Annotated in this window: 50 protein-coding genes and 1 pseudogene (1 of these 51 running past the window's edge); 25 read left to right on the top strand and 26 right to left on the bottom strand. The window is 57.1% G+C overall.

Annotated features, from left to right (window positions below; translation table 11 throughout):
• Together QP868_RS02410 and QP868_RS02415 are read left to right on the top strand one after the other, a co-directional pair.
• Positions 1-488 (top strand): annotated as a pseudogene (locus QP868_RS02410) (mercury(II) reductase); the annotation flags it as partial.
• Positions 489-706: 218 nt separating this feature from the next.
• Positions 707-1,102, top strand: coding sequence for a hypothetical protein (locus QP868_RS02415; RefSeq protein WP_211205328.1), 396 nt, complete (start codon positions 707-709; stop codon positions 1,100-1,102).
• Between the two features lie 481 nt (positions 1,103-1,583).
• Here the strand turns inward: QP868_RS02415 and ychF are convergent, their stop codons facing one another.
• Genes ychF through QP868_RS02440 form a run of 5 tightly spaced genes read right to left on the bottom strand, consistent with a single transcriptional unit; the run spans position 1,584 to position 9,248 of the window.
• A complete protein-coding gene (gene ychF, locus QP868_RS02420; protein ID WP_005884427.1) occupies positions 1,584-2,669 on the bottom strand; it encodes a redox-regulated ATPase YchF in 1,086 nt (361 codons plus the stop codon).
• A gap of 28 nt (positions 2,670-2,697) precedes the next feature.
• Positions 2,698-3,861: a Wadjet anti-phage system protein JetD domain-containing protein gene (locus tag QP868_RS02425; RefSeq protein WP_005884429.1), complete on the bottom strand. Its 1,164-nt coding sequence runs from the start codon at positions 3,859-3,861 to the stop codon at positions 2,698-2,700.
• The gene (locus QP868_RS02430) at positions 3,848-7,171 is read right to left on the bottom strand and encodes an ATP-binding protein (protein WP_005884431.1); all 3,324 of its coding nucleotides are present in this window, start codon (positions 7,169-7,171) and stop codon (positions 3,848-3,850) included. The genes QP868_RS02425 and QP868_RS02430 overlap by 14 nt, the downstream gene beginning before the upstream one ends.
• Positions 7,168-7,788, bottom strand: a complete 621-nt coding sequence (locus QP868_RS02435) for a DUF4194 domain-containing protein (protein ID WP_005884433.1) — start codon at positions 7,786-7,788, stop codon at positions 7,168-7,170. The genes QP868_RS02430 and QP868_RS02435 overlap by 4 nt, the downstream gene beginning before the upstream one ends.
• The gene (locus QP868_RS02440; RefSeq protein WP_005884435.1) at positions 7,785-9,248 is read right to left on the bottom strand and encodes a DUF3375 domain-containing protein; all 1,464 of its coding nucleotides are present in this window, start codon (positions 9,246-9,248) and stop codon (positions 7,785-7,787) included. The genes QP868_RS02435 and QP868_RS02440 overlap by 4 nt, the downstream gene beginning before the upstream one ends.
• A 103-nt stretch (positions 9,249-9,351) precedes the next feature.
• Between QP868_RS02440 and QP868_RS02445 the strand changes: the two genes are divergently transcribed.
• The 4 genes from QP868_RS02445 to QP868_RS02460 all read left to right on the top strand — a co-directional run bounded on the left by QP868_RS02445 (position 9,352) and on the right by QP868_RS02460 (position 15,129).
• Positions 9,352-10,503 carry a helix-turn-helix domain-containing protein gene (locus tag QP868_RS02445; RefSeq protein ID WP_005884437.1) on the top strand — a complete coding sequence of 384 codons (1,152 nt, stop codon included), beginning with the start codon at positions 9,352-9,354 and terminating at the stop codon, positions 10,501-10,503.
• 110 nt (positions 10,504-10,613) lie between these two features.
• Positions 10,614-11,936, top strand: coding sequence for a short-chain fatty acid transporter (locus tag QP868_RS02450; protein ID WP_284925052.1), 1,323 nt, complete (start codon positions 10,614-10,616; stop codon positions 11,934-11,936).
• Positions 11,937-11,941: 5 nt separating this feature from the next.
• Positions 11,942-13,930, top strand: a complete 1,989-nt coding sequence (locus QP868_RS02455; protein WP_284925053.1) for an acetoacetate--CoA ligase — start codon at positions 11,942-11,944, stop codon at positions 13,928-13,930.
• Between the two features lie 53 nt (positions 13,931-13,983).
• Positions 13,984-15,129 carry a DNA recombination protein RmuC gene (locus tag QP868_RS02460; protein ID WP_284925055.1) on the top strand — a complete coding sequence of 382 codons (1,146 nt, stop codon included), beginning with the start codon at positions 13,984-13,986 and terminating at the stop codon, positions 15,127-15,129.
• A 91-nt stretch (positions 15,130-15,220) separates the two neighbouring features.
• Here the strand turns inward: QP868_RS02460 and QP868_RS02465 are convergent, their stop codons facing one another.
• Both QP868_RS02465 and QP868_RS02470 read right to left on the bottom strand, forming a co-directional pair.
• Positions 15,221-15,733, bottom strand: coding sequence for a ferritin (locus QP868_RS02465; RefSeq protein WP_005884446.1), 513 nt, complete (start codon positions 15,731-15,733; stop codon positions 15,221-15,223).
• A gap of 36 nt (positions 15,734-15,769) precedes the next feature.
• A complete protein-coding gene (locus tag QP868_RS02470; protein ID WP_284925198.1) occupies positions 15,770-16,825 on the bottom strand; it encodes a 4-hydroxy-3-methylbut-2-enyl diphosphate reductase in 1,056 nt (351 codons plus the stop codon).
• A 103-nt stretch (positions 16,826-16,928) separates the two neighbouring features.
• Between QP868_RS02470 and xseA the strand changes: the two genes are divergently transcribed.
• Together xseA and QP868_RS02480 are read left to right on the top strand one after the other, a co-directional pair.
• Positions 16,929-18,242 (top strand): exodeoxyribonuclease VII large subunit, encoded by a 1,314-nt coding sequence (gene xseA / locus QP868_RS02475; RefSeq protein WP_284925057.1) that lies wholly within the window; start codon positions 16,929-16,931, stop codon positions 18,240-18,242.
• The gene (locus QP868_RS02480) at positions 18,239-18,475 is read left to right on the top strand and encodes an exodeoxyribonuclease VII small subunit (RefSeq protein ID WP_284925058.1); all 237 of its coding nucleotides are present in this window, start codon (positions 18,239-18,241) and stop codon (positions 18,473-18,475) included. The genes xseA and QP868_RS02480 overlap by 4 nt, the downstream gene beginning before the upstream one ends.
• Positions 18,476-18,502: 27 nt before the next feature.
• Here the strand turns inward: QP868_RS02480 and QP868_RS02485 are convergent, their stop codons facing one another.
• Positions 18,503-19,069: a DUF4245 family protein gene (locus QP868_RS02485; RefSeq protein WP_284925059.1), complete on the bottom strand. Its 567-nt coding sequence runs from the start codon at positions 19,067-19,069 to the stop codon at positions 18,503-18,505.
• A 116-nt stretch (positions 19,070-19,185) separates the two neighbouring features.
• Here QP868_RS02485 and glpX point away from each other — a divergent pair, with 116 nt between their 5' ends.
• From glpX to QP868_RS02500, 3 genes are read left to right on the top strand one after another with little or no spacing between them, the layout of a single operon-like run.
• A complete protein-coding gene (glpX, locus tag QP868_RS02490; RefSeq protein WP_284925061.1) occupies positions 19,186-20,304 on the top strand; it encodes a class II fructose-bisphosphatase in 1,119 nt (372 codons plus the stop codon).
• Positions 20,304-20,951 carry a carbonic anhydrase gene (locus QP868_RS02495; protein ID WP_284925062.1) on the top strand — a complete coding sequence of 216 codons (648 nt, stop codon included), beginning with the start codon at positions 20,304-20,306 and terminating at the stop codon, positions 20,949-20,951. The genes glpX and QP868_RS02495 overlap by 1 nt, the downstream gene beginning before the upstream one ends.
• A complete protein-coding gene (locus QP868_RS02500; RefSeq protein WP_284925063.1) occupies positions 20,948-22,354 on the top strand; it encodes a class II fumarate hydratase in 1,407 nt (468 codons plus the stop codon). Before QP868_RS02495 ends, QP868_RS02500 begins: the two co-directional genes overlap by 4 nt.
• A gap of 91 nt (positions 22,355-22,445) precedes the next feature.
• Here QP868_RS02500 and QP868_RS02505 read toward each other — a convergent pair whose 3' ends face one another.
• Both QP868_RS02505 and QP868_RS02510 read right to left on the bottom strand, forming a co-directional pair.
• Entirely contained in the window at positions 22,446-23,768 is a 1,323-nt protein-coding gene (locus QP868_RS02505; protein WP_284925064.1) for a PhoH family protein, read from the bottom strand.
• A gap of 173 nt (positions 23,769-23,941) precedes the next feature.
• The gene (locus tag QP868_RS02510; RefSeq protein ID WP_284925065.1) at positions 23,942-24,715 is read right to left on the bottom strand and encodes an isoprenyl transferase; all 774 of its coding nucleotides are present in this window, start codon (positions 24,713-24,715) and stop codon (positions 23,942-23,944) included.
• Positions 24,716-24,802: 87 nt separating this feature from the next.
• Between QP868_RS02510 and trhA the strand changes: the two genes are divergently transcribed.
• Positions 24,803-25,570: a PAQR family membrane homeostasis protein TrhA gene (gene trhA / locus QP868_RS02515; protein WP_284925066.1), complete on the top strand. Its 768-nt coding sequence runs from the start codon at positions 24,803-24,805 to the stop codon at positions 25,568-25,570.
• A 30-nt stretch (positions 25,571-25,600) separates the two neighbouring features.
• Here the strand turns inward: trhA and QP868_RS02520 are convergent, their stop codons facing one another.
• Positions 25,601-25,903 (bottom strand): hypothetical protein, encoded by a 303-nt coding sequence (locus QP868_RS02520; RefSeq protein WP_284925067.1) that lies wholly within the window; start codon positions 25,901-25,903, stop codon positions 25,601-25,603.
• Positions 25,900-26,856, bottom strand: a complete 957-nt coding sequence (mca, locus tag QP868_RS02525; RefSeq protein ID WP_284925068.1) for a mycothiol conjugate amidase Mca — start codon at positions 26,854-26,856, stop codon at positions 25,900-25,902. The genes QP868_RS02520 and mca overlap by 4 nt, the downstream gene beginning before the upstream one ends.
• Positions 26,857-26,933: 77 nt before the next feature.
• Between mca and QP868_RS02530 the strand changes: the two genes are divergently transcribed.
• Complete coding sequence (locus tag QP868_RS02530; RefSeq protein WP_284925069.1) at positions 26,934-27,329, top strand: DUF4307 domain-containing protein; 396 nt, start codon at positions 26,934-26,936, stop codon at positions 27,327-27,329.
• Positions 27,330-27,430: 101 nt separating this feature from the next.
• A complete protein-coding gene (greA, locus tag QP868_RS02535; protein ID WP_284925070.1) occupies positions 27,431-27,922 on the top strand; it encodes a transcription elongation factor GreA in 492 nt (163 codons plus the stop codon).
• Positions 27,923-27,985: 63 nt separating this feature from the next.
• Here greA and QP868_RS02540 read toward each other — a convergent pair whose 3' ends face one another.
• Positions 27,986-29,353 carry an AI-2E family transporter gene (locus tag QP868_RS02540; RefSeq protein ID WP_284925072.1) on the bottom strand — a complete coding sequence of 456 codons (1,368 nt, stop codon included), beginning with the start codon at positions 29,351-29,353 and terminating at the stop codon, positions 27,986-27,988.
• Positions 29,354-29,395: 42 nt separating this feature from the next.
• Between QP868_RS02540 and QP868_RS02545 the strand changes: the two genes are divergently transcribed.
• The 3 genes from QP868_RS02545 (at position 29,396) to QP868_RS02555 (ending at position 32,767) form a co-directional block, all read left to right on the top strand.
• Entirely contained in the window at positions 29,396-30,268 is an 873-nt protein-coding gene (locus QP868_RS02545; RefSeq protein ID WP_284925074.1) for an SGNH/GDSL hydrolase family protein, read from the top strand.
• Entirely contained in the window at positions 30,265-30,939 is a 675-nt protein-coding gene (locus tag QP868_RS02550) for a Maf family protein (RefSeq protein WP_284925076.1), read from the top strand. Before QP868_RS02545 ends, QP868_RS02550 begins: the two co-directional genes overlap by 4 nt.
• 85 nt (positions 30,940-31,024) lie before the next feature.
• Complete coding sequence (locus QP868_RS02555; protein WP_284925078.1) at positions 31,025-32,767, top strand: acetyl/propionyl/methylcrotonyl-CoA carboxylase subunit alpha; 1,743 nt, start codon at positions 31,025-31,027, stop codon at positions 32,765-32,767.
• Between the two features lie 63 nt (positions 32,768-32,830).
• Here the strand turns inward: QP868_RS02555 and QP868_RS02560 are convergent, their stop codons facing one another.
• Positions 32,831-34,261: an NAD(P)H-quinone dehydrogenase gene (locus tag QP868_RS02560; RefSeq protein WP_284925079.1), complete on the bottom strand. Its 1,431-nt coding sequence runs from the start codon at positions 34,259-34,261 to the stop codon at positions 32,831-32,833.
• Between the two features lie 246 nt (positions 34,262-34,507).
• Between QP868_RS02560 and QP868_RS02565 the strand changes: the two genes are divergently transcribed.
• On the top strand, positions 34,508-34,756 hold the full coding sequence (locus QP868_RS02565) for a WhiB family transcriptional regulator (protein ID WP_040348529.1): 249 nt from the start codon (positions 34,508-34,510) through the stop codon (positions 34,754-34,756).
• Between the two features lie 55 nt (positions 34,757-34,811).
• Here the strand turns inward: QP868_RS02565 and QP868_RS02570 are convergent, their stop codons facing one another.
• Together QP868_RS02570 and QP868_RS02575 are read right to left on the bottom strand one after the other, a co-directional pair.
• Positions 34,812-36,278, bottom strand: coding sequence for a sensor histidine kinase (locus QP868_RS02570; RefSeq protein ID WP_284925081.1), 1,467 nt, complete (start codon positions 36,276-36,278; stop codon positions 34,812-34,814).
• A gap of 3 nt (positions 36,279-36,281) precedes the next feature.
• Positions 36,282-41,168 (bottom strand): NAD-glutamate dehydrogenase, encoded by a 4,887-nt coding sequence (locus QP868_RS02575; protein WP_284925083.1) that lies wholly within the window; start codon positions 41,166-41,168, stop codon positions 36,282-36,284.
• Between the two features lie 137 nt (positions 41,169-41,305).
• Here QP868_RS02575 and QP868_RS02580 point away from each other — a divergent pair, with 137 nt between their 5' ends.
• Positions 41,306-41,770: a DUF2505 domain-containing protein gene (locus QP868_RS02580; RefSeq protein ID WP_284925084.1), complete on the top strand. Its 465-nt coding sequence runs from the start codon at positions 41,306-41,308 to the stop codon at positions 41,768-41,770.
• Here QP868_RS02580 and QP868_RS02585 read toward each other — a convergent pair.
• From QP868_RS02585 to QP868_RS02595, 3 genes are read right to left on the bottom strand one after another with little or no spacing between them, the layout of a single operon-like run.
• Positions 41,732-42,172, bottom strand: a complete 441-nt coding sequence (locus QP868_RS02585; protein WP_284925086.1) for a DUF6912 family protein — start codon at positions 42,170-42,172, stop codon at positions 41,732-41,734. The two genes, QP868_RS02580 and QP868_RS02585, sit on opposite strands and share 39 nt — an antisense overlap.
• Positions 42,169-43,383, bottom strand: coding sequence for a CpaE/TadZ family protein (locus QP868_RS02590; RefSeq protein ID WP_284925088.1), 1,215 nt, complete (start codon positions 43,381-43,383; stop codon positions 42,169-42,171). The genes QP868_RS02585 and QP868_RS02590 overlap by 4 nt, the downstream gene beginning before the upstream one ends.
• Positions 43,380-43,967: an SAF domain-containing protein gene (locus tag QP868_RS02595; RefSeq protein ID WP_284925089.1), complete on the bottom strand. Its 588-nt coding sequence runs from the start codon at positions 43,965-43,967 to the stop codon at positions 43,380-43,382. Before QP868_RS02595 ends, QP868_RS02590 begins: the two co-directional genes overlap by 4 nt.
• A gap of 163 nt (positions 43,968-44,130) precedes the next feature.
• Here QP868_RS02595 and QP868_RS02600 point away from each other — a divergent pair, with 163 nt between their 5' ends.
• The gene (locus QP868_RS02600) at positions 44,131-44,349 is read left to right on the top strand and encodes a helix-turn-helix domain-containing protein (RefSeq protein ID WP_284925090.1); all 219 of its coding nucleotides are present in this window, start codon (positions 44,131-44,133) and stop codon (positions 44,347-44,349) included.
• 3 nt (positions 44,350-44,352) lie between these two features.
• On the opposite strand, the gene QP868_RS02605 is transcribed toward QP868_RS02600, so the two are convergent.
• On the bottom strand, positions 44,353-44,856 hold the full coding sequence (locus tag QP868_RS02605) for a hypothetical protein (RefSeq protein WP_284925091.1): 504 nt from the start codon (positions 44,854-44,856) through the stop codon (positions 44,353-44,355).
• 101 nt (positions 44,857-44,957) lie between these two features.
• Here QP868_RS02605 and QP868_RS02610 point away from each other — a divergent pair, with 101 nt between their 5' ends.
• The 4 genes from QP868_RS02610 to QP868_RS02625 all read left to right on the top strand — a co-directional run bounded on the left by QP868_RS02610 (position 44,958) and on the right by QP868_RS02625 (position 48,579).
• On the top strand, positions 44,958-45,686 hold the full coding sequence (locus tag QP868_RS02610; protein WP_284925092.1) for a LysM peptidoglycan-binding domain-containing protein: 729 nt from the start codon (positions 44,958-44,960) through the stop codon (positions 45,684-45,686).
• Positions 45,683-46,114: an Rv3235 family protein gene (locus QP868_RS02615; protein WP_284925093.1), complete on the top strand. Its 432-nt coding sequence runs from the start codon at positions 45,683-45,685 to the stop codon at positions 46,112-46,114. The genes QP868_RS02610 and QP868_RS02615 overlap by 4 nt, the downstream gene beginning before the upstream one ends.
• A 285-nt stretch (positions 46,115-46,399) precedes the next feature.
• Positions 46,400-47,581, top strand: a complete 1,182-nt coding sequence (locus QP868_RS02620) for a Cmx/CmrA family chloramphenicol efflux MFS transporter (protein WP_284925094.1) — start codon at positions 46,400-46,402, stop codon at positions 47,579-47,581.
• Positions 47,578-48,579 carry an IS481 family transposase gene (locus tag QP868_RS02625; RefSeq protein ID WP_284925096.1) on the top strand — a complete coding sequence of 334 codons (1,002 nt, stop codon included), beginning with the start codon at positions 47,578-47,580 and terminating at the stop codon, positions 48,577-48,579. The genes QP868_RS02620 and QP868_RS02625 overlap by 4 nt, the downstream gene beginning before the upstream one ends.
• On the opposite strand, the gene secA is transcribed toward QP868_RS02625, so the two are convergent.
• The 6 genes from secA to mtrA all read right to left on the bottom strand — a co-directional run bounded on the left by secA (position 48,576) and on the right by mtrA (position 56,839).
• Positions 48,576-51,278: a preprotein translocase subunit SecA gene (gene secA, locus QP868_RS02630; RefSeq protein WP_284925098.1), complete on the bottom strand. Its 2,703-nt coding sequence runs from the start codon at positions 51,276-51,278 to the stop codon at positions 48,576-48,578. The genes QP868_RS02625 and secA overlap by 4 nt on opposite strands.
• Before the next feature lie 120 nt (positions 51,279-51,398).
• Positions 51,399-52,055: a ribosome hibernation-promoting factor, HPF/YfiA family gene (gene hpf, locus QP868_RS02635; RefSeq protein ID WP_284925100.1), complete on the bottom strand. Its 657-nt coding sequence runs from the start codon at positions 52,053-52,055 to the stop codon at positions 51,399-51,401.
• A 49-nt stretch (positions 52,056-52,104) separates the two neighbouring features.
• Positions 52,105-52,806, bottom strand: coding sequence for a ComF family protein (locus tag QP868_RS02640; protein WP_284925103.1), 702 nt, complete (start codon positions 52,804-52,806; stop codon positions 52,105-52,107).
• Positions 52,807-52,809: 3 nt separating this feature from the next.
• Entirely contained in the window at positions 52,810-54,486 is a 1,677-nt protein-coding gene (locus tag QP868_RS02645) for an LpqB family beta-propeller domain-containing protein (protein ID WP_284925104.1), read from the bottom strand.
• Positions 54,486-56,162 carry an MtrAB system histidine kinase MtrB gene (gene mtrB / locus QP868_RS02650; RefSeq protein ID WP_284925106.1) on the bottom strand — a complete coding sequence of 559 codons (1,677 nt, stop codon included), beginning with the start codon at positions 56,160-56,162 and terminating at the stop codon, positions 54,486-54,488. The genes QP868_RS02645 and mtrB overlap by 1 nt, the downstream gene beginning before the upstream one ends.
• Positions 56,159-56,839 (bottom strand): MtrAB system response regulator MtrA, encoded by a 681-nt coding sequence (mtrA, locus tag QP868_RS02655; protein ID WP_005884515.1) that lies wholly within the window; start codon positions 56,837-56,839, stop codon positions 56,159-56,161. Before mtrA ends, mtrB begins: the two co-directional genes overlap by 4 nt.
• A 202-nt stretch (positions 56,840-57,041) precedes the next feature.
• Between mtrA and QP868_RS02660 the strand changes: the two genes are divergently transcribed.
• Positions 57,042-57,671, top strand: the 5' portion of a protein-coding gene (locus QP868_RS02660; RefSeq protein ID WP_284925109.1) for a glycerophosphoryl diester phosphodiesterase membrane domain-containing protein. 504 nt of this gene lie beyond the right edge of the window; only the first 630 of its 1,134 coding nucleotides appear in the window; it begins with the start codon at positions 57,042-57,044; its stop codon lies beyond the right edge, outside the window.

The raw sequence follows: 57,671 nt of genomic DNA on the forward strand, positions 1-57,671 counted from the left end.
ATCTGGGCCGCGGGCGACGTGACCGGGCACCCCGAGTTCGTCTACGTCGCCGCCCACCACGGCACCCTCGTCGCCGAGAACGCGTTCGCCGACGCCGACCGGTCCGTCGACTACGCCCGCCTGCCGCGGGTGACGTTCACCGGGCCCGCGATCGGCGCGGTCGGGATGACCGAGAAGGACGTCCTCGCTGCGGGGATCCGCTGCGACTGCCGCGTCCTGCCCCTGCACCACGTGCCCCGCGCCTTGGTGAACCGCGACACCCGAGGGTTCATCAAGATCGTCGTGAACGCCGAGACGTACGAGATCCTCGGCCTGACCGCCGTCGCCAAGGACGCCGGGGAGCTCGCCGCCGCAGGCGTCCACGTGCTCGGCAGGACCGTCGCCGAGGTCGCCAACGCCTGGGCCCCTACCTGACCATGGCCGAGGGCATCCGGATCGCCGCGAAGGCCTTCACCACCGACCCGTCGCTGCTGTCGTGCTGCGCATGAACGGCAACGCAGGCAATCGGGGAGATCTCATCCTGAAGAGATGCAGACGATGAGCGCCGATCAGGACCGCGACGAAGGGCGCGCCGGTCCCGTCGTCGCTGCAGGGACCGGGCTGCTCTTGCTGGCATGCTGCGCGCTTCCGTCGCTGCTCTGCTGCGGCCTGCCGTTCATCGCGGCGGGCGGAGCGGGAAGGAATCGTCGAAGCGCGCAAGGATAGATTGGAATCGACCACCCGCCGTTTGCTCGCGATGGATTCAGCCATCCGCGATGCAGCCAAACTGAGCAATCAGGTCTGGGTGACCAGCCCGATTCGCGCACACCACATCACCGCACACGCGAACAGTATTCACGACATCATCAACGCGTTCGCGCAGCATGTGCGGATGAATGTGGAGGATGCGGAACGTCTCCAGGTCCAGGGCCGGCGTCAATCTGTGATGTCGCGAGCGGGAGACACGGTCAATGCTGCGAATCGCGCCCGTCAGTCTGCGGTGGAACAGGCGCAGAAGGCCACCGAGAAAATTCGCGACATGAACGAAGACCGGCTGCTTGCGAAGGCCGCTGAAATCGAAGCCCGACGGGAGAAGGAGGAGCAAAAAGCGTTACGAGGATAATACTGAGGCTGGATCCCGGCCGTCGCGACGCGGTCTCCGCTTCCGCCGAGACGAGAAAGGGTTGTGGGCACCTAGGCTGGGCGGCATGAACGACCTGACCATAGCACCCGGCCCGGGGATCCCCGACGGTGCGGTCATCGCCGCCGCCGATCTCGCGGAGCGTTTCGCGAAATCGTCGGCTCCAGGCGGCCAGGGCGTCAACACGACGGACGGCAAAGTCCAGCTTTCCATCGATGTCGCCGAATACGCATCGCTTACCGACGCCCAGCGTCACCGTATCTCGCGCAACCTCGAGCACCGCCTAGACGGCTCCGTCTTTACCGTGACTGCGTCGACTCAGCGGTCTGTGTTTCGCTCCTGGTCCCCTCGCTTGCACCTGCGACACAGTCTCGTGCCCCCGGGCCGTAGCATTCGGGGGAGCACAATAGCCCCAGTCCTCATCACGTCCCGGGATCAAAGAGTTCATCGCAGAGGTTAAGCACTACACGTTAAACCGGAACTCGACCACGTCGCCGTCGGCCATAACGTAGTCCTTGCCTTCCATACGGACCTTGCCAGCGGCCTTCGCCTCGGCCATCGAACCCAGCTCATCCAGGTCCTCAAACGAGACGATCTCAGCCTTAATAAAGCCCTTCTGGAAGTCCGTGTGAATGACACCTGCCGCCTCGGGAGCGGTCCACCCCTTACGGATAGTCCACGCACGAGCCTCCTTAGGGCCCGCCGTCAGGTAGGTCTGCAAGCCCAGCGTGTCGAAACCAACCCTGGCCAGCTTGTCCAAACCAGGCTCATCCTGGCCGGTGGATTCGAGCATTTCGGCGGCTTCTTCCGGATCAAGCTCAATGAGCTCAGCTTCGAACTTCGCGTCCAAGAAAATCGCCTCAGCTGGCGCTACGAGTTCGCGCATCTTCGACTGCATAGCTTCGTCGGCCAGCCCGTCCTCATCAGTGTTAAACACGTAGATGAACGGCTTGGCAGTCATGAGCTGCAGTTCCTTGAGCTGGTCGACATCGATACCAGCCTTCTCTGCCCCCTGGAACAGCGTGGTGCCACCTTCCAGCAGCTCCTTCGCCTGGTCCATTGCTGCCAGGACATCCGGCTCCACAGCCTTACGCTTCACCTCTTTTTCAATCCGAGGTCGTGCGTTCTCCAGAGTCTGCAAGTCCGCAAGGATAAGTTCGGTCGAAATCGTGTCCATGTCGCCAGCGGGGTCTTTCGAACCCTCTACGCGCGTCACATCGGGGTCGCTAAACGCACGGGTCACCTGGCAGATCGCGTCAGCCTCGCGGATGTTGGCCAGGAACTTGTTCCCCAGCCCTTCACCCTCAGACGCGCCCTTCACAATGCCAGCAATATCAACGAAGCTCACGGTTGCAGGCAGGATCTTCTCTGAGCCAAAGATCTCAGCCAACCGGTTCAGTCGCGGGTCCGGGAGCGGAACCACACCCACGTTGGGGTCGATCGTCGCAAACGGGTAGTTCGCTGCGAGTACTTCAGCACGGGTCAAAGCGTTAAACATGGTCGACTTACCCACATTGGGGAGTCCCACAATTCCAATAGTTAAAGCCACGGGATGTAAGTCTAGTCGGTTGCGAACGCTAGGTTCTACCGCACTGGTCCAGCGCCCTTGGTGCGATGGCCTCGAGTGCATTTTTCCACGGGATTCTCTCCTGCTCCAAACGCACGTTACCTTCCGCTCGCACCCGCGCTAACGCCCGCTCCTCCGAACTAGTCAACCCCGCAACCGACCCAGTATGCGGCTTCGGCTCCTCTACCCACAGGTCGCGGTGAGCCACGAGCGTCTCAACGTCCATAAGTATCGAAACCGCGCCCGGCACCTGTTTTCTAAACTTTGCGAGAATAGCGAACCCATGACTATCCAGGTCACCCCAGTACACCACGCGCGCATTGCGTAACCACGGAAGCCGCGCAAGCAGGTCCACAGAATAACCGCCACCATGAATCACAACAGCTCCGGCACACCTCGGCATCGACAGCACCGACTCCAAGTTCTCAAACACGAACACTGTCTCCGGCTCAATCTCCATGCACGCTAACTCGTCAACGGGAGCCGTGACATCGCATAACGCCTCACACGGCGCGAGCTGAGGGTCCAAAAACCTCACGTGCAAACGAGGCTCCGGTTCAAGAACTGAAACGGCATCTTCCCTGCCATACGCCTTCAACAAGGCCGTCACCGCGGTTTTGTGCGTAGAAAACCACTTCGAGTCAACACCGCGAATAGGTAACTGCCGAGGTCGCAGCTGCCCCACCGGGTTGTCCCCTAACCATGTGACGACTTCGAGGACCCGGCCGAAATCTTCGTCGTTTAAGCCCACGAGGCGCTGTCCGTTCGCACGTATGGCCCCGGCGACCGTAGCAGAATCCCCGCACACCTCTCGAATACACGTAGCACGGTCTTTCATCCGCCTAAAACGCGACGCAGGTTCCCCACCAACAAAACGTGCAACGACCTCGGCGTCCTTCAACACAAACCGCACGGGCACACTTTGCCTACCTACCCGCGACCACGCCCGCTCTTCCCACGTCACAGCCCCCGCAAACTCAGGTTTATCACTCACGTGACGCCACTGAACGACCCAGTCAATGGCCGCCTGCTGATCGACAATTGCCTGTTTTTCCGTGGGCGGGTGGAGGGCAAACTTGATAGGCAAAAAACTGTCAGGCGAAGCAACCCACCCGGACATGTTCCGTTGAAGACGCTCCCGCAAAGTGGACCGCGCTTCCTCAACTCCGCGCATCACTGTCCCCTGCCGTGTGGCCTGACCAATCGATATTGGCAACCGTACTCAACTGCCTCGTGGGGTTATCAATCTCAGTCACTGCTCCCACATACGGTTCGATCGTCTGTAAGAGCTTCTGCGGGGTTGCCAACACCAAATGAAAACCAAACTCGACAAAAATATCCAGAGCCATCCGCGTGTACCTGGTATCTGCTTTGTCGAACGCTTCGTCCAAGATCACGGTGCCGTACAGGGGCACATCGTCGTCACGCTGTGCGAGCTGGTACCGCAACGCGGCCGCCAAGCAGAACACAACCAACTTTTGCTGCTGGCCACCTGACATGGCTGCCCCAGAGTCGTACGTTGCTCTCACCGTGCCGTGTTCGTCGACCTCATCGGCCAGGAACTTCACATGCGTTCGCGTATCCAAACACTGATTCCGCCACGCCTTGTCAACGTGCTCACCAGAGTCAAACCGCCGCATGATTTCTGCCAACACCGCGTACTTGCTTTCTGCGGTCTGCATATCTTGGTCATCCCAACTACCGTCCACGATCGTGCGGAGTTGCCCCATGAAGTCTTCAACAACAGCGCTCCGTTGGGTTTTCACGCGCAAGTGCAAAAATCGGGCCTCATCGAACGGTTTCCGCGCCAGGGCCGAATTAATGGGCACCACCCGGTCCCTGATTTCGTTGGGCGCGGACATGATTTCGTTCAGCAGCTCGCCCACCAAGTCCTGCGAACGCTCCTGCAACAACTTCCTAAACCGAGTCTCATACGTAGGCAGCCCGTTCGTGAGGATTTCGTCCAGAATCCGCAAGAACCCGGCCCGGTCTTCCACCCCAGGCATCAAATCGCTGGCAACCGCTTCCCACCGTTCTTTAAATTCGGTCGTCAGTTGCGTCACTTGATGCGAAGCCCGGTCAGCAGCATCCCGCGCTGTGTCTTTTTCTTTCTGTAGCGCTGTGGACACACGTTGACCCACCTCGTGAATGTTGTCCAAGCGGATGGCCCGCTTTTCACGTCGCAGCCGCTCTTCTAACCGCGTAGCCGTGTCTTCTGGCACGTCTTCGAGTTCGCCTGCCGCAATCCGCGCTTTGATCTCACCGGCTTTCTCTTCGCACACTGCCAGGTCGCGTTCGGCCATGCGCACCTCGTGCCTCGTGTCCTCCGTGGCGCTCCTTGCGGCGTCGTAGGCCGCCTTCGCTTTCTGCTCTGCTTGCACTGCCCGGCTGAGAGTCGCGTCTCCCGAGGTGAGAGTCCGCAAACGCTGTTCAATCGAGTCGACTTTCTTCTGACTTGAAACAGTGTCGTATTCCGCCCATGACCCGTCAAGGATGCTTTCAAGGCGACCTCGCCGAATATTGCGTTCCTGTTCTTGCCGGGTTGCCGCGTCCACAACCTCTTGGGCTGCGTTGAATTCCTCCTGTGCTTCTTTCAAACGGTCTGCGAGCGCAGAGAGTTTACCTGCACGGTCGCCCAGCACCCAGTGGCTACGGTCGTTGATGCCCCGGCGGTCATCTTTTTCGTAGCGCGTAGCCGAGGTTTTCATCTGCCCGCGGATCGTAACTGCCCGCGAGTGGTCCCCCAGATCGTCGGGAGTTTCTACACACACGTAGTTGTAGCGCACGGAAAGCGCCCACGAAACCCACGCGCCTACTGCTGAGTCTGCTATTTCGATGCGGTTGATGAGCGAGTCGCGGTGAAGCACCGGCTGCGGTCGTTCAATGCCGTCAGCAACTTCTTCGTAGACGAGTCGGCCACGTATTTCGTTGTTATCTACCCACTCGCGCACCGCTGGGAGATACTGGCTCCGCACCAGCATCGTGAGCGCAAACGGACGTAGAACCCGCTCAATCGCGCCCGTCCATTCTTTGAAGTGTGGTTTCACTTCAATGAGTTCCGCTGCGAACGGCATCGATTCGGCGGGAATCCCGATACGTGTTGCAATGGCTTGGCGCACACGTTGCAAGTTGTCTGGAACTGTTGAACCGGACTGCCGGAGCGTGCGTATCTGGGCCTCGATTTCACGAACGTCACGCCTCGCTTTCGCAAGCCGGTCATTGTCTTCGTAAGACGCGCCTACCGACTGCTCTTGAGACTTGGTTTCGGCAGCAATTTCCGTGTGGAGTTCAGCAAACTCGTCTGCGGTCTGTGGCATGCGCATGATCCCAACCGACTGCAGTTGCGCTTCGAACCGACGTCGCCGGTTTTCAGTTGCACTGTGATCGTTCCTGGCGCCGTCCAGTGTGGCCTGCAGGACTTCAACTTCTGCACCACCGCTTTGTCTAACAACCCGTGTAGCCGTGTCAAGTTCTGACTCCGCCCTACCTTCTTCCGCGCGATTCTCTTCGAGTTGCGCTCGTTTCTGCGCGAGCGTACGCCGTAAGTGCTGTTGCTGCTCGTTGAGCATCGCAAGTTCGCGCCGCTTTAAGAACGGGCTGAGTAAGTCGTTCAGAGTGTTGAGGTCAACATGTTTGGCCCAGCAGGTGTCGTACTCTTCCGAGGCGGTGCGCAGTTTGAGGAGAAGATCTCGCTGTTTCCGCAGTTCGACAACGTGCGCGTGAGCGTCCCGCAGGTCACCAAATTGCTGAACGGCAGTGTCAGCGATTTCGAACGTGTCCGGCACAGGCAGCATGAAATCGCGGAACAGCCGGTCAAGGTTGTCGAGGCTTTTTGCTGATTGTGTCCTGTGGAGGAGTTGCAGGGCAGATTCGTTTTCGATCCCGAACGCACGGCGTAACCGGGCATAAAACTTCGTGTGTGTGCCATTGGACGTGACGATAGCGGCGGGATGATCGGCTTTGAGTTTTTTGGTCTCCAACCCACCCGCGGCGTACTTTTGCAGGTCAATCAGGTCAAGCTCAGTCTCCTCAAGGACGCAAATATCGCCGAGGTCGCGCGCACTGACGCTGGACCCTTTGAGGAAGAAAAGGCGGGCGAGGCTCAGGGTCTTGCCCTCACCGTCGTGAAAGCGCAACACGATTCCGCTCCACGTAGAACTGGGTCGCAAATATTTACTCACAACCCGGTCTTGGTCGTCATCCGTGACTCTGGTCCACGCACCTCGGACGTAGCTGACCAAACTGCGTTGATCGGAACGCGAGGTTGACCCCTGTGCTGCCAAGTTAAATCGCAACCACTTGTCCGGGGTGAGCACACACGCGATCGCATCCAACAGGGACGACTTACCCGACCCAGACGGGCCGGTGATCAGGTGACCTTTGCGCGCAATATTGACAATGGAGATCTGCTTGTCGAACGTTCCCCAATTGGCCAGCTGCACTTGAGCCAGGCGCCACTGTCTGGGTTCCGCGTGCTCACTCACTGTGCCTCACCTTGCTTTTTTGACTTTTGATTTTCACGAGCGATTCGTTCATACGTCTCAGTGAGTTCCTTCACCCGGTCCTCATCAACGAGGAAACGCACGATCGGTGAAATCTCATAGCGGTCCTCACTCGCCTTGTGCAACACGCGCACAGTGTTGATCATCCGCCTCCACGAAGCGTTCAAGTTTCGCTGAAAGGTTGTTTCGTCACCTGTCCGGAACACTGAAAGCTGTTCGTAGATCTCACTCTGATCAACGATCACACGGCGAACACCTTGCGCGGCCAGCAACCGTTGGCGCAAAACTAAGAGCATGGCAGTGTCAAGAAACTTGAGGTTTTCAGCTCGTAGTGCGACCGGAGCTTGGATCTCATTGGTCACAACCCGCCGGGTGAACGCAAACGAAGCACTGTGGTCTATGACAAGGTCCACGAACACATCGTTCAAACGCGACCTAATCAAACCTTCATCTGCAACTAAAGCCGCCCACAACTGAGGTTTCTGTTCCCCTGAAACGTAGGGCCCCTTCAACAGTTCGAGAAGCACCCGGCGAGTGTCGAACGCCAGCTGTCCTTCGTCACCATTCCACAGACCACCGTCTACCGTGTCTTCACTCATGCACGGATCCTTTCGGTAAAGTGCCAACGCGCGACAGTGGCAGAGCGCGCCACGTCGTCCAATCCAACCCACTCCAGAGTGTCACTCTCACCTGGCACAGACTCACCGTGGTTGACCGCCAAGGACACCAACCCCACCACGCTGGCAACCCCCTGGGTGGCCGGAAACTGGGATAACACCTCGGCGACGGTCACCGGTCTGCCTTCTTCCACAGCCGCATTGACGTTGCCAACGAGCTCAACGATATCGATTTCAGACTCACGGGCCAGCGCAACCAAAGCGCGGTAGTCGACCTCAGTAGCCTCAGCAACACCTAGTTCGTCGCCAATGATGTACTCGTCAGGGTCGTGAAGCTGAATCTCACCCACACTCGTCATGCGCACTGAAGGCAACTCAAGCGTGATGCCAATGTCCGCCGTTGGTTTGCACACATCCGTAATGCTGGCGGCCTGCGACATCGCCTCCCTAGTGAGAGCCAGAAGCACCCGGTCTGTTTGAAACTCACGCGAAAACACATAGTTGCGCAAGCCTCGCGTGAACTCCGACAGCGTTTGTTGAACGTCCCGCGCCCCAGTCTTCATGTGTCGCATGAGCAGACGCAGAGCTTGCCGTTCATCGCGGTTAAGTTGTAGTGCGAAGTCCCGGTCCAAAATGCGCGAAATGTCTTCGTCAAAGGACGCGGCATGCTCCGGTTCCCGCAATAACGTAGCAAAGGCCGCGAACGTCCGGCCTTCATCGGATGACGCGATCAAGTCGACACCACGAAAAATCTCGTCAAGGACCCGCGACTGCGACTCGTCAGACTCCAGGATTGACACCCGCAACTCGTGATTGAGTTCCTCGAACCGCGCTCGCACTCGGGCAAAGTCACCCGGGAGCCCGGCTGCCTGTTGCAGAATATCGCTCACACGCTCACGCGCCATACGGTTATCCAGCATCGTCGTATCACCGTCGCCTCGGTGAATCAGCTCGATCTGCTGCTCGATGCGACGTTTCTCTGCCTCCAGCTGGCCGAGCCTGCGTGATTGGTCGGGGTCGGTCTCAAGGGCCAGGTTGTGGACGGCTTGCGAAAGGCTCACCAGCCGCGACTGCGTGGTGGTCTGGGGTGGGGTTCGCAGCTGGTCAAGAATGCGGATTGCGTCAAATCCGGCCGCGGACAGTTCGTAGATTTCACCCCGGACGGCTGTTGCGGGACGTCGCACCAGAATGCCTTTTCGGCGCCAGTCGTCACAGAATGCTTTTCCGCGCTTGTCACCTGTGTCAAAGTAATCGCGAAGCTCTTCAAGGTCCGCTTCAATTCGTTCGTGCAGTTCGTCTGTGGGCATCACAGCCCCTGGTTTCCCGAGGTGGGCGCCCAGGATTGCCGCCATGATGGGTAGGTTGTCTGCCCGGAGCATGCCCAATGCACTGTCGGACTCCATGAGGCGTTTAAACGCCAGGGCAGAGCTGAGCACACGCATAGTGACAGTATGACAAATCAGGGACGGTCATGAGCCGGATTTCTAATGTCTTGACTGTTAGTTAGACACAGTCTCTTTTTCGTGACAATGACACAATCAGAGCATGGTCACTTCTGCCATTCGTGAGCGGATCGCGCAACAGCTTCGCACGCACAAGGACACACTTCTTCCGGTCATCATTGACTACGTGCGTAAAGAGTGCCCGCTCTACATCGATGTCACGGACAGGGAGATAGAAGAGTCACTAGAACAAAACATCGAAATGTGCATCCGCGCAGGAGTGACCCGTACCGGAAACTCGGATTCGCACTTTCTCAACTGGGCGCAGATCTCACGATCCCGCTTCGAAAAATCAGTGCCCATGGAAGAAATCTTCCAGACTTACCGCTTCAGCATTGAGCTCATCGTCGCGGAGTTAATCGTTCTGCTCAACGACTCCGGGTGCACCGCAAGCGAACAGACATCTGCAATTACCAAGGTCTGGCAGTCGGCAAATGCGTACACGGTCAAACTTGCTCAGGTGTACAACCACCATCAGCACATGCAAGCCTCACAGGATCAAGCGCAAAAGGCGATACTTTTTGACGCAATCAAATCGGGGGCTCAGCTCGATCACCACGTGTGCCAGGCCGCCGATTTCTTCCAGCTCAATGACCGGACTCCCTACAGTTACTTCATCGTGGCAATCCCAAAGGGCTCGACGCTACCGGCACATGAAGTCTTACGGACTCTTGAGTCTCGCCTCACCAATGGACGTGGAGTGTGCATGGCTACCGGCTCAACCATCGAAGGGTTCTCAACCGATGCCATCTCTTTTCCTCACACAAGCATCGCGATTGGCCCACCACGAACCCTAAGCGAGCTCCACTACTCCTACAACGTGGCTCATCAGATCTCCCGCACGTCCGTGGGTCAAAAGCTGGGCACCCACTTCATTTCGGATGTTGGCTGGCGCGTCGCTGTTCTCTCACACCCCGAGGTGCTCCTCCCCTACAAAGAGAAGTATGTAACTCCGCTGGAGCGCTCAGGCGCGGACGTCTCGACACTTCTTACGTCACTTGAGGCTTATCTTGCCCACGATGCACATGCCACAGATGCCGCACGCATCCTGCACTGCCACCCAAACACACTCAGGTATCGAATCACGCGCTTTGAGGAATTGACGTCATGCTCGGTCGATCACTCTGAAACCCGCGTTGAGCTCGCCTGGCTGTTCGAAGCGTTAAAAGTGCACGAACTTCACCAGTTGTCATGACACACAAACACCGCCTGTAAGTTTTGTGCGTTGGGACAAGGTTTACAGGCGAAGTGACTCCTAGCATTGAGACGACGTTGATGTAGACGATCGATTGCAAAGGAGCAACCGTGAGAACCCTCTCGAGAAGCCTCAACATACTGGTTGAAAAACACTTACCAAGCGCGTTTCTTTTTGCGCTGATCCTGACAATTATTGCCGCAGCGATGGGCGTGTTTTTAGGCGGCGCCAGTCTCCCAGAAGTTGCCAACATGTGGTACGCCGGTTTCTGGAAGTTCCTCGAATTTGGTATGCAAATGGTGGTGGTTCTGGTCACCGGGTATGCCCTTGCCAAAGCTCCTTTAGTCAACCGGCTCCTGGCTAAGTTCGCCACTATCCCGAAAACCCAGTTCGCTGCACTCACAGTAGTGATGGTCGTCTCTGCGATTCTCGGAATCATCAGCTGGGGACTGGGCTTTGTGGGCGGAACCATCATCGCGATCGAAGTAGCGAAGCGCACACAGACAGCTGATTTCCGCCTCCTGGTCGCCTCGTCATACTCAGCGATCATCGCTACTCAGCCCATGTCTCTAGCGCTCACAGCGCCTCTTCTCGTGAACACGCCGGGCCACCCGCTCGAAGAGAAAATCGGCTTGATCCCGGTGACAGAAACAATCTTTAGCCCCACCATGCTACTGGTGTCGATTGTGGGCTTCCTTGGCATCTATGCGGGCTTCGCTTTTATGGCACCCAAGCCCAACGAGGTCATTCCACTGAACGGAGACATCGCCGAACCACCTGCAGATCCAAAGCCTCAGACCGCAGCCGAAAAAATCGACAACAGCATCATCGTTAACACCATTGTTGTCGTATTCGGAATCCTCGCCATCAGCCTCTACTTCATCGCCAACGGCTTCAACCTCGAACTCAACATCATGAACTTCATCTTCCTGGTGGTTGGAATTGGGTTGCATGGTAGCCCGGCAAAGTACGCGAAATGCATCACTGACGGCATCCCTGCCGCTTCCGGAATTGTCCTCCAGTTCCCGTTCTATGCGGGCATCATCGGAATCATGGCTGGCTCAGGCCTCATCGTCATGATTGGTCAGTGGTTCGCTTCCATCTCCACCGAAGCGACGTTCCCACTTTTCACGTACATTGCCGCGATGATCGTCAACATTTTTGTTCCATCTGCCGGTGGCCAGTGGCAGGTGCAGGGGCCGGTCATGATTGAAGCGATCCAAAACATGAACATTAACCCTGCCACCATTGTGAACGCCGTTTCCGTTGGTGACATGACAACCAACCTGCTCCAGCCGTTCTTTGTGCTCCCCACCTTGGGTCTGGCAAAACTGGGCCTCAAGGACATTTGGGGATACTGCATGACCGCAATGCTCATTTTGATGGTCATTTCCGGAACAATTTTCCTCCTCGTACCCGTTCTAGGATGGTGATACACATGACCGACAACACCCCGACCCAGTTCTGGTCCCCCACCCAAGAATCCATTGACCGGAGCCAACTCGCGCGCTTCACACGGTTTCTCAACGACTCCTACGGCGCCGCCATCAACCTCGGCGACTACCAGGCACTGCACACGTGGTCTGTTGAGCACAGCGACCGCTTTTGGTCAGCTGTATGGGAATACTTCGACGTTCGCGGGCAACGCTCCGATACACCAGTGACGCAAACCGTAAGTGACACAGAAACCACGTGGTTTAGTGGCTCACAGATCAACTACGCTGAGAACATTCTGCGCTGGACCCACGAACGCCCGGATTCTCCCGCACTCATTGGTCTCCACGAAACAGCGCAACGCGAAGAGATCAGTTGGAAAGAACTCGCAGGCCAAGTAGGTGCGCTCGCACAGCATTTCCGCTCCCGAGGTGTCCGCCCAGGTGACGTTGTTTGCGCAGTTTTGCCGAATATCCCCCAAACGGTCGTTGCTCTCCTAGCCACCGCATCCGTTGGCGCGATCTGGACCGTGGTCAATACAGACTTTGGTACCCACGGAGTCAAAGAACGCTTTGAACAACTCCAGCCAAAAGTACTCCTCACAACCGACAGTGTTCACTTCGGAGGAAAGGTCGTTGACAAAACGGCGCAGCTCCCTGAACTTCTCGAAGCACTGCCTACTGTTAAACATCACGTCCTCGTCGACACAGACGTAGACAGTGACGAAACATTGCCAGCAGCCTCTGCCCGTTTAAGCGACATCCTCGCGTCACCCCAAGAACCGGATTTCACCCGCGTGGAGTTCAATTCGCCCTTGTGGGTTCTGTATTCTTCTGGAACAACGGGTAAGCCCAAGGGAATCGTGCACTCTCACGGCGGTGTCGTGCTTGAGTCGCTCAAAGCGAACGCGCTTCAGTACGATGTCCGCCCCGGCGACCGTACACACTTTGCGGCTTCAACCACGTGGGTCATCTGGAACATGATGATCGCGACACTCTTTGTGGGAGCGACCGTCGTCACCTACGACGGCTCCCCTGCCCACCCAGATACTCTTCAGCATCTGAAGATTGTGTCAGAGGAACAGGTTGCCTTCTTTGGCACGGGTGCCGCCGTTTTAACCATGGGAGAAAAGTCTGGCCTGTCTCATGCCAACAACTGGGACTTCTCACATCTGCGATTCGTTCTCTCAAGCGGTTCGGCACTCCCGCCTACAACGTGGAAATGGCTCCGGGAACAGATCGGAACGGACTTTCATTTGGGTTCCGACTCAGGAGGCACCGACATCGCTACCGGCATCATTGGTTCAAACCCGTGGGATGTACAAAACATCGGGGAGCTTCAAGGCCCGTATCTGGGTGTTGACGCACGGTCCGTTGGACCTGACCAGGAAACCGTCACTGATGAAGTTGGCGAGCTTATTATTGCCAACCGGATTCCGAGTATGCCCATCTACCTGTGGGGCGACACCGACCGTTCCCGCTACACCGAAACCTACTTCTCCACCTACAAAGGAATTTGGCGCCAAGGAGACTGGGTAACAAACACCTCGGCGGGAGGGTGGATTGTGCACGGCCGCTCAGACTCAACCATCAACCGCGGTGGAGTGCGCATGGGGTCTGCCGATATCTGCCGGGTTGTCGACGAAGTCGACGGAGTGACGTCCTCCATGGTCATTGGCGCAGAACTCAAAAACGGCGGCTACTACATGCCCCTGTTCGTCGTGACAACGCGTGATGAGGCTGAACACGACGCGTTAGAAAAAGAGATTGTGGCTGCGATCCGGCAAAAGGTGTCTCCGCGGTATGTGCCCGATGCCGTCATTTTCGCACCTGATGTGCCCCTCACGCGGACCGGCAAGCTCATGGAGGTTCCGGTTAAGCGCCTGTTCCAAGGGGCCTCGCCCGACTCGCTGAACCGCACGGCAAGTCAGAACCCCGAGGTGCTCAACTGGTATTCGGAGCAGGCCACCAAGTTCGCACAATGGGAGGACTGACGTCCAGACTGGAAATCAAAAACTGTGTCAGTGCCTCATGGCACAGTGAGAACATGAGCATTTCAGTTGTCGCCGTAGTGTTTGGGGCACTTATTCTGGGCCTTGTTGCCGGGGCCGTGTTGGGTCTTTTAGCAGGCTCAGCACGGGCACGGTCACGTTACTCTGTTGAACTTGCACAAGCTCAAACAAAAACAGAGCTCCTCACCGAACGGACTGCCAACCTCGAAGCAGACGCAGCAATCGCCGCTGAGCTCACCGCCGCAGTTGGCCCTCTCGCCGCGAGCGTGCGTGATCTCAAGGCTCACATGCACAAGCAAGACCACGAACGAATCGACCAGATCGCTCGGCTGTCAGAAAACATCACATCCCTGACACAACAAAACGCTCAACTCCACGCATCAACCACACAACTGTCAAACGCTCTACACTCCACGTCCGCGCGTGGTGACTGGGGCGAAGTACAGCTCAAACGCATCGTCGAATACTCCGGCCTACTCCCCCACGTCGACTTCGACACTCAAGTCTCCACGCAGCACGGTCGCCCCGACATGGTCGTCCACCTCCCCGGCGGAGGCACCATCGTCGTCGACGCGAAAGTCCCACTTTCTTCCCGGCTCAGCGAGAACAACAAGGAATCAGCTAAACAGCACGCTCAAGCGCTTCTTCGACACGTCGACGCACTCGCCAGCAAAACCTACTGGAAGTCCTTCGACCAGTCCCCCGAATTCGTCGTGTGCTTCATCCCCACTGACGGCCTCCTCTCCCACGCCGCCGCCACCTACCCGGCACTCATCGAACAAGCACTCAGCAAAAACGTCGTCATCGCCTCACCCTCAACCCTGCTCGTGCTCCTCAAAACAGTCGCACTCAACTGGCGCCACTACAACATCTCCACCTCGGCAGCCCAAGTCCTCAAACTGGGCACCGAACTCTACGAACGCACCGGGCTTCTCACCGAGCGACTGACAAAACTCGGCGCCACACTCGAGCGAGCCACCCAGGAATACAACAGCTTCATCGGATCATTCGAAACCAGGTTCCTCGTCACTGCTCGCAAACTCACCCAGACCGGAATCACCAACACACAACTCGACGAACTCAACGGCATCACCACCCCCACCCGCAACATCACCGCACAAGAACTCGCCTACCCCACCAGCCCAGAAACCCTGCCACAGCACCGCAACACAGGAACGTGACCTGCCACGCACCTGCTCCAACCAACGCACCTACCGCGCACAAAAAGGCGCCCCCGAAAACTCGGAGGCGCCTCTAGAAAAGCTATACCTATTAGGCCTCAGTTCCAGAAGAGGTCCGCGAACCCAACTCTGCGTCCAAACGCAACAGGCCGTTACCATCGTCCCCAGCCAAAACAAGCTGATCCACGATCTCACCCACTGTTGCTTCTTCCTCAATCTGTTCATCTAAGAACCAGTTGAGCAGCGGACGTGAATCCAAGTCGCCTTGAGCATCGGCCGCACGGTACAGCTCACGAATCGCTTCGCTCACCTTCTGTTCGTGCGCCAAAGCAGCCTTAAAAAGGTCCAACGGCTTCACATCAACACCCACCTTGGGCGCCGGAATGTCGCCGATCTGCACATGACCCCCACGGTCAACCACGTGGTCAATGAACTTGTTCGCGTGCACAATTTCCTCATCGGCCTGCGCCCGCAACCACTGCGCCATGCCCGGAAAACTCTGCACATCCGCGACAACCGCCAACTGGCGATACGTCATCGATGCCTCAAACTCCAAGGTGATCTGCTCGTTAAACTTCGCTTCCAACGCGTCAGCAAGCTTCATGTTTCCTCCTTAAGAAACCCAAAATCCACTGTCCAATTACCGCAAGTCGTGCTCGCGGTTGGCCCCATTCTTCTTATTCGACGTGTTCTCACCAGCGGCTTTCAAATCAGCACGCAACTCACGAGGCAAGCTAAACATCAAATCCTCCTCGGCAGTCCGCACTTCTTCAACATCGGCATAGCCGTATTCAGCCAAAAGCTCCAACACACTCTTCACCAACAAGTCCGGAACACTCGCGCCACTCGTCACACCAACAGTAGCCACGCCGTTAAACCAGTCCTCGTCAATTTCACGCGCAAAATCCACGCGGTACGAAGCCTTCGCCCCGTGGTCCAATGCAACTTCAACAAGCCGCTTCGTGTTCGACGAATTGTTCGACCCCACCACAATCACCAAGTCACACTGTGGCGCAATCTTCTTCACCGCCACCTGACGGTTCTGAGTCGCATAACAAATGTCGTCACTGGGCGGATCAATCAGTTGCGGAAAACGTTCACGCAGAATCGACACCGTCTCCATCGTCTCGTCAACACTCAACGTGGTCTGCGAGATCCACACCAGCTTCTCTGGGTTACCCAGATCAACCTCTCGGGCCTCGGCCGGGTCCTGCACCAGCACAATCGACTCAGGTGCTTCACCCATGGTGCCTTCGACCTCTTCGTGGCCTTCGTGACCCACCAACAAAATGGTGTAGCCCTGCTTAGCGAAGCGCACGGCTTCCCGGTGCACCTTCGTCACCAACGGGCACGTAGCGTCAATCGTCTTCAAGTCCCGCTCAGCGGCTTCTTCATGCACTGCAGGAGAAACACCGTGAGCAGAAAACACCACTCGCTCACCGTGCGGAACCTGATCAGTTTCTTCAACGAAAATGGCGCCCCGTTCGGTCAACGTCTCGACGACGTGACGGTTGTGCACAATCTCCTTACGCACATACACCGGCGCGCCATAGTGCTCCAAGGCCCGTTCAACAGCGATGACAGCACGGTCAACACCGGCGCAGTATCCGCGAGGTGCCGCCAGAAGAACCTTCTTCTCACCATCTGGCTGTTCAATATCTTCAGGTGCTTTACGGGTTCTGGGCATCGAAGGCATTGGCATAGTTACAGTAGACACAACACCATTCTAAGAAACCCTGGCACTAAGAGCCAGGTTAGACTGCCCACACGCGAACAATCACACCACGAACGGATAAGTCATGGCCCCACGGATCAGCGGCACACCCGGCACAGTCGGTGGTGAACCTCCCAGCAGCCTGCCCGCCACCGCGCTTGAAACAACTCCTGAGAACCCGTGGCCGGTCTCGCTTTTAAGCAAAAACATCAAGCGCTACATCGAACGCATGTCCGTGGTGTGGGTCGAAGGTCAAATCATCGAGTTCAACTCTCGCGGACGAGCCTCCTACCTCACTATCCGCGACCTCAACGACCAAATCTCACTACCCGTTCAAGTGTTCTCTGACGTGCTTGACAGGCTCGAAACTCCCGTCAAAGCCGGTGACCACGTGGTCGTACAACTCAAAGCGAACTTCTGGATGAAAATCGGTCGCCTCTCTATGCAGGCCCGCGACATCCGCCCGGTGGGACTCGGTGAACTTCTCGCCCGCCTCGAACGTCTCAAGCGGCTGCTCGCTGCCGAGGGCCTTTTCGACCCGGCCCTCAAAAAACCAATCCCGTTTTTGCCCACCAAAATCGGGCTCATCACCGGCCGTAACTCCGATGCAGAAAAAGACGTCATCCGCAACGCCACACTGCGCTGGCCATCTGTCGAATTCGACGTCATCAACACGGCAGTCCAAGGCACGGGGGCCGTCACCCAGATCATCGCTGCACTCGATCAATTAGATGCAAGACCAGACGTTGACGTCATTATCATCGCCCGAGGTGGTGGCAGCTTAGAGGACCTCCTCCCCTTTTCGAATGAGTCCCTCATCCGAGCTGTAGCGGCCGCTAAAACTCCAATCGTTTCGGCAATTGGTCACGAAGCAGACCGCCCGATCCTCGACGAAGTCGCAGACCTCCGAGCTTCCACCCCCACCGACGCCGCTAAACGGGTCGTGCCTGATTTCTACCAAGAAGTCATGGACATCATGCAAGCTCGCGCCGTTATGACAGGCATTCTTGAGCGCTTCATCACTAACGAACAAAAGGGCCTCGACAGTGTCCGGAGTCGCCCCGTATTGGCAAACCCGCACACCATCATCGCTACTCGCGCCGAAGAGATCGCCGACTGGCGGGCGCGTGCCGCTTCATTGACTAAGCGCATACTCCAACACGGAGACGCCACCGTTGAGCACCTCCGCACACAGATTCGTGCCCTCAGCCCGCTCAACACGCTGGCCCGCGGTTACGCGATCGTGCAGGACACCTCGGGAACGGCAGTCCGGAACACGCAAGATTTAAGCACTGGCGACAAACTCACCGTCACAGTCGAACAAGGCACTTTCGACGCCACTGTCACGAAAATCCATCCACACCGGCAAACTACGCCCCAAACAAAGGACACACCATGACGCAGATCAACGAAATGAGCTACGAACAGGCCCGCGAAGAACTCATGAACACGGTCAAGGCTTTAGAAGCCGGAAACCTCAACTTGGAAGAATCTCTGACCCTGTGGAAGCGCGGCGAACTCTTAGCTGACCGGTGCCAAGCTTGGCTCGACAGCGCCCGCGAGGCTCTCGACAAAGCTCAAGCAAAACAAGCGGGCGAAAACGAAACTAGCTCAGAGCAAGAAGCAGAATAGGCTCGCCGCGTCACGCGCACACCGCGCCTAATGCTTCTCCAGAGCGCGCCCTACAAACATGTCAACAGACTCAGCCGTGGCGACCGCCTGAACCACAAACCAGGTCCCATTGGCTTGACCTACGAACGCCTGTTCGCGGTTCTTGCCTTCATAGGTTGCGAACTTCACACCTTGAATGTTCTGCTCCCCAACAGGCGCGAACTCCTTGACAAATGACTTCGCCCAATCTTCTTCGGCCTGTGCTTGACGGATCGACAACCACTGCTCATCGGGACCCACATATGAGGCGTACCACGTCTCTACCGACGGCTCCCCCATGGGCCCAAGCCGAGCCTCGTTCGAGTGCCAACCTTCCGGAGTTTCAAACCACGCAACCGGCCAATCAACTGCGTCATCTGCCGTTTGACCAATTCCCTGAGCATCCACCTTGCGAATGGGGTCACCCTTGGGCTGAGGTGCGATCATGAGCGCTAGCACCATGATCAGAACACACGCCAGCAGAGCGATCACCATGTTCATCCAGTTGGCTTCCAACCGGAGTTTCCGCATCTCTGCGCGCGAGCCGGGCTGAGGTTGGGCAGATTTTTCAGTCACCCCAGTATTGTGCCCACACTGTTCGCAACTCACAAACGCACGGTGAAAAAGCTCACCTGCCCATCTTCTCTCTAACCCACCGCAAACTGAAACGTCGTTAGTGGCACAATGAAGATATGACAGAGCTGAATGCGTCACAAGAAAAGGCTCACCACAATGGCGGGCGTGCAGAAACCGAACCCGTTGCTGTGACCGATGAGTGGTCCCAGCGACTCCGCATCGAAGAAGGCGAACCCGATCGTAACCTCGCGCTCGAATTGGTCCGCGTGACCGAGGCGGCAGCAATTGCCGCTGGACCGTGGGCTGGTCGCGGGGAAAAGCTCGCTGCCGACGGCGCTGCCGTCGCAGCAATGCGCAATGTCATCTCGACCGTCCGCATGGATGGCACCGTCGTCATTGGCGAAGGCGAAAAAGATGAAGCCCCCATGTTGTTTAACGGCGAAAAAGTGGGTGACGGGACAGGCGCCCACGTAGACGTCGCCGTCGATCCCATCGATGGAACCACTTTGACGGCTAAAGGTATGCCCGGCGCGATCGCTGTGATGGCAGTGTCCGAAGGTGGTTCCATGTATGACCCTTCAGCCGTGTTCTATATGGAGAAACTCGTCGCCAGCGACCAATACGCTGACGTCGTTGATCTGCGCTTGCCCGTAAGCGAAAACATCCGCCGTGTGGCCAAGGTTAAAGGAAGCACCGACGACGCATCAGCCGTCACTGTCGTGATTCTGGACCGTCCGCGCCACAAGGAACTCATCCAAGAAGTCCGCGATGCCGGAGCCCGCATCAAACTGATCTCAGACGGTGACGTCGCAGGGGCCATTGCGGCGTGCCGCCCCAACACCGGAACCGATCTCCTCATGGGAATCGGTGGAACCCCCGAAGGCATTATCACAGCATGCGCAGTCAAAGCGATGGGCGGAGTCATTCAAGGTCGCCTATGGCCACAGTCCGACGAAGAACGCCAAGGTGCAATCGACGCCGGTCTGAAACTAGACACGGTTCTTTCCACTGATGACCTGGTCAAAAGCGACAACACGTACTTCGTCGCCACCGGTATCACCACCGGCGACCTCCTGGACGGAGTGCGTTATGAGGGCCAGCACGTCATGACCCACTCGCTTGTCATGCGTTCCAAGTCCGGAACTGTGCGCAACGTGTACGCAGAACACCGCATTGAAAAGACCCACTCGTATGAAGAAGCTGCCCGGGAAGCAGCTCGCAGGGGTCTTGTTTAATGCCCAACTCCCGTACATACAACACCCCACAAGCGGCATTTGACCGTCTGATCGACGGAAACAAACGCTTTGTGACAGATACCCCGGAACATGCTCAACAGGACGCCACGAGGCGGCGCGAACTCCGCACTTCGCAATTGCCTTTCTCGACGCTGTTCGGTTGCTCTGACTCTCGTGTTGCAGCTGAACTGATCTTTGACGTAGGCCTAGGCGAAATGTTTGTGGTCCGCACAGCCGGGCAGGTCACCGACTCTGTCACGATTGGCAGCCTGGAATACGGTGTCGAACAACTAGGAACCCCGCTCGTCGTAGTTCTGGGACACGACTCCTGCGGCGCTGTCACCGCGTCCGTCGACGCCTACCAGAACGGAACGTTCCCTGGCGGTTTCGTTGACGACGTCGTATCCAACATCCTTCCCGCAGTCGCCCGCGCCCACTCGCAAGGCAAGAACGACATCGGGGCGGCAGTGGAACAGAACACCGTCGACACCGTGGAACGGCTCTACGCACGTTCCTACACCATTCGTAAAGCAGTAAATGAAGGCCGTACCGCACTCGTGGGTCTCACCTACGCTCTGGCGGACGGAAAAGTAAATGTTGTTGCCGTTCGCGGCGAACTCAACACCGACAGCAAGGAGACACAGTGAGCCAAGAATTCCGCATTGAACACGACACCATGGGTGAGGTTAAAGTCCCCGTCAACGCCCTGTACCGCGCTCAGACCCAGCGCGCAGTTGAAAACTTCCCCATCTCTGGCAAACCACTCGAAGCTGCCAACATCGCCGCCCTGGGGCACGTGAAGAAGGCGTGCGCACGAGCCAACAACGACCTCGGCGTTCTTGACGACACCCGTGCCAAGGCGATCATCGCCGCAGCTGAGGAAGTCATCGCTGGGACCCACAACGGCGAATTCCCTATTGACGTGTTCCAGACCGGTTCAGGTACCTCGTCAAACATGAACACCAATGAGGTCATTGCAACCCTGGCCAACCGTGCTGTTGAAGGCCAGGACTCTGAGATCCACCCCAACGACCACGTCAACGCGTCACAGTCGTCCAACGACGTCTACCCCACCTCGGTACACGTAGCCGTCACCCAGGCTCTAGTGAATGATCTGGTTCCTGCCATGGACTACCTGGCGAGCGCGCTGGAAGAGAAGGCCACTGAGTTCCGCAACATTGTGAAGTCTGGCCGTACTCACCTCATGGACGCCACCCCAGTGACCTTGGGTCAGGAGTTCTCCGGTTACGCCGCCCAGGTGCGTTACGGCATCGAACGTATCGAAGCTTCGCTGCCGCGTGTTGCTGAAGTTCCTATGGGTGGAACCGCAACCGGTACCGGAATCAACACACCTGAAGGGTTCCCGCAGGCCGTTGTGAAGTACCTGGCCGAACAGACCGGTCTGCCTATCACGGAAGCACGTAACCACTTCGAGGCTCAGGCCAACCGTGACGGTCTGGTTGAAGCGTCCGGTCAGTTGCGCAACATCGCGTACTCGTACATGAAGATCAACAACGACATCCGCTGGATGGGTTCGGGCCCCAACACGGGTCTGGGTGAACTTCACATTCCTGATCTGCAGCCTGGCTCGTCGATCATGCCCGGTAAGGTCAACCCGGTTATTTGTGAGGCTGTTATCCAGGTATGCGCACAGGTGGTTGGTAATGACACCGCCGTGTCGCTGTCCTCGACCAACGGCGCGTTCGAGCTCAACGTGGGTATCCCAGTCATGGCTTCGAACCTGCTGGAGTCGATCCGCCTGTTGGCCAACTCCAGCCGCGTTATGGCCGACAAGATGATCAAGGGTCTGGAAGCCAACGAAGACCGTTGCCGCTTCCTCGCAGAAGCTTCCCCTTCGATCGTGACTCCGCTGAACAAGGTCATCGGTTACGAAGCTGCCGCCAAGATCGCTAAGCACGCTGTTAACAACAAGATGACGGTGAAAGAAGCGACGGTGGAGCTGGGCTACGTAGAAAACGGCACCATCACGGAAGAAGACCTGGATAAGGCGCTTGACGTGACCACCATGCTGGGTGAGTTCAACCGCTAGTAAAAGACCGCCGAGGTCGTAGAAAGTCCGGCGCCCCACACCAGTTTGGTGTGGGGCGCCGCTTCGTTAGCGTGAGGTGGTGCGTTGGGAGTTACGTGTGCATGTCGAACTCTTCGAGCACTTGGGTTACCAGTGCCGCAATCGCAGAACGCTCCGAACGTGTCAGAGTGATGTGCGCGAACAGCTTGTGTCCTTTGAGTTTTTCAATGACGGCTGAAATACCGTCATGGCGTCCCACCCGCAGGTTGTCACGCTGAGCTACATCGTGCGTGAGTACCACCCGGGAATTTTGCCCCAAGCGTGAAAGCACAGTGAGGAGGACGGTGCGTTCCAGCGACTGCGCTTCGTCCACGATGACGAACGCGTCGTGCAATGAGCGACCTCGAATGTGCGTGAGCGGGAGAACTTCCAACATGCCACGGTGAATCACCTCGTCGATGACGTTGCGGGAGACCAGTGCTCCCAGAGTGTCGAATACTGCTTCTGCCCACGGGTTCATCTTGTCTGACTCATCGCCAGGCAAGTACCCCAGGTTTTGACCACCAACTGCGTACAGTGGCCGGAACACCATGATTTTTTCGTGCGTGCGGTCCTCTAGAACCGCCTGCAAACCAGCCATGAGAGCCATTGCTGATTTACCAGTTCCAGCACGCCCACCCAAGGACACAATGCCCACTTCTTCGTCGGTGAGCATGTCCAAAGCGATACGCTGTTCAGCCGACCTGCCGTGGATGCCAAACACGTCACGGTCACCACGAACCAGCTTGATCGTCCCCGTGCCTGCCTGCTCGTTAAGCGCTACCACGCGCCCTAACCCGGAACCACGCGAAGAGGACAAAACCAGCCCGGTATTTAACACCTCGGCGCCGGCGGCCTTGGTTTCAACGAAACCTGAGTCAAACAACTGAGCCATTTCCGCTTCATCCAACATGAGTTCACTCAGACCCGTGTAACCAGAATCCACGGCCTGTTCAGCCAAGTACGCTTCCGCGGCCAGACCAAGCGCGGACGCTTTGACACGCATGGGCACATCCTTGGTCACAACAACAACCGAATGCCCTTCAGCCTGCAAATTACGCGCAACAGCGAGAATCCGCGTGTCGTTTTCCCCCCGGTCAAAAGCCACCGGCAAACCTGACGCGTCAACGTGGTTGAGCTCGACACGCAACGTGCCACCTTCGCTGCCAATCGGAATCGGTGCGTCTAAACGCCCAAACTCCTCGCGCAAATCATCCAGAATTCCCAACGCTCGGCGCGCTGTGAAACCCAATTCCGGATGATGCCTTTTCGCTTCCAGCTCACTTACCACAATGAGCGGGATCACCACATCGTGTTCATCGAAGCGGTAGATTGCGCGCGGGTCAGAAAGAAGAACAGAAGTATCGAGTACGTACGTGTGAACAGTGGTAGTCATGGGCTCCCCTGTACTTAAGGTCCAAGGTGCCCTACTCAATCCTTCCCCGACGAGGCTGACACCTCGGGTTGGTCCCTCACCAACTGTTTCCAACCTAACGTGAGAATCCATGCCCGAGGTGGGGCCCGGCTCGGCGGGTCGATGACGTTTAGGTGAATGAGTTGTGAACTGGCTTATTTGCCGTAGCGGCGCTGTCTTTGCGAGTAGTCGCGCACGGCTCGCAAAAAGTCGGTCTTTCTGAACGCAGGCCAGTAGGCTTCACAGAAGAAGAACTCAGAGTATGCGCTTTGCCAGATGAGGAACCCACTTAACCTTTGTTCCCCTGAAGAACGGATGATGAGGTCGGGGTCCGGTTGTCCCTTGGTGTACAAGTGTTCTGCCAGGCTTTCTTCTGTCAACGCGTTAATCGCGTCTTCCATGCTGGTGCCTGCGGCGGACTCTGCTCGCAAATACGACTTGATTGCGTTAACGATTTCCTGGCGCCCGCCGTACCCCACGGCCACGTTGACGTGCACACTGGGCTGGCCGCCACGTGAGCTCTCTTGCGCTTTTTCCAGCCTGGCACGTAGCGGTTCAGGCAGAACGCTCAAATCACCCACCAGGTTCACGGCGTATGTGTCTGACTGGGCGATCTGCTCAACCATGTCAGAGATGATGGCGACCAAGGCTTCAACTTCATCCGGAGTGCGCTGCAGGTTTTCGCGTGACAGCACGTACAGGGTGACGACTTCGATGCCAATTTCATCGCACCACCCCAGGAACTCAACGATCTTTTGCGCCCCGGCCCTATGGCCCTGTTCAGTGGTTGCGCCGAACTCTTTGGCCCATCTGCGGTTGCCGTCGGTAATCACGCCCACATGCCGTGGAATCCGGTCTGACGGGGCGAGTTCGCGCACGATCTGACGGTTGTACAACCGATACAGCCAGCCTGCGATTTGCCTGCGCACTCGCCCTCCTCCAAATCTCTACCACTACTGTATAACTTGATTATGGACCGAGTCTGAGGCTCAGAGCGCACCGCCTAGAATAGGTATATGGGCGCTCATGACACACTCGATCCGGTCAGTGACAGAAATCGCGACAAGAAACGTGACAGAAAACTAGCGGCGGCGAAGTCTCAGCACGCCCGCCGGTTGCGCAATTTGCGCGTCGACATCACGCGCTTTATGGAAATACGCCCCAGTTGGCGTGGCTGGATTCACGCAGGTGCGTTCCCCCTGGCCGTCGCTGGTGGACTTGCTGCTGTCATTTTGTGTCCCACGATCGCTTCACGCCTCGCGTCCGCGATTTTCGCTATCACGGGCATGATGCTGTTCGGAACGTCTGCCATGTATCACCGAGGTTCGTGGCGGGTGCGCGTGCGCATCCTATTGCGCCGACTCGACCACGCCAACATTTTCCTCATCACCGCTGGAACGTACACGCCACTTGCGGTGTTGCTTTTGGACCCGCCTGCGTCGTGGTGGCTTCTGGGCATCATTTGGACAGGCGCTATTTTGGGCGTGATTTTCCGCCTCATCTGGATCAGTGCCCCGCGCTGGCTTTTCGTCCCTGTGTACATTGGCATTGGAATCGCCGGAATTGGTTTCATCCCGTCCATGTGGATGCACAACTTGGCCGCGGGAATCCTCATTGTGATCGGTGGCGCCTCCTACATTACGGGCGCTGTCATTTACGCGTTGAAGCGCCCCAACCCGTTTCCAGCGCAGTTCGGTTTCCACGAAATTTTCCACACCGCAACCGTGATTGGTTACGGGTGCCATTTAGCGGCAATTCTCGTGTCGGCAGTAGCCGCGCTCTAGGGGAGCAAAGACCGCCGAGGCGGTTCCCGGTTAGGATTCGTCCTTCTGGTTGCGCTGTTTTTGCTCCATGATCGCTTCTGCTTCTTCTCGCGACTGGCGGGGATCCACGCGCACGGGCAGAGCGTTCGACTCAACGGCCCCATCACGGGCTCGTAGCTTTCGCACTTTACGTGCAGCGAGGTTCGCCAGCACGATTCCGGCAACGACTACCGCAAACGTGATGAGGAATCCGATTGTCCCAGGTGTTACGAGTTCTTCGTCGGGAATGGGTTTTTTAGTGGGCGGTGCGGTCGCTGCCCATAGGGCGATGGTGGTCATTGTCATGGCTGTCATGACTGTTCTCCTGAACGTTGGGCACACGCTTGCTTCAGTTCGTCTTCGCCAATGACCGTGCCGTCTTCCAGAGTCACTCCTGCGAAGAGATCACTTTCGACGAAATCTGCACGAGGATCAAGTCCACGACCCGTGTTGTCGACTGCGAGTTCAAACTCCTCTGTTGGCCAGTATTCCGAGGCGAGCTTACGGATGTCAGAGAAGAAACCGCCATTGGGGTCGATTTGGGTTGCGTGAGCGAGAAGTGCCCGGCGTGCCGTATCCATAAACTCCTGCGATTCGATACGTGCAGTGAGCCAGGTTTCGCGTGCGGGTCGCTCTTTATACTTTTTCACCATGCCCGCAAGTGGTGATTCGAGCCCTTTCTCTTCAAGGAGAGCATGAACCCGCATCCACTTAGCGGGAGATAGATCCTGGTTGTAGTACACCTTTTGCACATTCCACGGTTCTCCCAGTTCAGGGTGTTCCGTAGGATCAGCCGCCGCTTGAATCGCAGCCATCGTCACCGTGTGCGTGTGGATGTGATCGGGGTGTGGGTAACCGCCCAGTTCGTCATATGTGGTGATGACATGCGGCTTAAATCGCCGAATGATGTTGACCAAAGGACGCGCAGCAACATGGGCAGGGACCCGGTAGAAGCACCCGTGAGGAACCTGGGTCTCAAAGTCGCCGTCGGGAAGTCCCGAGTCAACAAACCCTACCCACTGGTGATCAGCACCCAGAATCGACGCCGCAGTGGCCATTTCACGGCGGCGTAGTTCCGCAATGTCACGTTCTGCCGCCGGGGAGTCGGCTAGGGCAGGATTGAGAATGTCACCGGCTTCTCCCCCGGTCATGGTTGCAATCAAAACTTGGGCGCCCAACGAGGTGTACAGAGCTGTTGTGGCCGCACCTTTAGACGATTCGTCGTCTGGGTGTGCGTGAACGGCGAGCATCCGAAGGGCCGAATACATGCATCTCCTTAGAGATCTATATGATGAAAGCAACTATCATAGATTAGTCGTTTTGCCTCGCGTTTACGAAAGCTCCCATGGAATCACTTGACTCTCGGTACGGTCGCCAGGGCGTTAACAGACGCCCACTTCTGTTGGCACTGACCTGCGTCGTCGTCATTTTGATTGCCGGAGCGGCATTTCTCGCATTTAAACCACGTACCCACCCGCATGCACCTCAAACGTCACACTTCACAGCTCATGACGCCGCTAACGCCTCTGTGACTTTCTCCATAGTCCCCGATCCCCAACGGGATATCCGGTGTGCAGCTGTCATTCGGAACCAGTTCGAAGCAGTCGTGGGCTACAAAGAAGTCACGATTCCCGCAGACCCCCAAGCGACCTCGGCATCTATGCACCACGACAGTGTCGACATTCGCACTACCCAAAAAGGAGCACAAGGAAACGTGGAATCTTGTGCCTATGTGGGATAAGATAGCGGTTTAAACTATCCCGAGTTCCACCAAAGGAACCCGGGATATGTTTTGTTCCAGCTAGCCAAACGACCACTGGCGCAGCATAGAAAGGCACAATTATGACCGCGGAAAACACCGCAGACCAGACGTGGCTCACGCCCCAAGCGTTTGAACGTCTCACCAAGGAGCTCGAGCATCTGTCGGGACCCGGTCGCACGGAAATTGCCGAGCGCATCGAAGCTGCTCGTGACGAAGGCGATCTCAAAGAAAACGGTGGCTACCACGCAGCACGTGAAGAACAAGGAAAGCTCGAAGCGCGTATTCGCGAACTCGAGCACCTGTTGCAAAACGCAAACGTGAGCGAAGCGGATGGCGATGATTCGACCGTTACTCCCGGCAAGCTCGTCACTCTGAAGATGGGACGTCGCAAGATCGAGTTCCTGTTGGGCTCGCGCGAAATCATCTCAGAAGAAGACGACATCGACGTCTTCTCTGAAAAGTCACCTTTGGGTGCAGCCGTGAACGGTAAGAAGGTAGGCGACAAAGTGGAGTACGAAGCTCCTAACGGTCGCATGATCGAAGTCACTATCGAATCGGCAAAAGCTTACTGATTCGCGGGGCGTGAGAAAAGCCGTGGAACCTTCTGGTTCCACGGCTTTTCTCATGCCCCGCACCTACTTCTCAGCAGTCGTTTCCGCTCCGTGTTGTGGCTCCTCAGCCTCCGCATCCTGCTTTGCCTTTTGAGCTTCCACCTGTTCTGAAGTGGCTTTTTTCGCTTTCGTTAAAGCTTCGCTATCTCCTTTGATCTTCGCCAACGCTTCGTTAGCTTTCTTCATATATTCGGGGTTTCCGCTCAAGGTGAGCACCACCGTGTTAAGCATGGCGACAAAAGGAACAGCGAACAGCGCACCTGGGATACCGTACAACACACCGCCACCGGTAACTGCCAAAACAACAGCCAACGGGTGAACCGCAACGGCCTTACCCATGAGGAAGGGTTGTAACACATTTCCTTCGAGTTGCTGAACACCGACCACCACAATGAGCATGATGATGGCAGTGACTAGGCCTTTGGAAACGAGAGCCACGAGCACGGCGATAACGCCGGTCAGCACGGCACCTACCAGAGGAATGAAGGATGCCAAAAACACCAGCACCGTCAGCGGAAAGGCCAGCGGAATACCCAGAGCAAAGGCACCGATACCAATACCTACAGCGTCAATGCCGGCAACGAGCACTTGGACGCGTACGTACTGAACAAGTGTGTTCCATCCGTTGACTGCAGCGGCAACCGACTTCGGTTGGGCTGGTTTGGGTAGCAGACGCACAAACCACTGGAAGATACGTCCGCCGTCATACAAGAAGAAGAACGATGCAAACAGGGTGATCAACATGCCGGTGACAAAGTTGCCAATACTCGATGCGGCCCCCAACGCACCGGAAGCGATCTGGCCCTGTGACTGCTGAAGCCAGTCGAGTGCCTTGGTGCTGAGCTCGTCGAGATAGTTTGTGATGACTGTGGAATCAACACCAAACGGGTTGTTCTGAACAAACGCGTTCAGTTTGTTGACACCCAGAACGACCTGGTGAGCAAGGGCAGGAAAACCGACCACAATCTGCTGACCTGTAAATGCCAGAAGCCCCAAGACCACAAGAATAAAACCAAGAAACGTGGTGATCACGGAAAGCATGTGCGGCCACTTGTGGCGGTCAAGGAAACTCACAACTGGTGCCATCAAGGCCGCGAGAAGAAGCGCAATCAAACACGGCAGCACCAAAATTGAGACCTTCGACAGCCCCCAGAATGCCACCGCAACAGCAGCAATAACGACCAGGGATCGCCAACTCCACGCCGCAGCCAGCTTCAGTCCGGGCGCAACGTACGGGGGTTTCTGGCTTTCTTCGCGTGCTTGCTCAATTTCACGGTCATTAAAATCGTCCAGGCTGATTGCCTGTGTGGGTTCCGGCTCTTCTTCGCGAACCTTGTCCACATTGCGCAACCACCTACCCAAAATGGGTTTGCGACGGCTCTTCGAGTTCATGACAAATAGCTTACCGTTGCTTTTATTCATAGACTCAAACCGATGAAAGCATCCACGAAACTTCTTGTTACATCGCTCACCCTCCCGCTTATAGCTGGGGCTGGGGCAGCGCTGTTGCGCATGCAGTCAAACCGGATGCGCGCCCTGTTCGAACGCGACCTCACGTTGCCTGGCGAAGACATCGCCATGACGATCGGCCCTGACGACACGTCCGCGGATGCGGGAACCACCTCGGCGCCCTTAGACACTCACTCCGAAGACTTGCCGGCGTTGGCAGTGATTGGGGATTCGTGGATTGCCGGAATGGGACCGGGCGCCCCATCCCCGGCCGCCCTCATGGGCCGAGGTCTTTCCACCTTGCTAGGACAACGCGTCCGGGTGCGCGCCTGCACCCAGCCCGGGGCCCGAGGTGAAGAGATGAGTGAACAGATTGCCACAGTGTTGGCAGACTCGAGGATGCGACGTTCGCGTTTGGGTTCAGCGGGGCCACGTTTTGCGGTTATCTCGATGGGGTCTGCGGACCTTGTTCGCCCCAGTGTGACCCGTAGTGGTGTCGCTGTTTTTAGTAGTGCTCTCAACCGTTTGGAGCGTGAAGGCGGCTACCGGGTTGTGGTTCTCACGTGCCCTAACCTGGGGCTACTTCCTGGGGTGCGTCGCCCGCTTCGCACCATTCTTCGTCGTTCTTCACGCGTGGTGTCTGGTTCGCAGTGGCTCATGGCGGTGAGTTCGCACGCGCTTCCCATTTCTCTTAACCAGGTGCTCTCAGGCACCGCGCAGGTAGGGTTGCTGGCTGATTCGCGTCGTAGCCCTTCTCCCCTGGGATATAAGCAGATCGTGGCCGCTGTTCTTGCACGCATTTCAGCCGATCTTGAGTCGCAAATTTCGTCTACACCCGATTCGGAGGAGCAAAAGTGAGCACTGTCACCACCGTCCTTGCTTCGAGTTCGCCCAGCCGACTGTCCCTGTTGCGGCAAGCCGGGATTGAGCCGGTTGTTATTCGCCCGCAGGTCGACGAGCACGCTGTTGTTGACGAGCTTTCTCCTCAGTCCGTGATCGACGAGGTCGCTCTTTTGGCGCAAACGAAAGCGCGCGCGGTCACCACGGCTCTGGCACAGGACCTGCACGAAAACCTTGTGGGTACGGCAGACACGTGCGTTCTGATCGCGTGCGATTCGCTTCTGGAGTTAAACGGTGAGTCGGTGGGCAAACCGGGTAACGCACCGGCCACGGCCGAGGTGTGGAAGCGTTTACGTGGAAAGTCGGCTGTTCTGCACACGGGGCACAGTGTTGCTCTGTTGCGCAGAGGGCGCGCGGGTTGGGATCTGATTGACCAGGCTGACGCTGTTGGTTCAACCACGCTTCACACCGCTGACATCAGCGACGAAGAGATTGCAGCCTACTGCAAAACAGGCGAACCGTTCCATGTAGCCGGCGCCCTGACGATCGACGGGTACGGGGCGGCGTTTGTTGAATCACTCGAAGGTGATCACACAAACGTCATTGGGTTGAGTATTCCGCTTGCCCGCACCCTGATCACTGGTTTAGGCATCAGCTGGCCAGATCTATGGAAAATAACTTCCACGTAGTTTTGTAGCGTGTCTACAAAAGATTTGGAGACGGTAGCAAGCTCTCATAGATTTGCCTCGTCAGATTTTCGTGACGGGAGATTGAATGAGCGCCCAGTTTTCAAAGGTTCTTATCGCCAACCGCGGTGAGATCGCACTCCGGATCGTGCGTGCATGCCGTGACCTTGGACTGCAGTCGGTTGCCGTGTACACCAGCGCTGAATCCAACGCCGATTTCGTCCGGTTTGCCGATGACGCTTGGCTCCTGCCAGGAACGGGCGCAGCGACGACCTACCTGGATATGCGGGCGCTTATCGACATTGCGCACCGCTCCGGTGCTCAAGCGATTCACCCTGGGTACGGCTACCTCGCCGAAAGCCCTGAGTTCGCCCGCGCAGTCACTGAAGCGGGCCTCACGTGGATCGGCCCGGCCCCAGACGCTCTCGAAGCTCTTGGCGACAAAGCTGGGGCTCGCGCTGTCGCGGAAGCCGTTGGTGCCCCAACAACACCGGGCTCCGGGCGTGCGGTCAAGGACATCGAAGACGCACTCACCATTGCCGACTCGATTGGCTACCCGGTCGCAGTGAAGGCCGTTCACGGTGGTGGTGGACGCGGTTTCCGCACCGCAGCCAACCGCGAAGACCTTCCAACGGCGCTCGAATCAGCCAGCCGCGAAGCGGTGGCCGCTTTTGGCCGTGGCGAATGCTTGTTGGAAAAGCAGATTGTGCGACCACGCCACATCGAAACGCAGTGCCTCGCAGACTCGCACGGCAACGTTGTGGTGGTTTCTACCCGCGATTGCTCACTTCAGCGGCGCCACCAAAAAGTCGTTGAAGAAGCACCCGCACCTTTTTTGAGCGATGAACAGAATCAGGTTCTGGTTGAAGCCTCCAAGAAAATCCTGTCTCACGTGGGGTATGTGGGGGCTGCCACGTGCGAATTTCTTTTGGGCCAAGACGGCATTATCACCTTCATGGAAGCCAACGCCCGTATTCAGGTTGAGCACACAATCACAGAAGAAGTCACAGGGGTCGACCTTGTGGCGTGGCAACTCAAGATTGCCCGCGGCGAACAGCTCCCTTCTTCTCTGCCCGCTCCACGTGGGCACGCTTTCCAGTTCCGCATTAACGCGGAAAACCCAGCTAACCGCTTTATCCCCGCAACTGGCCGGATCGTTGAACTTCACGAACCAGCAGGCCCTGGTATTCGGATGGACTCCGGTGTCAAAGAAGGCACTGTTGTAGGAACCGACTTTGACCCCATGCTGGCCAAGCTGATTGTGACAGGTGAAGACCGCGAACAGGCGCTTGCACGTGCTAAGCGCGCTCTCGACGAGTACGTTCTCCACGGGGTCGCTACCCTGCTTCCTCTGCACCGCGAGTTGGTGCGTACCCCAGCGTTCACCACTGACTTTTCGGTCTACACGCTGTGGTTAGAACAAGAGTTCATGCCATCTTTCTCAGCGCCACAAGAACTCACTGCTGAAACCAGCCCCGAAGACACCACCACCGACGTCGTGGTGGAAGTTGACGGCCACCGTCTCACAGTGAAAGTTCCAGCGAGCCTCACCACCGGTGGGCAACAGGCCAAGGTGAAACCACCTCGGCGACGGAAAACCACCCGCGTTGCTACCAACTCCGGTGACCTCACTGCCCCCATGCAAGGCACCATCGTGGCTGTTGACGTACAGCCCGGAGACACCGTGAACGAAGGCGACCGCCTGGCAGTCATCGAAGCGATGAAGATGGAGCAACCACTCACCGCCACCCGCACCGCCACAGTCAGCGAAGTGTGCGTAGAAGCTGGTTCGGCTGTGAAGTCGGGAGCACCCCTGGTGAAGTTCCAATAGACACACAGTGAAGAAAACAGTTTGGGCCCGGAGTTGATCCGGGCCCAAACTGTTTGTTGCTTTTTAGTCGCGGAATTCGCGACGGTGGTGCAAGCGACGGGTCGCTTCTGACAACGAACCACTCACCGACGGGTACACCATAAACGTTGACGACAACTGATCGACCGTCAGACGGTTTTCGACCGCGAGCGCAATAGGCGTGATGAGTTCGCTAGCCTTGGGCCCCACGACCACTCCACCGAGTACTGATCCCGATCCACGGCGCGCAAACACCTTAATGAAGCCTTCTTCATTACCTTGCATCTTGGCACGCGGATTCGTCGCTAGCGACACCATGGACCATTCGACGTCGTGACCCGTAGTCGCAAGATCAGCCTGGGTGAACCCCACCGTGGCGATCTCCGGGGCCGTAAACACGTTCGAAGCCACGTTACGCAATTTCAGTGGCGCAACCGCGTCACCCAGAGCGTGCCACATGGCTATGCGTCCCTGCATCGCAGCAACGGATGCCAACGGGAATACGCTGGTGCAGTCCCCTGCCGCATAGATTCCCGGGACCGAGGTGCGAGAAACTCCGTCGACAATAATGTGTCCGCTGTCCTCCACGTGGACTCCGGCGGCCTCCAGCCCCAAGTCAGCCGTGTTCGGGATGGAACCGACCGCCATGAGGCAGTGGCTCGCGCGCACCTTACGGCCGTCGGCAAGAACCACCTCAACACCGTCGTCAGTGCGTGTCACCGAATCGGCGCGCGAACGCGACAACACGTTCATGCCACGGCGACGGAAAGCCGATTCAATCACCTCGGCAGCATCTTCATCCTGCCCCGGAAGCACCCGGTCACGGCTAGACACGAGCGTCACTTCGCTGCCCAACGCGTTGTACGCAGACGCGAACTCTGCACCTGTCACACCTGAACCAACAACGACGAGGTGTTCAGGAAGTTCCTTCAAGTCATACAACTGAGTCCACGAAAGAATACGTTCGCCATCAGGCATCGCAGACCCAAGTTCACGGGGGTGCGCGCCCACCGCGATCAGAATCGTGTCAGCGGTCAGTTCATACTCAGTGCCGTTTGTTTCCGTCACATGCACTTCAGACGCGCTCGTGAGGCGACCCTCACCAGTAATCACTTTCACGCCCTCTGACACCAAGGAATCATGAATGTCGCTGGCCTGCGCGTTTGCCAGTTTCATGATGCGGCGGTTCATCGCGGCGAGGTCAACCCACACCTGACCATCCAGGTCGGCTTCCCCTTCACCTACTCGCAACCCAAGCTGCGAGGACTCGGTGAACTCAACCATGACCTCGGCGGTTGCGATCAAGGACTTTGACGGCACCACGTCAGTGAGAACAGCTGAGCCACCAGTACGGTTCTTCTCAATGAGCATGACGTCGGCACCAGAACGAGCAGCGACCAAAGCGGCCTCATATCCGCCCGGTCCTCCACCAATAATGACGACACGATTTTGCGAGGGGTCAAGAACGTTTTTCACAGTTCCATTGTGTCAGCCAATGTGACTAATCCAAAGACCAGGGTTACTGTAAAAGAGTTGAATGCGACTCAAGGCACGCTTAGCCGTGATACGCAAGAGTTTTGTGCTGTCAGAAATTTCACACTGCAGACCCCTTGTATCAGGCTTGCCATTGTGTGAATCTTAGGTTAACCAAGAATTTTCTTCCCAACCCCGTGCACGCCGACCATGAGCCATATGCACGCGGAACACCTGAGAAAGGACACCATGGACTGGCGTCACCGTGCAGCTTGCCTCAACGAGGATCCTGAACTTTTCTTCCCCATCGGCAACACCGGCCCAGCCCTGCTCCAAATTGAAGAAGCGAAAAGCGTGTGCCACCGCTGCGAAGTTGCCGAAACATGCCTTCAGTGGGCTCTTGAAACCGGACAAGACGCAGGCGTATGGGGAGGCTTGAGCGAAGACGAACGTCGCGCCCTCAAACGCCGTGCTGCGCGTGCACGTCGCGCAGGCTAACGACGCTCGGGGCGCTGAGCTTTACGCAGTTCGCCCGTTCCTACGTTTCTGGATGCTACGTCCCTGACCGTAACGGGAAGTCCAAAACCACCTCGGTCCCCCCGCCCTCCCGGGAACGCCACTCAATAGTTCCATCCAAATCGGTTGTCACCAGAGTCTTGACAATCTGAGTGCCCAAGCCATTTCCAGGGCCCTCGCCATCGCCGATCCCAACACCGTTGTCTGCGATAACGACTTCGAGCCGATCGTCGTATCTGCGTGAACGGATCCACACATTGCCATGCACGGGCTCATCTTCTGTTTCGCACACAAACCCGTGTTCAATCGCGTTCGTGACCAGCTCGGTCACAGCCAAAGCAAGCGATGTTGCATCAGCTGAGGAGATCGTCCCAAACTTCCCAATCTGCTCCAGCACAATATGTTTGTTTGGGTTCGCCAAAGTGGGCCCCAAGCGCACACCCTTGCTGACAACTTCATCGAAATCGACCTCGGGGTCCACCCCCTGACTCAGCACGTCGTGAACAACCGCAATCACAGAAACCCTGCGCATCGCTTCTTCCAAAGCTGCCCGCGCTGCCGGGGACTCCACCCGCCGCTTCTGCAGACGCAAAAGCGCCGACACTGTCTGCAGATTGTTCTTAACTCGGTGATGCATTTCCCGGATCATCGTGTCCCGGGACAACAGATCACGCTCACGCCGACGAATCTCAGAAATGTCCCGCACCAGCAACAGCGCCCCAGTACGGAACTCCCCACGACGGAACGGAATGGAACGCAGGGCCACCGAAACCTTCTTCGACTCCAGCTCTGTGCGCCACGCAGCCCGCCCGGTGAGAACCAACGGAAGGATTTCGTCAACCGGTCGTAGCTTCGACAGCAGATCCGACATCAATTCCGCTAAATAACGGCCCTCGAGCTCGCCTTTGTACCCCAAGCGGTACAAAACCGAAATCGCATTGGGCGAGGCATACCGCACACGACCTTCACGGTTGAGAACGAGCATGCCATCGCCCACGCGAGGCTCACCACGTCGCACACCCGACGGGGCTTCCACATCAGGGAAGTACCCTTCCGCAATCATCGACAAAAGCATCACGCCGGCCGAACGATAATTGCGTTCCATGCGCGAATAGTTAGCCTTGCGCTCCACGTCCGAATGGATCGTGAGAACCGCGATCACTGAGCCGTCACGCACAACTGGAACGGCCTCGGCTCCTTGCAACAGGCCCTCATCCGAACCGTACTGGCGGGTTTGAGCGGACTCCATCGCATCAGAAATCAGCGACCTTTCGGCATCGTTTGCCACGGTCCCGATCTCGTCATGTGGGTACACTGTCGACCCCGTGTTGGGTCGACAGTGAGCCACAACCGTGAACGTGTCGCCCTCTTTCACCCACAAGACAAGGTCAGAGAAGGCCAGATCAGCGATCATCTGCCAGTCTTCAACAAGCAGATGCAACCACTCGATATCGTCTTCGTCGGTAATTCCCTTACTGTGCAGCAGATCAGCGAATGCGCTCATCTGCTAGTCCAGCTGAGACTGGTACACAGTCGAACGCACCAGCGAACGAATCATGCGCAACAACACGGACAGAGGCGCCTGGTCAACGTGGTCGAGTGCAAAGACCTCGAGCGCGGTTTCGCGGACCTTACGCAAGGACGTTTCGTTGTGAACCTGCCATTGAGCAAGACGGTCATCCGAGCGGTCCTGAGCCGTGGCCCTATCTGAATGCGTCGACTCCAGTACCGCATCCACAATCGCCGCGGCTGCTTGGTAGTAATCGTCCCGCAACGCGCCACGAGCAAGCGCCGTCCACCGCGATGAGCGGTCCAGAGCGCCAATGTTCTCCAGGATCTTGACCCCGTGGATCAGCTCAGTCACACCGAAGTAGATTTCGGCGACCTCGTCTGCTTCTGCTTCCGAGGTTGCCGCAATTTGCGCGACCGTGAGCAACGCGTACTCGTCGAGCATTCCCGCTGCACGGTACGACAGCGCGGTGGGAACACCGCGGCGCACAAAGTCACCAACCCGACCTTCGAGCTTGTCACGGTCAGAGCCTCGCACCAGAGTTGGCAACTGTGGGCGAAGCTCAGTCACCGTTGGCCGGTAACGCGCAATCTCATCTTCGACTACGAAGAAGTCCGGCGCCTGGTTAACAAACCAGCGCGAAGCCCGGTCCAGAAGACGAATGTAGTTGTTCTGCAAAGCAACTTGAGTCGCAGTGTCGACCTTGTTGTCCAGCGCAAAGATCTCGTCGAAGTGTTCATCGAGGTCGAACACTTCACTCACCGTGGTGAACACGCGAGCGATGTGTGGAATCGACGCACCGGTTTCTTCCACGAGTCGGAAGATGTATGTCAGGCCCCCTCGGTCAACCATGCGATTCACCAGGTGTGCCGTCGCAATTTCCCGGAACAGCGGGTGCTCGGTGAGCTGTTCAGCGTACTTCTCCGTGAGCGTTTTGGGGAAGTACTGCAACACGTGCTTCTTCATGAACGGTTCGTCTGGAACGTCAGAAGCAAGAATCGCATCGGCCGCGTTCATCTTCACATATGCGAGCAGAACGGCCAGTTCTGGCGAGGTGAGTCCTACACCCTGTTCAGCTACCCGCTTGTTGAGTTCCTTGCTAGTTGGGAGGAACTCAACGATCCGGTCTAGGCCTTGGTTGTTCTCCAAGTACTTCATCAGACGGCTCAGTGTGCCAGTGAGACGCAGGCTGTTACTGCGAGCCTCACCCATCGCCACGTTCTGTGAGTAGTTGTTGGCAAGAACCAGATCAGCGACTTCGTCAGTCATTGATTCCAGAACGTTCACACGGTCTTCTGCCGGGAACTCGCCGTGCTCAATCAGCGTGGACAGAAGAAGCTTGATGTTCACTTCGTTGTCCGAAGAGTCCACTCCTGCTGAGTTGTCGACAGCGTCAGTGTTGATCTTCTGACCGTTCAACGCTGCTTCAATACGACCCAGCTGCGTGACACCCAGGTTTCCACCTTCGCCTACCACACGGGCACGCAAATCCGCTCCGTTGACTCGGACCGCGTCGTTGGCCTTGTCTCCTACTTGCGCGTGGGTTTCAGCCTCCGACTTGATGTACGTTCCGATTCCCCCGTTGTAGACCAGATCAACCGGGGCGCACAGAATTGCACGAATCAGATCGGGTGCCGTGTACGCACCAGCTTTCATCCCCAAAGCTTCAGCTGCTTCAGGTGAGACTTCGATCGATTTCGAGGACCGCGAGAACACTCCACCGCCAGCGGAAATCAGGTCCCGGTTGTAGTCCTGCCAGCTAGAACGCGGCAGTTCAAACAGGCGTTTCCGCTCGTGATACGAGGTCGCCGCATCCGGGCATGGGTCGATGAAAATGTCACGGTGGTCAAAGGCCGCCACCAGACGGATGTGTTCGGAACGCAACATTCCGTTACCGAACACGTCACCGCTCATGTCACCGATACCTACAGCAGTGAAGTCGTCCGTTGCTGTGTTGACACCCAGCTCGCGGAAGTGACGTTCAACCGACTTCCACGCACCGCGGGACGTAATCGCCATGGCTTTGTGGTCATACCCAGTTGAACCACCCGAAGCGAAGGCATCTTGGAGCCAGAAGCCCCGGTCCACCGCGATCTTATTCGCGACGTCAGAGAACCTGGCCGTGCCCTTGTCGGCTGCGACCACAAGATACGTGTCGTCTTCGTCGTAACGAACCGTACGTTCTGGGTGCACCGTCTTCTGTTTACCGTCTTCAACCACCAGGTTGTCGGTCACGTCCAGGAGCGAACTGATGAAGACTTCATAAGCAGCCTGCCCAGCCGCACCCCACGCATCGCGGTTCACAGCAGGATCTGGCAGGCGCTTAGGGTAGAACCCACCCTTAGCTCCTGTAGGCACAATGAGCGCGTTCTTCACCATTTGAGCCTTCACCAGGCCCAACACTTCAGTGCGGAAGTCATCTCGCCTGTCAGACCAGCGCAGACCACCACGTGCCACGCGACCAAACCGCAAGTGGACACCCTCAACTTCAGGCGAGTACACAAACATTTCCAACGCTGGGCGCGGCTTAGGACTGAACTCGAGAAGCTCCGGCTTGATCTTGAATACGTTTGCCGGGCGAGGATCACCGTTCTCATCACGCTGGAACACGTTCGTGCGTACGGTAGCCGCGATCACCTCGGCGGTGGCACGCAAAATCCTGTCAGCGTCCAAGGACGTCACCTGAGCGAGTGCCTCGTAGATTTCTTCCGTTTTCTCTGCCACTGCGCTTTCGCGGTCCTGTGCAAAGTCCGGATCGAACTTCGCGGTGAACAACTCGACCAAAAGTCCCGAAATTTCAGGGTGGCTCGAGTAGACATCCCCCATGTTCTTTTCTGACAAGGAGAAGCCACTCTGTCTCAGATAGTGCGAGAAACCACGCAGAAGCGCGACGTCTTGCCACGTCAGACCAGCCACAATGAGCTTGTCCATGCGACCGTGTTCACGCTTACCTTGCCACCCGGCTTTGAACGCGTCTTCAATCCGTTCAAAGTCAGATTCGGAAACGTCTTGTGAGAATTCCAGACCAAAGTCGTAAATGTACCGGCTGGTGCCGTCGGCGAGTTCTAGGTGGTACGGACGCTCATCGACGACCTCGGCGCCCAAGTTAGCCATGTACGGCAAGATGTCGCTCAAGTTGGCAGGCTCAAAGCGGTACAGTGCCAAGCGGATGTGACGGTTGGACGAACCCTTAGCCCGCGTGACGTGCACATACGGCGTCTCATCGCTTTCCATGGCTTCGAAGCGCTGAACATCAGCAACGGCGTCGTGCGGCGTGAAGTCGTCTTGGTAGGACGGCGGGAAGGCTTGTCCCCACAGTCCGCCCCGTTGCGCTACAGCATGGCTCAAACGTTCAGAGGACGGCGACAAGAACTCGCGCACATCTTCATTCCACGACCGCAGAGCACCCCGGATCCGGTTCGACACCTGCCCTGAAGGAATCTCTGGCAACAGGTCCTTGGGGTCAACCCGCACAACAAAGTGCAAACGAGCCAGAGCTGAGTCAGAGAGCAACACGTCAAAGTCAACACTGCTTGCCCGGTAGAGTTCGCGCAACACATTTTCGACCCGCGTGCGCGAAGCGGTGTCGTACAGATCGCGTGGAACATACACCAACACCGACACGTAACGTTCATATGTGTCCCGGCGGATGAAAACGGATGCTTCACGCTTTTCTTGCAGGTTGACCACCGACATTGCGATGTCGAGGATCTCTTCCTTCGTCGCGTGGAACATGTCGTCACGCGGATAGGTTTCGAGAATCGATGCCAGTTCATCCCCCGAGTGCGTGTTGCGTGAAATTCCGGACTCCCGCAGGATCCATTCACACTTTTCACGCACCACCGGGATCGTCAGAACCGAAGCCGTGTACATCGACGAGGTGTACAAGCCTACAAAACGGCGTTCACCGATGATGCGGCCATTTTCGTCGAATGTTTTGACACCCAAGTAGTCCAGGAAACCACGACGAATGAGTTTGGAGCGCGAGTTCGCCTTGGTGAGCACCAAGACGTGACGGTCCGATGCGTGTGACGCAACTGCCCGTGACAGTGGGGACGTTTTGGGTTCGCGCAGAGCGCTGATACCGCGGGCTGTTCCAGGAATTGGTTCAAGCGAGGTAGTTTCGCCGTTGTTTTCCAAGCGGTATTCGCGGTATCCCATGAACGCGAATCGCCCGTCGAGCCAGTCCAGAAGATCGGCCGCCTGGGCTGCTTCTGTCCGCAAATCGATCCCAGGAGGTTGGTTGCGAAGCTCCGTTGCGATTTCTTTAGCCTTTGCCGCCATGTCTTCGCGGTCGCGGTCTGCCGCACCTACGAACTCAATGGTCTGCGCGATCTTCTTACGCAAAGTGTCAAATTCGGATTCGGGGATCGCCTCAATTTCAATGTGCGTCCACGACTCCAGTGTTTCGTTATCTTTGGTGGCGTCGGCGGTGATGATGGGCAGGACCGAGGTGGCTGTCTCCGTGGTGTGTGCCGTACCCTGGGGCGCGATGATGCGCAGGTCGTCACCGGTTCGTTCGGTGATGATTTGGGGGTGGTGAACGGCTCGAACAGCGTAACCTTCGCCCGTAAGGTCTGCGGTCAGGGAAGACAGCAGGTAGCGCATGTCACTGACCACAATGTCAATTACGGTGCGACTACCAGAGTAGTCAGGGTCGGATGGTTGAGGGTTGTGGATGTCGATAACCGCTTGTTCACCAGTGTATTGACCGGCCACTTCCCAATGGTGGAGCGCTACGGCAGCGAGCGTTTTAGCCCCGAAGGTTTCGAAGTCCGAAGAAGCTATGCGCGGGTAGTAGGTTTCAAGCAAATTGTTGGGCGGGGTGTGCCCTGTCAATGAGTGCCATGCTTGGGCGATCTCGGCCGGGTAGACCTCGGTCACTTTTTCACCTCTTATGTAGGGTTGTTTCCTCGTGTTCATCCTTGAACTTGTCTCTACTGTACGTCGAATATGTGCTTGGTTCGAAGTATTGGGCCTGGTCTTCGTCAGAAATAACTCAGACGTGTAACACTTGCCTCATGAAGTCCATTCGCATGCATCAGAACTATGACCGGTCGCCTCAAGAACTTCTCGAATTACTTGCTTCTGAAAAGTTCTGGAAGGAACACGATTTTGAGTTCTCGCGTGAAGGTGGCGTTGATTCCGGTTGGCACGTACGTGTCGCGTGTCCCGTTGATAAGGACCAGGTTCCGTCCCAGTTCGCACAGTTCGTCTCACCCAATGTGCGCGTCACGCAGGAGGCCCGTGTTCCCGCTGCGAAAAGCGACGGCGGAGTTGTCTCATATCAAGCGTATGCACCTGGCATTCCAGCCAAAGTGGAAGCCCACATCACGGTCGAGGGCCAAGAAGGCTCATCAACGGTTACAGTCGATGCCACTCTGGGGATCAACGTTCCGTTTGTTGGCCCTGCGCTCGAAAGCAAAGCTGAGCCCACTGCCCGCAAACTACTTCAGCGTCAGCTCGATAAGCTCGCGAAACTCTGAGGCGTCGTACCACACCAAGGACGTGTCGCGCAGAATCGACAGATTGGCCTGAGCGTCGCTGCCCAGTCGGCTCAGTTCGTCCGGGTCGTCGATATGCGCACTGACCACTTTGGACGGGTCGAACTGAGCGGGTTCAAACGCCAACACGTTACCCCCAGCGTCCGTTGTGTTCTTGGGTGCTGGGATGTCAGCTGCCAACACCACGCGGCCTTCGCCAGCCTGGGCTGCGTGTTCTTCAAGAGCTGCGGCAGCGTAGCTCATCGCCAACCATTCGACTTCGTCGAGTGCGTCGCCTTTGAGGCCGTGCGTGCGCGGGTGTGGGGTGAACGCGATAGAGGGCGTGACGTTGGGCCACGCGCGAAATTCGGAAACTGTCAGTGGGAAGTACGCTCGAACGCTCATACTGCCATCTTCCGCTTTCGCCTGCGTGTGCGCGAAGGTTCGGCTCGGCGTGGCGCAAACCGTTCGCTCAGTTCTGTAATGGCTAGGGAAAAGGGCGCCCGAGGTGTCAGTTCCGTTGCCGTCCGACCGGCAAGTACCGCTCGGTCGACGTCTTTGACGGATTCGGGGATAAAAACAGGGTCGTTGACATGCGTGAACTTTGACAGTGTGGCCGAAAGCGTTTTCTCTGGTGACTGTCCAACCGCGCTCGCCCGAACCCGGTTAATCACAGTAGTGAAATCGGGGAGGTTGCGGATGCGGTCACTGTCCAGGAGTTCTACGAGTCGCTTAAGCCCCATGGGGTCTCCCGTTCCCACAACAACCGTATGGTCTGCTCCGTCCAGAACTACTCGAGTCGCGCTATGCCGGTCATAGTACGGGTCGGCAAAGTCGTCGTCGGGATCAATCCTGTCCGATATATCCACCACGACCCAGGTGTAGTGGGCGCGCAAAGTCTGTAACACCTCGGCCAGGTGCGCCGGTTTCACTTCCGGCCACCTCACTGCCCGCGACAGACCTGTCACCACATGAAAGTCTGGATCAAGCACGGTGACAGACTCTTCGATTGTGTTGGCAGTCAAGTTTTCGACATTCCGACACAGGGTGACCAGTTGAGGAGTGTCAGACAGAATTCCTAAGAGCGCTGCCTGAACAGAGTTCACCGTATCAGCGTCGACGAGAACTGTTGAGTCGTGTTGTGCAAGAACATGCGCCAGATTAGCGGCGACCGTTGAACGCCCCGGCGCTGAGCCTGTCCCCCACACCGCAATGACTTTTCCTTGTGCGGTAGGTGAAGGTGCGGGGGCGAAATCAGGTTTGGGCGGAGCTATCACCGATGCTGAAACACGCCTCAAAGCCGCAGCGAGTTCATTGGGCGATGCCCACGGTGACACATGTTCGTCTACATCCCACGCTGTAACTGCTGAATCAGCTTCACCGAAGCCCAACACCTTTCCTGAGTTCCCGCGAATCCGACGGACCAACTCACGGTCGGCTCCGGTGAAGTACTCACCCAAGATGACCACATCGCCAGTTCCCGCAACAACTGCCGCTAGGAGCTCGGTTTCGTCAGCAGGGCGGGCGTGAACTGAAACTCCGTCAAGATCGTTGAGAACAGACACCAGTTGCGCTTCGAACTCCACGTCGACTGCAACAATGACGTGAATGGTCATGAGGTTTCCTTGGGGTACGCCACGATCGAGACCCGGTGATCAGTCGCGACGACTTCGAGTACCTGTTGGAGCTTGTCATTAGGCACATAGATTTCAAGGCGCGTGCCAGCAGTCGAGGTGAAACCGCCTTCGTCACGTCCCACCGCATGCACATGGGCACGCGAAAGCACCTCAACAGGTTGAGCTTCTTCGTCTTTCGTATCCGTTGCCCACACGTCGACAAAAGCACCCACTTGAACTGTTTGCGGCAGGTGTCCCGGGATATCCAACGCGATCACGCGGCCTTCCAAACGAGCAGGATCAACGAGAACAGACGCGGGAACCAGTTCACCTGCAGCGACTGAACCAGTGACAGACATACCGACAGGCGAGGACTGATCTGCGCGCACATACTTGTCCTCTGTATCTGGAAGTCGCACTTCAACTGCAGTGAGTGAGTCGTGGTCAATGGTGCTTCCCGAAGCAAGTGGTTTAGACGCCGCCCACACGGTGACGGTGTTTGCAACGCGCGTGATGACAGCCCACGTACCTAAGAGCGAGGCGATCACGAGGATGATTCCCACGAGAACTCGCGGATCTCGCATTCGAGGGAGAGTAAATCTGGGTGTTTCTTTCATGGTTGTTCTCCGTTGAACTACATGACAGTGAACGAAACTCCAACGTCAAATGGTATCATTTGATATCAAATGGCATTTTTTCGTCCATTTGCATTCATTCTATGTACGTTTCACACGAAAGGGAACCCTCATGGCTATTGAAACTCGATTCCTCCCCCTCACCGATGTAGCAGAAATACTGAGCGTTTCGATCGCACAAGCTCGCGCTTTGGTGCGCTCAGGCGAACTGCGCGCAATTAAAGTCGGGGGACGCGGACAGTGGCGCGTCGAAAAAGGAGAACTGGAAGACTACATCCAGCGCATGTATCGCCAGGCTCAAGAAGAAGTCGAATCGCTTTCACGGAACTAGTCACTATTCGGGAAGCGCCCACACTGCGCGAATCCCAGCCAGTGGCACAACATCAAACTCTCCACCAGACCGCAATTGCACATAGTCGCGGCCCACTGCATCAATACTCCCCTCAGTGAAACCGCCAGCAAATTCCACGCGCACAAAAACCCTCTCACGAGCCCACGCACGTAACACCGACATCGCACTCATCATCCCCGGCTCACCGTGGACCCGCGACGCCATGCGAACAAGTTCCACATGAGCAAGCATCACCAATACCGCTCGTGCCTCCTGCACCAGCACGACCCATGTACTGCCGCATCGGTCAACGACTCCGCTAATCCCCCGCTTTTCGACCCACAGCGTGACCTTTTGCCCATGAGCCCCGGACAGCCTCTCCGCTAAGCTCCGTTCGGCAAACGCCTCCTCCACCAGATCAGCCTGTTGCCCCATGCGTTCATACGCATCACTGGAGTCTAGGCGTGCCGCCATATCGTCAAAAAGCTGGTCCCATCGATCTGTCATACCGACATATTGTCATACCCGAAAAATAGTTATTCGAACATCATTGACTTTTAGAGTCACGCCATGGGTATATTCAATTATTGGTGTTTCAAGGAGGAAACATGCTTCGTCGGATAATCGGTGTCTCAGTAGCTCATGTGGCTCTCTGTTGTATGGCTGCCCTATGGCACCAACCCGCCCTTCAAGCAATACGATCGGGCGATCTGAGTATGGCGCTCATCGCTGTTTGCGTAGGCTTAGCAATTGTTGCCGGTATCCGGCTTCAGCTCGCAGTTATGGCGGTGCTCACCGCCTGGTGCGTTCGCCACTTTGCTCCTCAGCGCGGCCACGCACTGTCCCAACTCGCACTCTGGTTAGCCCCTACTCACTTCAAAAAAGGTATCGCTGTTGCTGTTGGACTCGTCATTGCGAGCGCGTCCCAGGCCACCGCTTCACCCATGTGGCCCACCAGCAGTCCGCCCTCGCATGCGATAGAAGCACCTGAGCTCACGACTCCGTCACCCATATGGCCCACAAGCACTTTGGCATCACCCCACGTAGAAACACCTGGACCGCCACTTCCCTCACCCACGTGGCCCACCACCAACTCTGAACGACCTCGGGAAAGTGCGCCACCCGCGCACTCACCGGCACGCACAAGCGAGCCCGCCCTTAAGAAGAAACCAGCACCCAAGGAACAGCGAACCTACACAGTTCGCACGGGCGACTCGCTATGGAAAATCGCGCAGAAGATGCACGTCGACCCCGACGCGCTGTTTAACGCGAACCGCACAACAATCGGAAAGAATCCCAACTTGATCTTCCCCGGACAGGAACTGATCGTGCCATGACCGCACAACTCGATGCGCCCGTCATTCGTAAACCACACGCGCGCACATCACACACCCGCCCCACTCCAGCAACTCCTCGCGAACCACGCGTGGAGACCAGCGGAGTTGACAACGTGGTGACGGCTCTGGCCGTTGCGTGCGTTGAAATCCTCCAAGGGCGCCGCTCCGCTTCAACGCTCGTCAGATGGGCAACCCCTGAACTCATTGACCGCTTACGCAGGTTTGCCCAAGTACGAACCAAACTGGCTCGCACGCGCCCGGCACCGGCAGCCCGTATTTCACCAGGCGCCGTCCGAGTGTGTCATCTGAACCCAAACGTGGTGGAAGCAAGCGTCAATATCATGAGCCCTGACCGCAGACGCGCAGTTGCGTTGCGCCTAGAAAGCACGTCCGGGCGTTGGGTTCTGCACGAACTCGTAATCGTCTAGCATGGCCACGCACACTGGCACAGCCTCACACGAGCTAGCTGTTGCTGGCCATGAGGTTGTTGACGTGCTTTGGGGGTGGCGACGTAAGCGGCTACGATGAGTCGTATGTCGAGCCCTGAATCGGACACTCAGGGGCTTTCGGTCACGCCGTCAGCCCCTCACCTCAGCTGAGCCCCTAGCTCCCTGCTGCCCGCTACGCGCAGCATGTCATTCGGGTGCTCCTTGGGCGCTGACCGTGGTGACGAGACGATCTCCTGTTCGTACTCTCGCTTCGGAGCTATCTCGATGCCTTTCGCTCTTTATCTTCTTGCCCTGGTGGTCTTTGCCATGGGTACTTCCGAATTCATGCTCGCCGGCCTCGTGCCCGACATTTCCACATACTTCGGCGTTTCAGTTGGGACCGCTGGTCTCCTGACGTCGGCGTTCGCCGCAGGGATGGTAATCGGTGCACCTGTGATGGCCGCGTTCACTCGTCGCCTCCCTGTAAAAGCGACACTCCTGGGTTGCGTGATCGTTTTCGCGCTGACCCATATCATCGGGGCTCTCACCCCGGACTTCACTGTTCTGTTTATCACGCGCGTGATCGCGGCGATCGTCAATGCAGGCTTCTTGGCGGTCGCGTTGGGTGCGGCAACAAAACTCGTAGCACCCGATGCCAAAGGTCGGGCCGTGGCGGTTCTGCTGGCGGGTACCACCGTCGCCACCGTCGCAGGCGTCCCCGCGGGTACGCTACTTGGGACGGCACTCAACTGGCAGTCGACGTTCTGGGCGATCGCACTTCTCTGCATCCCCGCTGCGATCGGCATCGCTGCGGGCTTCACCACTCAAGCCGACGACTCGTCAAAGGAGGAGTCGTCCTCGACCTCGTTGCGCGTGGAGCTGGCGCAGCTGTCCTCCCCGCGCCTCGTCCTAACGATGCTGCTCGCTGCCCTGGTGAATGCCGGCACATTCGCCACGCTGACCTTTCTCGCGCCGATCGTTACGGACACCGCCGGCCTGACCCAGTGGTGGGTGCCGGTGGCGCTTGTGCTCTTCGGCGTCGGCTCCTTCATCGGCGTCACCGTTGCGGGACGGCTCTCGGATGCCCGACCCCGCATCGTCATCGTGGGCGGTGGCAGCGTTCTGGTGCTCGGGTGGGTCGCGCTGGCGCTCTTCGCAACGAACCCCGTTGCCCTGCTCGGTCTCGTTTTCGCTCAGGGAGTGGTGGGGTTCGCCGTCGGGAGCACTCTGATCACGCGAGTGCTTTATGCCGCGGCGGGTGCGCCCACCATGGCGGGGTCATACGCGACAGCGGCACTCAACGTGGGCGCAGCCGTCGGTCCCGTGCTCGCCTCTGCCGCACTCAGCGTTATGCCGGGCGCGCTCGGACCCGTTTGGGTAGCCGTGCTCGTGACCACCACGGCACTACTGCTCGCAGTTCCGCTTCTTCGGCTGATTGCACCCGTCGAGAGCGAGGTGGTCAAGTGACGCACGCAAACTCTCCCCTGACGGTCGAAGGTCGTCGTCGACTCGTCGCGCGCTGTCGGACTCGACCCATTTCTCATGTTGCCGCCGAGATGGGGGTCTCCCGTGCGACCGCCTCGAAATGGGTCAACAGATACAAACGATTCGGGAAGGTCGGCCTACTGGACCGCTCGTCGTCTCCTATCCGACAACCATCTGCAACGCCTGGCCGCCTCGTGCAGCAGATCGAGTCAATGCGACGAGAACATAAATGGTCGGCGTCGCGTATCGCATTCGAGCTCGAGCAAGCAGGAACACCGGTCAGCCGGCGCACCATCACCCGGCTCCTCGCGCAGCTGGGCCTGAACCAGCGCAAGTTTATTGACCCCAACGGCGAGACGAACCGGGAACCGCAACACATCACCACCAAACGTCCCGGCCACATGGTGCACCTGGACGTGAAGAAGGTCGGGCGCATCCCCGACGGCGGCGGGTGGCGCGTGCACGGCAAAGGCAGCGAGAAAGCCAAAGCTGTTGCACGTAAGAAGACCCGCGGAACAAAGACCGGGTACGTCTATCTGCATTCGGCCATCGACGGACACACCCGACTCGCTTACACCGAAGCGCTACCGGACGAGAAAGCCGTCACTGCCGTCGCGTTCCTCGAGCGGGCCAGAGCCTGGTTCGCCGAGCACGGCATCACCCGGATCGAGCGCGTCGTGACCGACAACGGCTCCTGCTACCGATCCGCAACTTTCCGCGACGCAGTCGGGACCAGCCGACACCAGCGCATCACCCCATACACGCCCCGACACAACGGCAAAGTCGAGCGCTACAACCGGATCCTCGCCGAAGAGTTTCTCTACGCTCGCACCTGGCACTCAGAAGACGAACGCGCTACCGCGCTCGAAGTGTGGAACCGGCACTACAACTACCACCGTCCCCACGGCGCTCACGACGGGCAACCGCCCGCCTCTGCGACACCGACACGAGTCAACAACCTCATGACCTCATACAGCTAGCGCTTCTTCTTTTTCTTCGCCTGCCTGCGTTGCTGACGGTTCTTCGGAGCTTCATCCTGGGGTTCGTCTTCTGGGGTCACTTCGGTTCCGCCGTCTTCAGAAGGCGCAGACAAGAGAAGTCTAGTCTTCTTCTGCTTGAGCTCTTCAGCCTCGACTTCGACAAAGTCATCGGACGGATCTTCTAGATCCTTCCCTGGGTTGACGGTCACCTTAACCTCGAGCGTGTTGGTCAGACGAACCACGTCTTCCTTGATGCCTTCTTGCATCTGGTTGAACATGTCGAAGCCTTCACGCTGGTACTCCACAAGAGGGTCGCGCTGTGCCATAGCGCGCAGGCCGATCCCGTTCTTGAGGTAGTCCATTTCGTACAGGTGATCACGCCACCGCTTGTCGATCACGCTGAGGATAACTCGACGTTCCATTTCGCGTGCGCCTTCTTCGCCCAGCTGCTCCTCGCGGTCGCCGTAGGCCACTTCCATGTCGGACAAAAGCTCAGTGAAGACTTTGTCGCGCGTCAAAGAAGCCTTACCGCCGGCGTCTTCCACAAGCTCTTCAGCTGTGATAGTAGGCTCGTAAAGTTCGCCAACGGCGCTGAACAGTTCGTCCAAGTTCCAGTCTTCTGGGCTGCCCGAGGTCGCACCGTTCACATATGCCTGCATAACGTCTTCTCGGAAGTTCGCAACCTGTTCGGCGAGGTCTTCTCCCTCAAGAACCTTGTTGCGCTCACCGTAGATCACCGTGCGCTGACGGTTGAGAACATCGTCGTACTTCAAAACGTTCTTACGCTGTTCAGCGTTACGCTGCTCGATCTGAGTCTGAGCAGACAAAATCGCGCGAGTCACCAGCTTCGATTCAAGCGGCTCATCTTCCGGCGCTTTTGTCATCGTCAAAATACGCTCAGCCGCATTTGCACCAAACAAGCGCATCAAGTCATCGGTCAGTGACAAGTAGAACCGCGATTCACCTGGGTCGCCCTGACGGCCAGCACGACCTCGGAGCTGGTTGTCGATACGGCGCGATTCGTGGCGTTCAGTACCCAGAACGTACAAACCACCGAGCTCACGAACCTCTTTAGCTTCTTCCTCTACGCGCTCTTCAATCTCAGCCAGGACATCCTGCCACGCTTCTTCATAAGCTTCAGGGTCCTCGTGCTGGTTGTATCCGCGCTTTTCCATTTCGGCAACAGCCAGGTGTTCAGCGTTACCACCCAACATGATGTCTGTACCGCGCCCGGCCATGTTGGTGGCCACGGTAACCGAACCCTTCCGACCGGCAAGTGCGACAATCGCAGCTTCCCTTTCGTGGTGTTTAGCGTTGAGAACCTCGTGGCGAACTCCACGCTTGGCGAGCAAGCGGGACAAGTATTCGCTCTTTTCCACGCTGGTGGTACCCACCAGGATGGGCTGTCCTTCTTCGTGACGCTCAGCGATGTCGTCGACGACCGCGTTGAACTTCACTTCCATGTTGCGGTACACGATGTCTGTGTGGTCGACACGCTGATTGGGTTTGTTGGTGGGGATAGGAACAACACCCAGTTTGTATGTGGAGTTGAACTCTGCCGCTTCGGTTTCTGCAGTACCTGTCATTCCCGACAGTTTGTCGTACATGCGGAAGTAGTTCTGCAACGTGATGGTGGCAAGCGTCTGGTTCTCAGCCTGAACTTTCACGCCTTCTTTAGCTTCAATTGCCTGGTGCAAACCTTCGTTGTACCTACGGCCTTTAAGAATACGTCCCGTGTGTTCATCAACGATGAGCACTTCACCGTCAAGAACCACATAGTCCTTGTCGCGGGTGAACAGTTCTTTTGCCCGAATCGAGTTGTTGAGGAAGCTGATGAGCTGGGTATTGGCTTCGTCATACAGGTTGCCAATGCCCAGGTAGTTTTCCACCCGTTCAATACCGGCTTCCATCACACCTACGGTGCGCTTCTTTTCGTCGACTTCGTAGTCACGGTCGCGCTTCAAACGCTTCACAACGGTTGCGAAATCGCCGTACCAGCGGTCGGCATCACCCTCAGAAGGGCCAGAAATAATCAATGGTGTACGGGCTTCGTCAATCAGAATTGAGTCAACCTCGTCAACGATCGCAAAAGAGTGGCCACGTTGCACTTTTTCGTCGGCCGTCCACGCCATGTTGTCGCGCAAATAGTCGAAACCAAATTCGTTATTCGTGCCGTACGTGATGTCAGCGGCGTACTGCTTACGGCGAACATCAGGCGTTTGTTGAGCCAAGATGCACCCCGTTTCCATTCCCAAGAAACGGAAAACACGGCCCATCAGTTCAGACTGATAGCTAGCCAGATAGTCGTTCACCGTCACCACGTGAACGCTTCCCCCGGTCAGGGCATTGAGATATGCCGGCGCAGTCGCAACCAGTGTCTTACCTTCACCGGTCTTCATTTCAGCAATGTTGCCTAAGTGTAGGGCGGCACCACCCATCAACTGCACGTCATAGTGTTTAAGCCCCACCGTTCGGGAGCTGGCTTCACGGACGGCCGCGAACGCCTCGGGAAGAATCGAGTCCAGTGATTCGCCGTCTTTGAACCGTTCTTTAAAACGATCTGTCTCTTCACGAAGTTCGGTGTCTGACAGCTTTTCGAACTCTTCCGACAGTTCGTTGATCGCCGTGGTGTAGTTACGCAGTTTTTTGAGTGTGCGTCCTTCACCCCTCCGGAGCAACTTCTCCAGGATATTGGCCACGATTCTCCTCGACTGTTAGGCGGACGGTTTACCGCATGATAAATCCGCGCCTCAGTTTAGCGCGGTTAAATGGCGAACACACAATGTGGCCGGCTCTTTGGCCGGCCACATGCGCAGAAATTACTCTTCAGTCAGTTCTGGGTCCAAGGTAATAACGCCGTAGCTCCACCCGCGACGCTTATACACCACTGACGGCTTCTTATTTGCTTCATCGATGAAGAGGTAGAAGTCGTGTCCCACCATTTCCATGCGGTTGATCGCTTCGTCTAGCGCAATGGGGGTTCCGGCGAAAGTTTTTTCGCGGAGAACCACAGGTGAGTCACCCTCTGATGGAACGCGTCCACCCGTCTGGTCGATGTTCTGGGGTGTTTCGCGCTTTTCGTCCGTCTCGTCTTCAGAAGGAATGATCGGGTCGACGACTTCCATGCTGGCCAAGACTTCTGCCGTCGAAGCACTCCTGTGCTTACCCTGGCGCGAAATCTTCTGCCGGTCACGTGCGCGACGCAAACGTTCAAGCAGCTTCGCCCAGGCGAGGTCCAAAGCGGCGTATTTGTCTGACGCTGTCGCTTCTGCACGCAAGACTGGCCCTTTAGCAATTACCGTGATTTCAATGCGCTCGGTGTTTTCCGGCTGACGCACGTTGGGGTCGTGAGTCAGAACAACTTCAACGCGGAGTGCGCGAGGTGCGAGTTGTTCAACTTTGGAGACTTTGTCCTCTACATGCGACCGGAAGCTTTCAGAAAGGGTGACGTTGCGTCCTTTGACTACGATGTCCACGATGCTCTCCTTTGCACCTCGAAAACTGTTCACCATAAATGGTGATAGTTCATTCTTCCCTATTTTCTTCGCAGTTTCTATTCTCTGAGCCCGTAATCCCGATACTTGCAACAGCGGCGATATCAATGTGGGATTCGCGCAAAACCCTCGCTGATTCAGCCACCGTCGCCCCAGTCGTCACAATGTCGTCCACAACGATCACCCGGACATCCCGTGGCCACTGAGCAACGACCTCGGGATGGGAAATTCTGTGGGTTCCCCGCACATTCCGGCGCCTCCCGTGCGCCCCTGATCCCACCTGATCGCCGCGTCCACGGACCGCCAGAACCGGCGCTACACGCATGGGGAAGCCGTCACGAATGAAGTGTTCAGCGGCGTTGCGGGCGAGTGTTTCCACATGGTTTCCGCCGCGTTTTCGGGCCGAGGTGGCCCTAGCTGGCACAGGCACCAACAGTACCGGTGTGGAACTCACAGGAGCCTCTGCAAGAGCGCTAGCGATTGCGCGTGCAAGCATGAGCCCAAGAACAGGGGCGAGGTCGCGTCGGTCGTGTTCTTTGTAGTTGACGATAACGTTGCGCAACACGCCTTCGTACGAACCCGCCCCGTAGGCTTTGACCGTTCCGTACCGTGGCATGGTGGCGACAGGTTCGGTGTCGAGGCTCCTCACACAAGCTGAGCACAGGGACACAGTTTCACAACCGCACCCGGCACACACGCGCGGAATCAGAAGGTCGACGAACTCCGAGAGCATGTGTCACCCGGGGTAAGCGGGGTCCTTGATGTTGGAGTCGAGCAGGCGTTGCCACGAGCCTGATGTGTACGTGAAAAGTTCGCCGTTGCGCGTCCCCACGCGCACGGACGACGTGTCCGCGCCAGAAGTGATGGAAACACCTTCGGACACGGTTCCCAGCGCTTCAGAGTTTCCTCCAACTTTCTGAATGTACGGCTGGGCGGGCTCGTCTTTGGTGCGGGCCGCCAGCATCGCCAAGTCTTGGGAACCAGCCCACGAAACGTCCTCGATTTTCTTAAATCCGGTCGCTACCTTTAGCGTTCCGTTGCCGGTGAGTTTGGTGGGTTTGTTTTCGCTGTCGCGGGCAATTCCCACAATGTCGATGTGTGATTCGTCGTTACTGTGGGAAAGAACCATGAGTCGTGTTCCGTCTGGGGAAACACGTATAGCTCGGATGTCTTTATTCTTGACGAACCCAATCTTGATGCGCGCTAGCTCACCTGAAGCGCGGACTGCCATCAGATCGTTTCCGTCACGTTCTGCCGTCCAGATCCACCCGAAGCGGTCAAAGCTGGGGGCAAGAAGGTCACGTCCTACAAGAATCTGAGTGGAGGATCCTTGTGCGCGGTCAAAGTGATTGATTTCTTTGCCCGATTTGCTCAACCACGCAACCGCGTCTGCGTCCATGCTCAAAGCTGGCGCGCGTCCCCCGTCCACGCGCGGTGATTTGTCGATGGTGTTTCGTTCGTTGCCATTGAGCAAAACCAGGGAGTCGTTCGATATGGCAACAGCAACCGGTTCGCTGGGAACTCGAGCGTTGACCGACACTCCGCCAGTGAGGGTCGCGTCGGGGGTTTGAAGTTGAAGCGAGGTCACGGATCCCAACGAGAGGAGCGTCGTTTCGAGTTGGGTGAAAATCCGTTCGCGCGTTTTGTTGTCTAAGCCAGTTGCACTGAGTCCCACCTCGGCCTGGCCATCGTGGATTGTGACTGACTGAGGTGTCAAGGAAGTGTTGTCGGGAATGGGAGAGACGACAGCGCCGGCCAGGTATTTGGCGGGGCCATCCAGGGTTGCGCGCACCATGTCCGTTGTGGTGGAGGAAGTGCGAAGGAACCACCGTAGGTCTGGGACTAAGTAGTTGAAGTCGGGGGTGTAGAAGTGCAGAGGGATCGGGCGGAACATGTTGTCAAAGTTGGTGCGGGACACCAACAGCCCGTCAGGTGCTTCGGAGATACGCCATTCACCGTTGACTTGGCGTAGGTGGAATTCCATGGTGGCCGAGGTGTCCGCTTCGTTTTCGTGGAAGACTCCCCTTTCGTCGAGTCCGGCGCTCACAGGGATCTCGAATGACACTGTTTGTGAGTCGGTTGCGATGTTCGTGGTGACTGAGTCCAGGCTGACTTCGCGTTTGACGATTTTGACGCTCGATGTGGGGTTCCATTCTGCGGCCAGTGAGTCGGTGAGGAAGGAACGTGCGACGCTGAAGTTGTTGTTAAAGCTGGCGCCTGCGGTGATGAAGCCACGCACAATTGCATCCGGCCCGTCACCTGGTTTGGGTCCTTCGGCGTCTACTCGGGTTTGGGCTCCCGATTCGGGGTCGACAGTGATCGTTCCCACTTGGCTGTCAGACGGAATTCGGGCACAAGCGCTGGCTCCTGCAAACAGGAAGATGCAGGCGAGCACTGCGAATAGTCGGCGCATCAGCTGTCCTCCTCTTCCACCACAATAGGGATGCTTCCAGTGTGCACACGAACGGAGCCGTCCGAGGTGGATGGCCCGGCCACGATTGACGCACCTTGTACACGGGCGTCTGCAGGGGGTAGGGGTAGCGGTGAGCGCGTAATGGTGCTTCCTGCTCGTCGCGGAATGGTGAGCCGGAAGCACGTTCCGTTTCCTTTTTGGGACCACACTTGGAGCCATCCGTTGTGGAGGTGGGCATCTTCGAGTGAAATTGCAAGCCCGAGTCCAGATCCGCCGAGTGTTCGTTTGCGGGAGGGGTCGGCTCGCCAGAATCGGTCAAAAACGTTTTCTAGTTGGTCATCTGTCATGCCGATTCCGTGGTCGCGCACTGAAACGGCGACGGCTTGTGCGTTTGATCCCACGTACACGTCGATCCGTTTTTGGTCGCCGTGTTCTACCGCGTTGACTACTAAGTTGTTGACGATCCGGGTGATACGAATTCTGTCTGCTTCAGCCATAACGGGTGCCGATGGCGCGTGGATGAGGATTTCGGTGTTCGCCTGGTTGGCGACCATAGACACACTTTCAACGACCTCGGACACGATCTCAGTGATGTCCAAAGGCTTGGCGAGCAGATTTGCCGCCCCAGCGTCATGGCGAGAGATCTCCAGAAGATCTTCGAGTAGAACTTCGAAACGTTCGACTTGCGAGTTAAGCAGTTCGGCTGATCTGCGGGTCGATTCGTCGAATTCGTCGCGTGATTCAAAGATCATGTCCGAGGCGATGTGGATGGTGGTCAGCGGCGTGCGAAGTTCGTGAGACACATCGGAGACGAACTGGCGTTGCAAGACAGTGAGTCGCTCCATGCGTTCAATCTGGTCCTGCAGGTTGTCGGCCATGTCGTTAAATGACTGTGCCAGTGTTGCGATTTCATCATGACCAGAGACAGGCATGCGCTGATTGAGGTCACCGTCAGCAATTTTGCGGGCAACTTCAGACCCAGCTTTGACAGGAACCACGACGAATCGGGTCACTAGCCATGCGACTCCACCGACCAGAATGCTGAGAACCACGCCGGAAACCCCTAGGGCACGTTGCACAAAGTCCAGGGTCCCTTGTTCCTCTGTCAGGTCTGCCACCGTGTACAGAATAAAGTCGCCTTGCCCGTTAACCGTCAGACGCTGCGCGACGATCAGCCCAGGGGCCTCTGTTCCGGCCAGTTCAACTGACTGAAACTTTTGGTTGCCCGCGGGTGATTCACGGATCGATTCGCGTAGCTCAGGGCTGATGTCCGACATGGAAATCGGTTCATACCCAGTTGTGATGGCAACGAGGGGTGGCACTGTGGAATTGCTTGCTGGCTCAAGTGCGATGGCTTGTAGTTGCAAGGACGAGCGCGACAGCATGGAACGCAACTGTGCGTTCAGGGCGTCGGCGGCTTCTTGAGAATCCGACAAGCCTGACAGGGCTTCCAGTTCTGCCACATAGCCGTTTGTTGTGGCTGAGACATCGGACTGTTTGGACTCAAACAGTCCGCGCGCAATTTGTTGAGACAAGTACGCGCCCACTCCGTAAATTGCGACGATGGTGAACACCACGGTCACCGCAACGACGCGAACCTGGAGTGAGTGCGTAAAGGTCCGAACTACTCCTCGAAAGAGAATGCGGATCCACGCCTGAATCCGGCGCAGACTCACTGGCTGTGACCAGCCTTGTAACCCACACCTCGGACGGTAACAACGATGTCAGGCTTCTCTGGGTCTTTTTCAATTTTGGACCGCAGACGTTGCACGTGAACGTTGACCAGACGCGTGTCAGCTGCGTGACGGTAGCCCCACACTTCTTCAAGGAGGGTTTCCCGGGAGAACACTTGCCACGGTTTCCGTGCCAGGGCCACCAGAAGTTCGAACTCCAGTGGCGTGAGGCTCACGGGCTTGCCTGCTTTTTCTACCGTGTGACCGGCGACGTCGATCGACACGTCGCCTACCTTCAGAATTTCTGGAGCGGAGGGTTCACTCATGCGTAGGCGTGCGCGCACGCGAGCCACGAGCTCTTTGGGTTTAAACGGTTTGGGGACGTAGTCGTCGGCTCCGGACTCGAGGCCCTTCACAACGTCCATCGTGTCGGACTTCGCAGTGAGCATCACAATCGGCACACCGGATTCTTCTCGGATTTCACGGCACACTTCCAAGCCGTCTTTTCCTGGCAACATGAGGTCCAACAGGATGAGGTCGGGACGCACGGATCGGAATGCTTCTACGGCACCGTCACCTGTTGCACAAAAGTGGGGCTCAAACCCTTCACTTTTCAAAACGATACCGATCATTTCAGCAAGTGCGGTGTCGTCGTCTACGACCAAGATTCGTGCGTTCATACCCCTATTGTCCAATACTGTGTGCGCGTTCCCAATTGTTTAGATACTTTTCGCGTGTGTGGCAACATTTTGCGCCAACTTTTTACTGAGTCTCAAGTTGCATTGACCTGAGTCGCTTTACGTGCATTTATGCTGAACGCGTGCCCTGAATCTTTGTGTACCCTTGAGGAAGATTTGTCAGTAGAACACCAGAGGAGGCGCCGTGTTTAGTCCCCAAAGCGCCTCATGGTCTGTGTCTACGGACTGGCGCACAGGTCGTCATACCCATGAGATTGCCCAGCCCCTGTCTGATGCGTGGACTCCCCCTGTTGCGGCGGGGGTCATTCCCAAACGCCCCCTGACTGTGGGCGAAATTCTGGACTGTAGTGTGCGTTTGATGCGCACGTCTCCGGCAGTGAACTTTGGGCTGCCCGTCATTGTGTCCACTTTGCTGGCGCTTTTAGCAGGAGCGATTGGGGCCGCGTTCTTGTGGCTCACGTTCGACTACCTCAACACACTTTCTGAAAATGACTATGCGACCAGCGGCGCGTTCGTCATCGTTCAGACCGTGGCGGCTATGGCCTCGTTCGTGTTCTTGACCATCATTCAGTTCTTCGCCGGAATCGCTGCCACGTCCGGCCGCGACGCTTTTGACGGCAAGAAAGTGCCACTGTCACTTGCCTGGAAACGCGCCCGAGGTCGTCGCTGGGCTCTCGCGGGATTTACCGTTGCGTTGTTGGGCGGGTTTATCGTTTCAGCCTGCGCTTTCTTTGCCCCGTCGATTGTGCTTTCACTTATGGTGAACGAAATCGCTGGAGTCCTGGCGATCGTTGTAGGTGGTGCTCTTTGGGGT

Source organism: Brevibacterium sp. UMB1308A (assembly GCF_030230605.1).
Classification (GTDB): domain Bacteria; phylum Actinomycetota; class Actinomycetes; order Actinomycetales; family Brevibacteriaceae; genus Brevibacterium.

Excerpts from the sequence above, each read along its gene's own strand:
- QP868_RS02425 (WP_005884429.1), bottom strand. The coding sequence starts at position 3,861 with ATGCGCGGAGTTGAGGAAGCGCGGTCCACTTTGCGGGAGCGTCTTCAA.
- QP868_RS02435 (WP_005884433.1), bottom strand. The coding sequence starts at position 7,788 with ATGAGTGAAGACACGGTAGACGGTGGTCTGTGGAATGGTGACGAAGGA.
- QP868_RS02440 (WP_005884435.1), bottom strand. The coding sequence starts at position 9,248 with ATGCGTGTGCTCAGCTCTGCCCTGGCGTTTAAACGCCTCATGGAGTCC.
- QP868_RS02445 (WP_005884437.1), top strand. The coding sequence starts at position 9,352 with ATGGTCACTTCTGCCATTCGTGAGCGGATCGCGCAACAGCTTCGCACG.
- QP868_RS02455 (WP_284925053.1), top strand. The coding sequence starts at position 11,942 with ATGACCGACAACACCCCGACCCAGTTCTGGTCCCCCACCCAAGAATCC.
- QP868_RS02460 (WP_284925055.1), top strand. The coding sequence starts at position 13,984 with ATGAGCATTTCAGTTGTCGCCGTAGTGTTTGGGGCACTTATTCTGGGC.
- QP868_RS02465 (WP_005884446.1), bottom strand. The coding sequence starts at position 15,733 with ATGAAGCTTGCTGACGCGTTGGAAGCGAAGTTTAACGAGCAGATCACC.
- QP868_RS02470 (WP_284925198.1), bottom strand. The coding sequence starts at position 16,825 with ATGCCTTCGATGCCCAGAACCCGTAAAGCACCTGAAGATATTGAACAG.
- xseA (WP_284925057.1), top strand. The coding sequence starts at position 16,929 with ATGGCCCCACGGATCAGCGGCACACCCGGCACAGTCGGTGGTGAACCT.
- QP868_RS02480 (WP_284925058.1), top strand. The coding sequence starts at position 18,239 with ATGACGCAGATCAACGAAATGAGCTACGAACAGGCCCGCGAAGAACTC.
- glpX (WP_284925061.1), top strand. The coding sequence starts at position 19,186 with ATGACAGAGCTGAATGCGTCACAAGAAAAGGCTCACCACAATGGCGGG.
- QP868_RS02495 (WP_284925062.1), top strand. The coding sequence starts at position 20,304 with ATGCCCAACTCCCGTACATACAACACCCCACAAGCGGCATTTGACCGT.
- QP868_RS02505 (WP_284925064.1), bottom strand. The coding sequence starts at position 23,768 with ATGACTACCACTGTTCACACGTACGTACTCGATACTTCTGTTCTTCTT.
- trhA (WP_284925066.1), top strand. The coding sequence starts at position 24,803 with ATGGGCGCTCATGACACACTCGATCCGGTCAGTGACAGAAATCGCGAC.
- QP868_RS02520 (WP_284925067.1), bottom strand. The coding sequence starts at position 25,903 with ATGACAGCCATGACAATGACCACCATCGCCCTATGGGCAGCGACCGCA.
- mca (WP_284925068.1), bottom strand. The coding sequence starts at position 26,856 with ATGTATTCGGCCCTTCGGATGCTCGCCGTTCACGCACACCCAGACGAC.
- QP868_RS02530 (WP_284925069.1), top strand. The coding sequence starts at position 26,934 with ATGGAATCACTTGACTCTCGGTACGGTCGCCAGGGCGTTAACAGACGC.
- greA (WP_284925070.1), top strand. The coding sequence starts at position 27,431 with ATGACCGCGGAAAACACCGCAGACCAGACGTGGCTCACGCCCCAAGCG.
- QP868_RS02540 (WP_284925072.1), bottom strand. The coding sequence starts at position 29,353 with ATGAACTCGAAGAGCCGTCGCAAACCCATTTTGGGTAGGTGGTTGCGC.
- QP868_RS02545 (WP_284925074.1), top strand. The coding sequence starts at position 29,396 with ATGAAAGCATCCACGAAACTTCTTGTTACATCGCTCACCCTCCCGCTT.
- QP868_RS02555 (WP_284925078.1), top strand. The coding sequence starts at position 31,025 with ATGAGCGCCCAGTTTTCAAAGGTTCTTATCGCCAACCGCGGTGAGATC.
- QP868_RS02565 (WP_040348529.1), top strand. The coding sequence starts at position 34,508 with ATGGACTGGCGTCACCGTGCAGCTTGCCTCAACGAGGATCCTGAACTT.
- QP868_RS02570 (WP_284925081.1), bottom strand. The coding sequence starts at position 36,278 with ATGAGCGCATTCGCTGATCTGCTGCACAGTAAGGGAATTACCGACGAA.
- QP868_RS02580 (WP_284925084.1), top strand. The coding sequence starts at position 41,306 with ATGAAGTCCATTCGCATGCATCAGAACTATGACCGGTCGCCTCAAGAA.
- QP868_RS02585 (WP_284925086.1), bottom strand. The coding sequence starts at position 42,172 with ATGAGCGTTCGAGCGTACTTCCCACTGACAGTTTCCGAATTTCGCGCG.
- QP868_RS02590 (WP_284925088.1), bottom strand. The coding sequence starts at position 43,383 with ATGACCATTCACGTCATTGTTGCAGTCGACGTGGAGTTCGAAGCGCAA.
- QP868_RS02595 (WP_284925089.1), bottom strand. The coding sequence starts at position 43,967 with ATGCGAGATCCGCGAGTTCTCGTGGGAATCATCCTCGTGATCGCCTCG.
- QP868_RS02600 (WP_284925090.1), top strand. The coding sequence starts at position 44,131 with ATGGCTATTGAAACTCGATTCCTCCCCCTCACCGATGTAGCAGAAATA.
- QP868_RS02605 (WP_284925091.1), bottom strand. The coding sequence starts at position 44,856 with ATGACAGATCGATGGGACCAGCTTTTTGACGATATGGCGGCACGCCTA.
- QP868_RS02610 (WP_284925092.1), top strand. The coding sequence starts at position 44,958 with ATGCTTCGTCGGATAATCGGTGTCTCAGTAGCTCATGTGGCTCTCTGT.
- QP868_RS02615 (WP_284925093.1), top strand. The coding sequence starts at position 45,683 with ATGACCGCACAACTCGATGCGCCCGTCATTCGTAAACCACACGCGCGC.
- QP868_RS02620 (WP_284925094.1), top strand. The coding sequence starts at position 46,400 with ATGCCTTTCGCTCTTTATCTTCTTGCCCTGGTGGTCTTTGCCATGGGT.
- QP868_RS02640 (WP_284925103.1), bottom strand. The coding sequence starts at position 52,806 with ATGCTCTCGGAGTTCGTCGACCTTCTGATTCCGCGCGTGTGTGCCGGG.
- QP868_RS02645 (WP_284925104.1), bottom strand. The coding sequence starts at position 54,486 with ATGCGCCGACTATTCGCAGTGCTCGCCTGCATCTTCCTGTTTGCAGGA.
- mtrA (WP_005884515.1), bottom strand. The coding sequence starts at position 56,839 with ATGAACGCACGAATCTTGGTCGTAGACGACGACACCGCACTTGCTGAA.